General features: G+C 47.7%; 50 protein-coding genes (1 of these 50 only partly in view). 13 read left to right on the plus strand and 37 right to left on the minus strand.

Going from position 1 to position 51,031, the window contains the following annotated elements; all coding sequences use genetic code 11:
- Positions 1–1,514 carry the 3' portion of a vWA domain-containing protein gene (locus PCH02S_RS23300; RefSeq protein WP_127456490.1) on the plus strand. Its footprint begins 196 nt before the window's first position, so the window shows 1,514 of its 1,710 coding nt (coding positions 197–1,710); the start codon falls outside the window, past its left edge; the stop codon is at positions 1,512–1,514.
- Positions 1,515–2,289: 775 nt separating this feature from the next.
- Here the strand turns inward: PCH02S_RS23300 and PCH02S_RS23305 are convergent.
- The 5 genes from PCH02S_RS23305 to PCH02S_RS23325 form a co-directional block, all read right to left on the minus strand.
- Positions 2,290–2,493: a hypothetical protein gene (locus tag PCH02S_RS23305; RefSeq protein ID WP_127456491.1), complete on the minus strand. Its 204-nt coding sequence runs from the start codon at positions 2,491–2,493 to the stop codon at positions 2,290–2,292.
- Positions 2,494–2,568: 75 nt separating this feature from the next.
- Positions 2,569–3,114 carry an MOSC domain-containing protein gene (locus PCH02S_RS23310; RefSeq protein WP_246069224.1) on the minus strand — a complete coding sequence of 182 codons (546 nt, stop codon included), beginning with the start codon at positions 3,112–3,114 and terminating at the stop codon, positions 2,569–2,571.
- A 94-nt stretch (positions 3,115–3,208) separates the two neighbouring features.
- Positions 3,209–3,886, minus strand: a complete 678-nt coding sequence (locus tag PCH02S_RS23315) for a PIG-L deacetylase family protein (RefSeq protein ID WP_127456492.1) — start codon at positions 3,884–3,886, stop codon at positions 3,209–3,211.
- A 23-nt stretch (positions 3,887–3,909) separates the two neighbouring features.
- On the minus strand, positions 3,910–4,278 hold the full coding sequence (locus PCH02S_RS23320; RefSeq protein WP_127456493.1) for a hypothetical protein: 369 nt from the start codon (positions 4,276–4,278) through the stop codon (positions 3,910–3,912).
- Between the two features lie 261 nt (positions 4,279–4,539).
- Positions 4,540–5,019 (minus strand): glutathione peroxidase, encoded by a 480-nt coding sequence (locus PCH02S_RS23325; RefSeq protein ID WP_127456494.1) that lies wholly within the window; start codon positions 5,017–5,019, stop codon positions 4,540–4,542.
- A gap of 180 nt (positions 5,020–5,199) precedes the next feature.
- On the opposite strand from PCH02S_RS23325, the gene PCH02S_RS23330 reads away from it, so the two are divergent.
- The gene (locus tag PCH02S_RS23330) at positions 5,200–7,359 is read left to right on the plus strand and encodes a HelD family protein (protein ID WP_127456495.1); all 2,160 of its coding nucleotides are present in this window, start codon (positions 5,200–5,202) and stop codon (positions 7,357–7,359) included.
- A 58-nt stretch (positions 7,360–7,417) separates the two neighbouring features.
- On the opposite strand, the gene PCH02S_RS23335 is transcribed toward PCH02S_RS23330, so the two are convergent.
- The 3 genes from PCH02S_RS23335 to PCH02S_RS23345 form a co-directional block, all read right to left on the minus strand.
- Positions 7,418–8,263, minus strand: a complete 846-nt coding sequence (locus tag PCH02S_RS23335; RefSeq protein ID WP_127456496.1) for a DegV family protein — start codon at positions 8,261–8,263, stop codon at positions 7,418–7,420.
- An 18-nt stretch (positions 8,264–8,281) separates the two neighbouring features.
- Positions 8,282–9,130, minus strand: a complete 849-nt coding sequence (locus PCH02S_RS23340; protein WP_127456497.1) for a DegV family protein — start codon at positions 9,128–9,130, stop codon at positions 8,282–8,284.
- Between the two features lie 132 nt (positions 9,131–9,262).
- A complete protein-coding gene (locus PCH02S_RS23345) occupies positions 9,263–10,033 on the minus strand; it encodes an SDR family NAD(P)-dependent oxidoreductase (RefSeq protein ID WP_127456498.1) in 771 nt (256 codons plus the stop codon).
- A 64-nt stretch (positions 10,034–10,097) separates the two neighbouring features.
- On the opposite strand from PCH02S_RS23345, the gene trhA reads away from it, so the two are divergent.
- The gene (trhA, locus tag PCH02S_RS23350) at positions 10,098–10,730 is read left to right on the plus strand and encodes a PAQR family membrane homeostasis protein TrhA (RefSeq protein ID WP_127456499.1); all 633 of its coding nucleotides are present in this window, start codon (positions 10,098–10,100) and stop codon (positions 10,728–10,730) included.
- Here the strand turns inward: trhA and PCH02S_RS23355 are convergent, their stop codons facing one another.
- Entirely contained in the window at positions 10,731–11,384 is a 654-nt protein-coding gene (locus PCH02S_RS23355; protein WP_127456500.1) for a GDSL-type esterase/lipase family protein, read from the minus strand.
- 92 nt (positions 11,385–11,476) lie between these two features.
- Positions 11,477–11,761: a hypothetical protein gene (locus PCH02S_RS23360; protein ID WP_127456501.1), complete on the minus strand. Its 285-nt coding sequence runs from the start codon at positions 11,759–11,761 to the stop codon at positions 11,477–11,479.
- Between the two features lie 155 nt (positions 11,762–11,916).
- Between PCH02S_RS23360 and PCH02S_RS23365 the strand changes: the two genes are divergently transcribed.
- Positions 11,917–13,089 (plus strand): M20 family metallopeptidase, encoded by a 1,173-nt coding sequence (locus PCH02S_RS23365; protein WP_127456502.1) that lies wholly within the window; start codon positions 11,917–11,919, stop codon positions 13,087–13,089.
- Between the two features lie 100 nt (positions 13,090–13,189).
- Here PCH02S_RS23365 and PCH02S_RS23370 read toward each other — a convergent pair whose 3' ends face one another.
- The 3 genes from PCH02S_RS23370 to ytxJ form a co-directional block, all read right to left on the minus strand.
- Positions 13,190–14,515, minus strand: a complete 1,326-nt coding sequence (locus PCH02S_RS23370; protein ID WP_127456503.1) for an MFS transporter — start codon at positions 14,513–14,515, stop codon at positions 13,190–13,192.
- Positions 14,516–14,589: 74 nt separating this feature from the next.
- A complete protein-coding gene (locus tag PCH02S_RS23375; RefSeq protein ID WP_127456504.1) occupies positions 14,590–15,471 on the minus strand; it encodes a DMT family transporter in 882 nt (293 codons plus the stop codon).
- Between the two features lie 193 nt (positions 15,472–15,664).
- The gene (gene ytxJ, locus PCH02S_RS23380; RefSeq protein ID WP_127456505.1) at positions 15,665–16,006 is read right to left on the minus strand and encodes a bacillithiol system redox-active protein YtxJ; all 342 of its coding nucleotides are present in this window, start codon (positions 16,004–16,006) and stop codon (positions 15,665–15,667) included.
- A 180-nt stretch (positions 16,007–16,186) separates the two neighbouring features.
- Between ytxJ and PCH02S_RS23385 the strand changes: the two genes are divergently transcribed.
- Positions 16,187–17,056, plus strand: a complete 870-nt coding sequence (locus PCH02S_RS23385; RefSeq protein WP_164819707.1) for a metallophosphoesterase — start codon at positions 16,187–16,189, stop codon at positions 17,054–17,056.
- A gap of 30 nt (positions 17,057–17,086) precedes the next feature.
- Here the strand turns inward: PCH02S_RS23385 and PCH02S_RS23390 are convergent, their stop codons facing one another.
- The 7 genes from PCH02S_RS23390 to PCH02S_RS23420 all read right to left on the minus strand — a co-directional run bounded on the left by PCH02S_RS23390 (position 17,087) and on the right by PCH02S_RS23420 (position 28,695).
- Positions 17,087–18,685 (minus strand): PucR family transcriptional regulator, encoded by a 1,599-nt coding sequence (locus PCH02S_RS23390; protein ID WP_127456507.1) that lies wholly within the window; start codon positions 18,683–18,685, stop codon positions 17,087–17,089.
- A gap of 206 nt (positions 18,686–18,891) precedes the next feature.
- Entirely contained in the window at positions 18,892–19,308 is a 417-nt protein-coding gene (locus PCH02S_RS23395) for a PaaI family thioesterase (protein ID WP_127456508.1), read from the minus strand.
- Positions 19,309–19,340: 32 nt separating this feature from the next.
- Complete coding sequence (locus tag PCH02S_RS23400; protein WP_127456509.1) at positions 19,341–21,011, minus strand: long-chain-fatty-acid--CoA ligase; 1,671 nt, start codon at positions 21,009–21,011, stop codon at positions 19,341–19,343.
- A gap of 35 nt (positions 21,012–21,046) precedes the next feature.
- On the minus strand, positions 21,047–22,819 hold the full coding sequence (locus PCH02S_RS23405) for an acyl-CoA dehydrogenase family protein (protein WP_127456510.1): 1,773 nt from the start codon (positions 22,817–22,819) through the stop codon (positions 21,047–21,049).
- A 123-nt stretch (positions 22,820–22,942) separates the two neighbouring features.
- Positions 22,943–24,124: an acetyl-CoA C-acyltransferase gene (locus tag PCH02S_RS23410; protein WP_127456511.1), complete on the minus strand. Its 1,182-nt coding sequence runs from the start codon at positions 24,122–24,124 to the stop codon at positions 22,943–22,945.
- A 106-nt stretch (positions 24,125–24,230) separates the two neighbouring features.
- Positions 24,231–26,624: a 3-hydroxyacyl-CoA dehydrogenase/enoyl-CoA hydratase family protein gene (locus tag PCH02S_RS23415; protein ID WP_127456512.1), complete on the minus strand. Its 2,394-nt coding sequence runs from the start codon at positions 26,622–26,624 to the stop codon at positions 24,231–24,233.
- 37 nt (positions 26,625–26,661) lie between these two features.
- Complete coding sequence (locus tag PCH02S_RS23420; protein ID WP_127456513.1) at positions 26,662–28,695, minus strand: (Fe-S)-binding protein; 2,034 nt, start codon at positions 28,693–28,695, stop codon at positions 26,662–26,664.
- Between the two features lie 245 nt (positions 28,696–28,940).
- Here PCH02S_RS23420 and PCH02S_RS23425 point away from each other — a divergent pair, with 245 nt between their 5' ends.
- The 4 genes from PCH02S_RS23425 (at position 28,941) to PCH02S_RS23440 (ending at position 32,055) form a co-directional block, all read left to right on the plus strand.
- Positions 28,941–29,528 (plus strand): TetR/AcrR family transcriptional regulator, encoded by a 588-nt coding sequence (locus PCH02S_RS23425; RefSeq protein WP_127456514.1) that lies wholly within the window; start codon positions 28,941–28,943, stop codon positions 29,526–29,528.
- Positions 29,529–29,567: 39 nt separating this feature from the next.
- Positions 29,568–30,332: an electron transfer flavoprotein subunit beta/FixA family protein gene (locus tag PCH02S_RS23430; RefSeq protein WP_127456515.1), complete on the plus strand. Its 765-nt coding sequence runs from the start codon at positions 29,568–29,570 to the stop codon at positions 30,330–30,332.
- Between the two features lie 19 nt (positions 30,333–30,351).
- Positions 30,352–31,335, plus strand: coding sequence for an electron transfer flavoprotein subunit alpha/FixB family protein (locus PCH02S_RS23435; protein ID WP_127456516.1), 984 nt, complete (start codon positions 30,352–30,354; stop codon positions 31,333–31,335).
- A 303-nt stretch (positions 31,336–31,638) separates the two neighbouring features.
- Positions 31,639–32,055 carry an ester cyclase gene (locus PCH02S_RS23440; RefSeq protein ID WP_127456544.1) on the plus strand — a complete coding sequence of 139 codons (417 nt, stop codon included), beginning with the start codon at positions 31,639–31,641 and terminating at the stop codon, positions 32,053–32,055.
- Between the two features lie 79 nt (positions 32,056–32,134).
- On the opposite strand, the gene PCH02S_RS23445 is transcribed toward PCH02S_RS23440, so the two are convergent.
- The 12 genes from PCH02S_RS23445 to PCH02S_RS23500 form a co-directional block, all read right to left on the minus strand.
- The gene (locus PCH02S_RS23445; RefSeq protein WP_127456517.1) at positions 32,135–33,187 is read right to left on the minus strand and encodes an alpha/beta fold hydrolase; all 1,053 of its coding nucleotides are present in this window, start codon (positions 33,185–33,187) and stop codon (positions 32,135–32,137) included.
- 157 nt (positions 33,188–33,344) lie between these two features.
- The gene (locus tag PCH02S_RS23450; protein ID WP_127456518.1) at positions 33,345–34,511 is read right to left on the minus strand and encodes an iron-containing alcohol dehydrogenase; all 1,167 of its coding nucleotides are present in this window, start codon (positions 34,509–34,511) and stop codon (positions 33,345–33,347) included.
- 347 nt (positions 34,512–34,858) lie between these two features.
- Positions 34,859–35,158 (minus strand): ArsR/SmtB family transcription factor, encoded by a 300-nt coding sequence (locus PCH02S_RS23455; protein WP_127456519.1) that lies wholly within the window; start codon positions 35,156–35,158, stop codon positions 34,859–34,861.
- A gap of 63 nt (positions 35,159–35,221) precedes the next feature.
- On the minus strand, positions 35,222–36,178 hold the full coding sequence (locus PCH02S_RS23460) for an alpha/beta fold hydrolase (protein ID WP_127456520.1): 957 nt from the start codon (positions 36,176–36,178) through the stop codon (positions 35,222–35,224).
- 117 nt (positions 36,179–36,295) lie between these two features.
- Positions 36,296–36,505 (minus strand): YezD family protein, encoded by a 210-nt coding sequence (locus PCH02S_RS23465; RefSeq protein WP_127456521.1) that lies wholly within the window; start codon positions 36,503–36,505, stop codon positions 36,296–36,298.
- A gap of 23 nt (positions 36,506–36,528) precedes the next feature.
- Positions 36,529–37,359 carry an alpha/beta hydrolase family protein gene (locus PCH02S_RS23470; protein WP_127456522.1) on the minus strand — a complete coding sequence of 277 codons (831 nt, stop codon included), beginning with the start codon at positions 37,357–37,359 and terminating at the stop codon, positions 36,529–36,531.
- Between the two features lie 183 nt (positions 37,360–37,542).
- Complete coding sequence (locus tag PCH02S_RS23475; RefSeq protein WP_127456523.1) at positions 37,543–37,962, minus strand: DUF4395 domain-containing protein; 420 nt, start codon at positions 37,960–37,962, stop codon at positions 37,543–37,545.
- Between the two features lie 11 nt (positions 37,963–37,973).
- The gene (locus tag PCH02S_RS23480) at positions 37,974–38,993 is read right to left on the minus strand and encodes an ABC transporter substrate-binding protein (RefSeq protein WP_127456524.1); all 1,020 of its coding nucleotides are present in this window, start codon (positions 38,991–38,993) and stop codon (positions 37,974–37,976) included.
- 45 nt (positions 38,994–39,038) lie between these two features.
- Complete coding sequence (locus PCH02S_RS23485; RefSeq protein ID WP_127456525.1) at positions 39,039–39,377, minus strand: 4Fe-4S dicluster domain-containing protein; 339 nt, start codon at positions 39,375–39,377, stop codon at positions 39,039–39,041.
- Positions 39,377–40,987 (minus strand): FAD-dependent oxidoreductase, encoded by a 1,611-nt coding sequence (locus PCH02S_RS23490; protein WP_127456526.1) that lies wholly within the window; start codon positions 40,985–40,987, stop codon positions 39,377–39,379. Before PCH02S_RS23490 ends, PCH02S_RS23485 begins: the two co-directional genes overlap by 1 nt.
- Positions 40,988–41,025: 38 nt before the next feature.
- A complete protein-coding gene (locus PCH02S_RS23495; RefSeq protein WP_127456527.1) occupies positions 41,026–41,793 on the minus strand; it encodes an ATP-binding cassette domain-containing protein in 768 nt (255 codons plus the stop codon).
- Positions 41,794–41,808: 15 nt separating this feature from the next.
- Positions 41,809–42,600 (minus strand): ABC transporter permease subunit, encoded by a 792-nt coding sequence (locus tag PCH02S_RS23500; RefSeq protein WP_127456528.1) that lies wholly within the window; start codon positions 42,598–42,600, stop codon positions 41,809–41,811.
- Positions 42,601–43,016: 416 nt separating this feature from the next.
- On the opposite strand from PCH02S_RS23500, the gene cysT reads away from it, so the two are divergent.
- From cysT to PCH02S_RS23520, 4 genes are read left to right on the plus strand one after another with little or no spacing between them, the layout of a single operon-like run.
- On the plus strand, positions 43,017–43,823 hold the full coding sequence (gene cysT, locus PCH02S_RS23505) for a sulfate ABC transporter permease subunit CysT (RefSeq protein WP_246069225.1): 807 nt from the start codon (positions 43,017–43,019) through the stop codon (positions 43,821–43,823).
- Positions 43,820–44,626 (plus strand): sulfate ABC transporter permease subunit, encoded by an 807-nt coding sequence (locus PCH02S_RS23510; protein ID WP_127456530.1) that lies wholly within the window; start codon positions 43,820–43,822, stop codon positions 44,624–44,626. Before cysT ends, PCH02S_RS23510 begins: the two co-directional genes overlap by 4 nt.
- Positions 44,627–44,639: 13 nt before the next feature.
- Complete coding sequence (locus PCH02S_RS23515) at positions 44,640–45,725, plus strand: ABC transporter ATP-binding protein (RefSeq protein ID WP_127456531.1); 1,086 nt, start codon at positions 44,640–44,642, stop codon at positions 45,723–45,725.
- 36 nt (positions 45,726–45,761) lie between these two features.
- Positions 45,762–46,871 (plus strand): sulfate ABC transporter substrate-binding protein, encoded by a 1,110-nt coding sequence (locus PCH02S_RS23520; RefSeq protein ID WP_127456532.1) that lies wholly within the window; start codon positions 45,762–45,764, stop codon positions 46,869–46,871.
- Positions 46,872–46,940: 69 nt separating this feature from the next.
- On the opposite strand, the gene PCH02S_RS23525 is transcribed toward PCH02S_RS23520, so the two are convergent.
- The 5 genes from PCH02S_RS23525 to PCH02S_RS23545 all read right to left on the minus strand — a co-directional run.
- Positions 46,941–47,735, minus strand: a complete 795-nt coding sequence (locus PCH02S_RS23525) for a TIGR00266 family protein (RefSeq protein WP_127456533.1) — start codon at positions 47,733–47,735, stop codon at positions 46,941–46,943.
- Between the two features lie 77 nt (positions 47,736–47,812).
- Positions 47,813–48,091, minus strand: a complete 279-nt coding sequence (locus tag PCH02S_RS23530; RefSeq protein WP_127456534.1) for a hypothetical protein — start codon at positions 48,089–48,091, stop codon at positions 47,813–47,815.
- A 166-nt stretch (positions 48,092–48,257) separates the two neighbouring features.
- A complete protein-coding gene (locus tag PCH02S_RS23535) occupies positions 48,258–48,740 on the minus strand; it encodes an acyl-CoA thioesterase (protein ID WP_127456535.1) in 483 nt (160 codons plus the stop codon).
- 36 nt (positions 48,741–48,776) lie between these two features.
- Positions 48,777–49,955, minus strand: coding sequence for a formate-dependent phosphoribosylglycinamide formyltransferase (gene purT, locus PCH02S_RS23540; protein ID WP_127456536.1), 1,179 nt, complete (start codon positions 49,953–49,955; stop codon positions 48,777–48,779).
- Positions 49,956–50,107: 152 nt separating this feature from the next.
- The coding region (locus tag PCH02S_RS23545) for a vWA domain-containing protein (protein WP_407670120.1) at positions 50,108–51,031 on the minus strand (924 nt) is incomplete at its 5' end.

The raw sequence follows: 51,031 nt of genomic DNA on the forward strand, positions 1-51,031 counted from the left end.
ACCGCTGGATGGTATTGACTTTGACCAAACAATACTTCTATGTCTCCATTCATCCGCGCACAATTGGACAAGTGAACGCTTCCTTTAAGACGGCGCTCAAAGCGCTAATGTGGCTGACGGAGTCATACGAGAAAGAAGTAAAAAAACGGCAAAAGGAGCAGCAGCAAATCGGCATCGGTTTGGAGAAAAAACAGCAAATGAGCGGTCAAGAGGACAAAAGCGTCAGCGAGCGGCTCACCGATAAGCAAATTGAGAAGTTGAGGCTTGTTGGATATACCCTGCAGCAGGGAAAACGAGCTGTAGAGGACAAGCAAGAGGCCTCCGACTCACGGCCGCTGGTTGTAGACGAGATTCGCGCATTGAAACAGCGCATCTTGGAACTGCAAGGCGAGCTGCGTACGGAGTTCATGAAACGCGACAAGCTGAAAGCCAAGCTGCGCAAGGCGGAAGAGGAACTCGAACGCCGCAAGCGCCAGTTGGACCGCATGAGCGCCCGCGACCTCGCCGCGATGCAGGAGCTTGAGTCCGAGCTGGGCGACTGGCTCGGGCGATCTTTGAAGGAGACGCTGTCGCTCGAAGAGGCGGACAGCTTTAATGTGCACGAGCTCGTGCAGGCGAGTCAGCGGCTCGCGAACCGGCGCTGGGGCAGCGAGCTGGGGAAGCTGCGGAGGCAGACGTTCGAGCATTACGTGCAGTGGATTGAAAAGCTGAAGCGCAGCAAGGATTTGGTCGCTTTCTTGCAGGAGGTGGGCCGCAACATCCATCATCTGCGGGTTCAGCGGAAGAAGCAGCGCTCGCCGTATGTCCCTGAATCCTACGATGATCTGCGGCATTCCGGAGACATCGCGCATTTGCTGCCCAGCGAAGCCAGTTTGCTCGCGGATGATGATTTTGAGCCTTATTTTCTCGTCAAATGGATGGAAAATAAGCTCATGACTTACAACTACAGCGGTTCCTCTCCAGAACCGCAAAAAGGGCCCGTGATCTGTATGCTCGACACGTCGCATTCGATGCGCGGCAGCAAACTCCGGCTTGCCCAGCTATTCACCGCGACCTTCGCCTCCTTCGCGCTTCTTGAGCGGCGGGACTTCGTCCTGCTGCTGTTCGGCGCCAAAGGCGAGCTGGTCGAGCACATCTTGTCTTACAAACGTCCCGACTGGGACCGCTTCTATGGCCTTGCGCAGCTTGCCTTCGGCGGCGGCACCAACTTTGATGCCCCGCTGGGCAGAGGCATGGACATCGTTCAGCATCAGCCGCAGTTTCGCGATGCCGATTTCGTGATGGTCACCGATGGCGTTGGCCAGATCTCCAAAGCAACGCAGCAGCAGCTTGCGCTGCTGAGCCAAAAAAAGCAGCTGCGGCTGCATTCCCTGATCATCGGCTCCGCCCGCCAGCATCTCGTGCAAAAATACGAGATTATGGGCGTTTCGCATCAGGTACGATTTGCAACAGCTTGGGATATGCAGGATCCCGTTAAGGATGAGCTGCTGCTTGATGTGTTTGCAAAGCGATGACCACAGCAAACAATCCCCCAATTGCCGCGACTCGACTTGACTCGATTGGCTGGCACCGGGGGATTTTTTTCGTGTAACCGCATTGTACCGTCGGACAGTGCAACGTAAACCTTCGATTTTGCTGCTCAGCCGTACCTTCGTCACTTCACTCCGACACACCTTTTATCACTCATAACCGAGATAGACTGGAGCATTATACTATGTTGTACATTGTGCAACCATTTGACTGTAATTAGCACTCAGCACACCTCTATACTGTACTTTATGCAACGAATCATACACTAAATCGCTTACATCTCACCTTTTCACTATAAATGGTTGTATATTGTGCAATCAAAGTCCGCATTCGTGGTCAGAAGAGACCATTACGTTGTATATAATGCAACGGGGGCCTTTTACTCATCACCTATGACCCTTGACCATAAATGGCTTTCTTTGCCTAGTTGCCTTTGTCGTACTTCTAGGAAGAGTGTACCCCAAAACATACTAAATAAGGACCCCTCTCGGGGTCCTCATTGACGGTGAATAGATTTATGGTAATATGCTATGAACCTTTACTCAGCTTGGTCTCTACCTCATCACACTATTGCAGTACTTGACCACATTAATGATTTCTGCGGCACATCTCCTCGCTTCTATACGGATTCAACAACAACTTCCCTTGGTGTAAATTATCTTTGACACGACACCTCTCTGCTTTCACCGTCAAAGATAGTATGTCCGCTTATTTTCATTTTATGTATGTAAAAAAGCAAGTCACGATTTTCTTTTTCACTCATTCCTGTATCAACTCTTTGATCGTCTTGAGCGGTACGCCCGTCTCATGATACACATCAATCAGTGTGGCACCCGGATGGCTGCGAACAAAATCTTTGACCTTATGCGACTCGACCAGTTGCAGCTGCACACAGGGTTTACAGCGTTTTTCAAATTGTCTTATGAAAACTTTTCCGCATGCCTCACAGTTGCTTAATGTCATTTTTTTACACCTTCCAGAGCCAACTTTGACCAGGCTATTTCCAATCAAAATAGCTTTCGCAACGGCAATCTGTTTTCAGGGGGTAGGTAGGTGAATTTCGATATGATCCCCTGCTTTAATCTCACCTGGGCGTTCCACATAGGCGACAATTCCCCTGCTTTTCTGCGCTTGAATGATAAAATGTTTCGTTAAACTTTTGTCGTCATACTGTTCCGCGATCACTCTGCCCGGTCCGGCACAGGGCTCATTTTCACCCTCGCAGACTAACCCGCCACCACTTGATAGCATCATGCGAATGCCCATGGGAAGCTTGGTTAAGTCCGGCGCGCCGCTCACCAGAATGTTCGCTCCCAACCACTCGGGCCGTATCGTTCCGACACCTAACCGGTCTGCGATTCCTTGAAGCTCCTCGACAGATACGAGGCTAAGTTGACGACGATTAAAGATCTCCGTCCCTCTCTTATACATGGGCTGTCTGGAGTCGGCTTTAGCAAATAGACCAAAATGCCTATCACCTTCAATACCGCCAAATTTCAACTCGGCTCCGTCAATTTCTCTTGTAATAAATGTGTCAGGGTTATCCGCAATAAGCACAGCTTCAACTTTTATCAACATGGTCATCTATAGCCTACCCGCCTTGTCCAAAATTTCGCAACTTACTTATCCATATGCACGTACGGCATTTGTTGTTAATGACGTTTTGACACTTTTCAGCTTACCGGCTTTCCGCCATCTCCGGCCACATAACTCCGTCTTCCCATCCCAGTACAAAAGCTTCCCATCTGCGCGTCTCTGGAAAAGACTCCAAATCGCCAAAATATTTCGCGATAGCCACATGCTGGGTCGCATGGGCCTTTAGGGCAGCTGCTTTGACTGACCATCCCAGCTCCGTATCCACAACAATTGAAGGCTGCAGCCCCCGCTCCTGTAAAATGCCAGACGCCGCATAGTACAGCTTGCGAACGCTTGGGCATTTCCCGCTTAATACAGCAGCTGTCGCAGCTTTGGAGATGGTCACATGATCCGGGTGCCCATTCCCACCGTCTTCTGCGAAGCTGAATACATTCTCCACCTCATAACGCTGAAGAAAGGAAATAACGCCTGCGACCAGCTCATCGAAATCAATATTCGCCAACTGACCGTCCGGGAAGCCCAAATGTTCCACAATGGAAATTCCCAACACTTCAGCAGCAACATTCATTTCTTCTTCTCTCACCCTGGCAAGCTCCGACTTATCCGTCGCTCTCTCCAAACCATGCCGGCCTGCATCCCCCCGCGTCGCTAGCAGCAGCGCAGGCGCGTTGCCTTCATCCGCATATTTGCGAATTAAACATCCACTGAGAAAGGTCTCATCATCCGGATGCGCATAAACAAATCCATTTTGGATTCCCATCTTCCTCTTCACTCCGTTTTCTTCTATGTAAAATTGGCGGGCGGATACACGTTCTCAATCACGAAAATCGCTTGATCCCAAGGCATTGTCATCTCCGTGTTTTCTTGCAAATCCATCAAACTGACTTCGTTCTCTGCCTTCGAGTTATCACTAATGGAGATGACGAAGCGCATGCCAAGCCCTTCCGCTATATGTTTCCCAGAATCTGAACCTAGACATTCCATTCTTACCCCAATGCCAACTAGCTGCAATTCGTTCGTTAGTTCACGTGCCCGTGCATTCACTTGCAAGGAAGCTTTGGGCGCTAACAGGATGACTTTGGCTTGTTCGAGGTGATTCATGAACCGACTCTCATCTTCCGGACTCTCATACCTTTGATTGCTGTTTTCCATACCTTCACCTAGTCCCTTCTCCCGAGATAAAAAAACGCGCCGGACCTATGGTCCTGCGCGAATTGCTATCCCGCAGGGAGGCCAACGCGAAATGCGTTAGCCCACCCTGATAAGTTCAGGTATGTGCTAACGCCTATAAAAATAATGAAATTGTACGAACCAAGCTGTGTTCTTCATATTGATTCGACTCCTTCACTGTCATGATTATTACTGATTATAGCGGTGGGTTGTCAGCAATGCAACAACTTTTTTCTGAATTCTTTAGGCTAGAACCGCTTCAATATCTGCTGCAATATCGGAAGGTTCCGTTCTCGCGCTGTACTGCTTGACTACGCTGCCGTTTGCGTCTACAAGGAATTTCACGAAATTCCATTCAATATCGCCAGTGCGATAAGGCTCTGGTGTGTGGCTTAGCAAATAGGTGAATAAAGGGTGAGCGTGTTCACCTTTCACATCGATCTTTGCAAACATCGGGAAAGTGACATTGTAATTAAGCTCACAGAAACTTTGAATCTCTTCATTGGTCCCCGGCTCTTGACCGGCAAATTGATTACAAGGGAATCCTAGAACAACAAGGCCCTTTTCTTGATATTGTTCGTATAAACTTTGCAAACCTTTGTAATGAGGAGTAAGTCCACAAGCGCTTGCTGTATTGACAATAAGCAATGCTTTGCCTTTGTAATCGGAAAGTGACTTCGTTTCTCCCGTAATGGTCTGAACTTCAATATCATAAATGGACACAGTGATCTACTCCTTCAATGATAAAATAACTACTTGTCCATTATAGCATTGTTTGCCAACACCCCCAAATATCTTCATGTTAAAACGTTTTAGCTTCCCATATCCTGACAGGTGTGTTATATTGTTTACCTGTTTATTCGCAAAATAGACATATCATCTGATCTTAGGAGGTAACTGATCTTGGACACAAAGACTCAAAGTGCCTATCAAGAAGAACTGCAGCGACTCGAAGAAACGAATATCGAAATTGACAAACAACTGGCTAGGCTTAGAGCCACGCCTGTCTATTACGGCCCCGATTTAACGGAACAAGCGTTAGAAGTCGCACGTGAAAATGGGCGGAACAACTTAGCCAAAGCGGTTGATGAACCCTATTTTGGCCGTTTGGATTTTCAAGAATCAGGCACCGCTTCATCCCAGCCGCTCTATATCGGCAAATCAGGCGTTGAAGACGAACGTACCGGCCAATTGCTCGTTATTGACTGGCGCGCACCGGTGGCCAGCTTGTTCTACTCATTCACAGGCGGACTTGATGCTGCTTCCTACGACTCACCGGACGGTCTCATCGAAGGCCTCGTCTATTTAAAGCGAAACCTCGTGGTCCGCAAGCAAATTCTTCAACGCGTCGTGGACACTTATGACCGCAACGAAGATTCTTTGGCTGTTGGCGACGAATTTTTGCTCTATCGGTTAGGGGAAAATAAAGACAACAAGCTTCGCGATATCGTCTCCACCATTCAAGCGGAGCAAGACCGCATCATCCGTGCCGCCAAAAATACCGCGCTCATTATCCAAGGGGTCGCAGGTAGTGGTAAAACGACGGTTGCCTTGCATCGTCTCGCCTTTTTACTCTATCAATACCGTGAACAGGTTCGTGCTGAGCGAATGATTATTTTTGCACCGAACTCGATGTTCCTCGACTACATATCCGGCGTTCTGCCTGAACTAGGTGTCGGCAATATTCAGCAGAGTACTTTTACCGATTGGGCGCTCGATGTACTCGATCAAGAAGTGAAGTTAGCGGATCAAGCGCTAACCCTGCAAACCTGGTTCTCACTTGGCAGCAAAAGACCACCACTCGACGATAACGCCCCAGGCAGGTTTAAGGGTTCGATGGAATTCAAACAATATTTGGATGATTGCTTGACCAAATTCGAGTCCTCCTACGTCCCAACGGCGGATTTCATTCCGTGGGAGGGCGTTAAGCTGCCGCTTGCGAACATCCGCGAATGGTTTTTCGTGGAGAATAAGCATTATCCGCTCGTCAAACGCCGCGAACGCGTCGTAGCCCGCATCAAACGCTGGATGGAAATGCAGCTGGACAAAATCTGGGAGCAAACCCGGAAAAAAGAGCTGAAAAAGAAGTCGGCGCAGCGCTTGCGGACGTATTTGACCAGTTGGCCGGAGCATTCGGCATTCAGCTTCTACAAAATGTTGTTCGCTGAAAACAATCGCCCGGACAGCCTGCCTGCAGAGCTTCTGCATAAGCTTCCTGAGTCCATTGTTAGCGCATCGCTTAAGCTATTCAAGAAAAAAGAAGTGCAGCTTGAAGATCTCGCTCCACTCCTTCATATCCATACACGTCTATATGGCATTCCATCGGACCAATTGTTCGACCATGTCGTCATTGACGAAGCCCAAGACTTTTCACCTTTCCAGGTGGCTGTTCTTGATAGTTACACACGCAACAGTTCCTTTACGATTCTCGGTGATTTGTCGCAAGGGATTCATGCCTATCAAGGTATCAAAGACTGGAAAGAATTTTCCAGTTTGTTTCAGGAAGAGCAAGGCGGCTACTTCGAACTCGAGCGCAGTTACCGGTCAACGATGGAAATCATTCAGTTCGCCAATCTGGTGCTGCAACGAGGTGTCGAGAACCCGCTCCTTGCCGTGCCCGTGTTCCGCAGCGGGAACAAAGTTCGGGTTTTGCAGACTGACCTCAAACAAAGAATCCCCCTGCTGCTGCAGGCTATCGCGACATTACAACAAGGAACGTCCAGTACAATTGCCGTTGTTGCTCGTACGGAGAAGCAGGCTGAGGACTTGCACGACGTCCTGACCAAAGCCGGCATAGAAACAAATCTCATCACATCCAAACAACGTGTGTATCGCGGGGGAATTTCGGTTGTACCGGTTTATTTAACCAAAGGACTGGAATTTGACGCCGTTCTGCTGATGGATGTAACGGCCGCACATTATGAAGCAACGCTGATGGATGCCAAATTGCTTTATGTTGGCTGTACACGCGCGCTACATGAATTATGGCTGATGGCTCCTGGCGATTTATCGCCTCTTGTCTCAACAGACGATGCGGACATTGTCACAACGGATTCACCTTAAAAAAAGACACCTGATTTTTCTTAGGCCAAGTGCCCTAGAAATCGATCAGGTGTCTTTTTTAGTAGGCGATCAGCACGCCGCCTTCTCCAGCATACGTGCCAATGACGGTGCCCATGTTTGCGAATAGCACATTGCGGAACGGATGCTTTTGGAGGAGTTGGTCCAGAACCTCGCGTGCTCTTTCCTCACAATTGCTGTGGGCGACGGCAATCACATCTTTATCGTAGTCATGAACAGCCTCGCCCACTTTGGCAATCATTCGCTTCAACGCTTGCTGAGTGCCGCGGATTTTATCCATGACTTCAATCGAGCCTTCTTCACTGGCCTTCATGACGAGCTTAATATTCAAAACAGAAGCGACAGCCCCTCTGACCCGATCAAGACGTCCACCTTTAATCACATTTTCTAAGGTATCCAAGAAAAACAGTGTCCCCGAAGAAGTAACCGAACATCGTACCGTCTCAACAATTTGCTCAAAAGGAACTTGATTTTCAGCCATTTTGGCCGCTTTATACGCCAGCACACCAAGCCCTAATGAAGCCGTTTTCGAATCGATCACTTCAATACGTCCTTGATAACCTTCCTCCATGAGCATCTCTTTGGCCATAAGAGCATGATTGTACGTACTGCTTAACGCAGAAGATAGACAAATCACAAGAATATCTTGATTGACCTCAGCTTTTTTCTGAAAATCCGTGAGAAAATGCAGCGGCGAGGGACTAGACGTCTTAGGCAGTACACTCTCCGTTTTCATTCTCGCATAAAATTCACAAAGCTCCATGTGAGGAGGCATGCATTCCTCTCCAAAATGTACGGACAAAGGTACAATGGTAATCCCTAGCTCGTCCACAATCAATTTGGGAAGGTCGCAGCTGCTGTCAGTGATAATCTTGATTGTCGTCATGTTGTGTACACTCATTTCTTATTTTTTGGCGAAAACGATTCCAAGTGTGCGAGGTCCGCAGTGACTGGATACTACACACCCGGTTTCGGTTATATAGACTTGCTTAATATTGGTTCGTTGCTCAATTTGCTCTTTGACATACGCAGCTTCATCGGCTGCCATCGCATGAGTGACGAACAGAAACTCCGTATCCATTTCATCTTTTAAAGTAAGTGCATTATCCAGTAGTTGTTGAAGCGCTTTCTCCCTTTTCCCTCTAACTTTGTCCGTTAATGTCATAGCCCCGTCAATCACTTTCACAACAGGTCTAATCTTCAATAAACTTCCGAGGAAATGCTGGACGCTCGAACATCTTCCGCCTTTATGCAAGTACTCCAGCGTGTCAATAATAAACTCTACTTCAATATGGGATCGAAACGACTCAATCATGGATTTGATTTCCGAACTGCTTTTACCCTCCTGAGCCGAATGAGCAGCCTTCAACACTAGTAAACCAATCCCTGTTGATAGAGTTCTAGAATCGATGACGGTAACTTTACCATCAGGAAAATTTCCAGCCGCTATGGAGGCATTTTGAATTGTCGAAGATAGTTCCGACGAAAGTCCGATATAAATGACAGCTTCACCAGCCTGCACAGCCCCTTCAAACGCCCTCTCAAAATCGATCGGAGAAGGCGCCGCTGTTTTGGGCAGTTTGCCGGTTTCATCTACAAGCTCAAAAAGTCGGTCTGGCTTGATGGAAACGCCATCTTTTAACGATAATTCGTCAAAAATAACATAAAGAGGGACAACTTCAATCTGGTATCGATGAATGAGCTCCTCACTTAAATCACACGTGCTGTCAGTAAAAATACGCACCCGGGACATTACGGTCAACCACCTTATCCTTCTATCTATCCGTCTATAAACTGAAAACCACATGAATTCTATGGATTATTGTGTGTTCAGTATATCGGATATGAGATGAAAGCTCAATCATACAAAAGAAGTAACTATAAATTAGAAACCATAGATCGTCATGCCGCCGTCAACGAATAACGTCTGACCCGTCACATAGTTCGCGGCATCCGAAGCAAAGAAAACAGCAGGTCCTACCAGCTCTTCAAGCTCCCCAACACGCTGCAGAGGTGTACGCGCAATAACATCAGCCAGAAAATCAGGGTTAGCCAATATTTTCTCCGTAAGCGTTGTTTTAAAGTACCAAGGCCCGATGCTGTTCACGTTAATTCCGAATTTGCCCCACTCCAGCGCCAGCACCTTTGTCATTTGAATCATGGCTGCTTTTGTAGCTGCGTATACGACTCCAGTCCGTAGGGCAACATGTCCTGCAACAGAGGCGATGTTGATGATCCGCCCATACTTCTGCTCTTTCATCTGATGGCCAACAATTTGGGCGCACAGAAAGGCGGATTTGAGATTCGTCTGCATGATGGTATCCCACTCTTCATCAGTTACGGCCAGCGCTTGACTGCGTATGTTCATCCCGGCATTGTTGATCAGAATATCCAATCTACCTGCCTTTTCGATGATTTGTTCCACAGCCGCTTCAATTTGTTCTCTACTTGTGACATCCACTTGGAACGGATAAGCTTGTCTGCCCAAAGCACGAATTTCAGCTGCAACTTCTTCGATATCACTTGACGTACGCGCAAAAAGGGCGACATCAGCGCCGGCCTCGGCAAGCCCGATCGCCAGTGCTCTACCGATCCCTCTTCCCGCTCCTGTAACTAAGGCAATTTTATTTTCCAGTCGAAATGAAGGTAATAACATATTCTCATCGTCCAATCTATTAGATAGTTTTTTTGCAGCTAAAAAAAGAAAGTAGGTTATTCACATGGAATATTCCGTTCAAGAAGAGAAAGCAAACGCCATCAGTCATGGGGTTGGCGTCCTTTTAAGCTGCGCAGCGCTTATCCTGCTCGTTGTTCAGGCTTGTCTGCATGGCGATGCGTGGCATATTGTGAGTTTCAGCGTGTTCGGTGTGGCGCTCGTTACGTTGTACACCTGCTCCACCCTGCTGCATAGCGTCAGGCACCCCCGGCTGAAAGACATTTTCGAGGTGCTCGATCATGCCGCTATTTACGTCTTAATTGCCGGCACCTATACCCCCTTTTTGCTGGTGACCCTACGCGGGCCTATGGGGTGGACTTTCTTTGGTGTGATATGGGGGCTTGCCTTGGCAGGTATCGTGCTCAAAATATTTTATGTGAAGCGATTCATCCTTATCTCTACACTTTGTTACATACTCATGGGCTGGCTTATTGTTATTGCTTTTAAGCCGCTTTACTTGAACCTGCCCTTCGGTGGCATCGTATGGCTTGTAGTTGGCGGGCTGCTGTATACGTTCGGTTCCATCTTTTATGTATGGAGGCGCATCCCTTATCACCATGCCATTTGGCATATTTTCGTGCTCGCCGGTAGCGCCTGTCATTTCGTTTCCATCTTCGGATATGTCATCATGTCCTAGTCAAGGAATCAGCCGCTGCAGCTGCTGAAGGGAAACGACGCTCTCAACTTGTCGCGCCAGTTCATCATAACCTTCCTCATTCGGATGAATGGCATCGTCAGAAAGGTAGCGAGTGTCCTGCCCCACAAAAGCATCATAGACCTGAACGATGTGAATATGCGGCTGCTCTAATTTTCGCAAAAATATGTTAAAACGCTGCACCCAATAAGCCGATTCAGGCACCTGCGGTAAAGGATTATACAATCCAATCAAAGCAATTAAGTAGGGGGTATCGATACCTTGCCGCAGCGTTTCTATTTGCACCATGATTTCTTTGTAATTCGATTCGTAGGTTTGAAGAGCTGTTTTTAAAAAAGCGGGGTCATTTTGATAAAAGAAAGGAATCGCACCTTGGATTAAATCATTGCCGCCAGCTGTAATCGTGATGATATCCGCCGTTTGGATATCCTTCTGAATTTGCGGATCGGACTGCAGCGTTTGGAGCAATTCGCTAGTCGTAGCACCGTTCGTGCCCGCTTGGATCAATCGAACTGGAACGTTAAGCCACTGCTCAACTTTCTGCTTAAAGCTGTACACGAATCCACGACCATCCGGCGCACCAAAACCAACGGTTAGTGAATCACCAAATGCCAAATAATTAATCGTCTTATCCATGCTATCCTCTCCCTAAAGCTGACGTAGAATAGTATATGCGTCAGCGCCCAGTTTGGGAAGGGACACTGTCACCAGTTGTGCGGCAAGTTTTTTTATACGTTTACATGCTCTTGAACAAAATTTTCGATTTGCGCTTTTTCCGCGTAGGTAAATTGAAACTCGCAGTCGCAGCCCTCGTCATGAAGCACAATCTGCACAATGTCCCCATCCAAATTGCAAATTACAAGAATAGATGGATCGATGAGATCTTCCGGAAACGTCTCGCCAGCCTCCAGACGCATGCTTAAATAAATATCGCGCCATTGTCCGCGCACCTCAGATTCAACAAAAGATAAAATAAATTTGTGTTCAACGTGCTCTGCGCCATATTTCATCATCTGACAGTTCCCCCGCAACATTATTATCTCAAAAGCTGATTAATTCAATTTGAACTTCGTTCATTTATTGTAACTCAGAGCTGCTTAAAGTGGTAGTTTGCGCTCCTTTATACTACAATAAAAGCAAGTAATTAGATAAAGGAGCCTTCTCACTTATGACATTGAAATCCACCATTACTCAAACCATTGACAACAACGCCAATAGATTCAAAGCGATTTCCAGCTTTATCGGTGCAAATCCGGAGCTCGGGCATGAAGAATTTCAGGCTGCCGCTCGCCTGACGGAAGAGCTTGAATATCATGGTTTCCAGGTTGAACGTGGCGTATTGGATATTCCAACTGCTTTTATAGCCACCTATGATTCCGGGAAAACAGGACCTGTCGTCGGCTTCTTAGCGGAGTATGACGCCCTGCCGGATCTGGGTCATGCCTGCGGCCACCACTTGATCTGTATGATGAGCATAGGCGCAGCCATCGGCCTTAAGTCTGTTCTTGCCGAAACAGGCGGCAGCATTCGTGTGTATGGGACTCCCGCCGAAGAAACCAAAGGTGCGAAAGTGCCCATGGCCGAAGCAGGACTTTTCCGCGATGTGGATATCGCCTTGATGGCGCATCCTTATTACACCTATGAGAAATCGGGCGAATCCCTGGCCATGGATGCGATTCAGTATGAATTTTTCGGTCGTCCCGCGCATGCCGCTGCGCAGCCTTATGAGGGCGTGAACGCGCTGGACGCCGTTCTCCAGCTTTTCAATTCCATCAACGCGCTGCGCCAACAGATGAAATCCGACGCGCGTGTTCACGGCATTATTAGCGAAGGCGGCAAAGCCCCTAACATTATCCCTGACTATGCTGTCGCTCAGTTCTATGTTCGATCAGCGACTCGCACCTATACGGATGAGCTCGTCCAGAAGGTGCTCCACTGCGCAGAAGGCGCTGCATTACAAACCGGATGTACGCTCAAAACGTCCTTCTACGAATATTCGTATGACGAGCTGCGTACCAACGAAACGTTGTCCCAAGTATTCTCGGATCAACTAAGCGAGATGGGAATCGACCCGAAAGACGTCGAAGTCGGCAAGGATCACGGCTCGCTTGATCTGGGTAACGTATCGATCCAGTGTCCGACGATTCATCCTTTCGTCAAGGTCGTTAGCGAGAAGCACATGCTGCATACCAAGGAGTTCCGTGATTTGGCGCTGCAAGAGCCTGCCCTTGACGCGATGATTTTCACAGCCAAAGCGCTGGCTAATACAGCTTACGAAGTTCTCAGCAGCCCGGATCTGCTGCAAAGAATCAAAGATGAGTTTGCGGCAGCTACGAAATAAGATGAAAAAGGGGTTGTCACTACAGGACATGAAAGTCCTGAGGGACAGCCCCTTTTTTTCCGAGCGATTAGCTTGGCTCGCCCCAGCTGAAATAGATGGCTCAAGCCGTAACGCCAGAAGCCGAAGCTGCAGCAGTTGCCATTGCCTCCCTGTGCTTCTTTTCCGCCTTATCTTTTCGTTCTTCAAGCTGAGCCAAGATCGCGTAAAACATCCCCATGCCAAGGACTCCGCTAATCCCAATGAGCGTTGCCATCATCCAAGACGGCATCCAACCGCCAAGGATCACGCCGACACCGCCAAGCAGTGTTGCTCCTTTGTAGACCATCCCATAAAGAGCCATATAAGAGCTTCTTGCATGGTCGGGAGCAATATTACCCAAATACGCTTGCTTAATCGGCACATACATCAATTCGCCAACCGTTGCAATGAACATCGATAACATCAACAGCCAAGGCTGATTGCTATAAGCTAAATAACTATAGCCCAGAATGTAACAGGTGTAGCCGATAAACAACACTTTGCTATCTGAGAAACGCCGCATCAAAACTCCCATAAGAACGGAAAGCACAACGACGAGCACGGTATTTTCGGTGCGGATAAACCCTAACATTTTGAGACCGTCAACGGTCCAGGATGACTCCATCCAAGGGATAAGCGAAGCGGATATCATCTCTTTTTCCAATCGCACACCGACATAGTTACCTAGATGAAACTCTACAGAGACCAACAATAAAGAAGCTATTGTGAAGATCATGAATGTTTTATCGTACAGCACAAGCTTGTAATTGGACCACATGGACGTCTTCCCTTGAAAGCTGCCCCCCACTCCTCCACGACCGGATAAGGGTTTCGGCTGGTAGGCCTCATGAATAAAGAAGTAGGTGATAATTAGCGATATCAAGCCGATAACCGATAAGCCAATAAACAACTCAAACAGGTAGGATTTGAATAAAAACGCGCCTGCGATACCAGCAATTGCGAACGATAAATTGTTCATCCAGTACATAATGGCATACATATATTTGCGAATATCAGGAGCTGTAACATCGAGCAGCATCGCATCGTTGGCGGGTCCATGAACACCCCAGAACATGCTCACGAAAATCATCAGTACAAACGTCATCCACGGGGACGACAACCACGGCGAATTAGACAAAGCCATCCCCATAAAGCAGATCATCCAACCGATTTCTGCGGTAAGCATCAGCTTTTTGCGGCCTATTCGATCCGCGTAATAGCCCCCTACAATTCCTGCGATGACACCCGCCAGAATGCCGAGAATGACAACAAGCCCAGCGCTCGTATCACCTAATTTTCCAGAAAAATAAATGGACATGAAGGGAAGCACCATATTGTTCGCGGTACCGGAAATAAAAGAAAGGCCGATTCTTAATTTAACATTACGATGAAAATCTCGAAATCTCACGTGATCCCTCCAAGTGGAAAAACAAATCTGCCGAGCCTCGTATTTCACCTTCGTTCAATTAATGCGTTGAAAAATTACTTTTTCTCGTTGCTGCGCAAGAACAAACCTACGCCAATTAACAATAGGCAACCCGCCAAAAGCTGGATGGCAGTAATCTTTTCCCCGAGTAAAAAATAAGCCAATATCGTCGCGCCAAGCGGTTCGCCCAGAACGGTCATCGATACGGAGGATGCCTTCATATACTTGAGCAGCCAATTGAATACATAGTGGCCGAAGACCGTTGGAATGACGGCAAGCAGCAAGAAAACGCCCCACTCTTTCGCTGGATAAGCTGTGAATGAAGTTCCCGTAATCACATTCGTGACGGCAAGTACGAGTCCAGCGAACAGGAAAACAAAGAAACTGTACACGAAAGCGGAAATCCGCTCTCGCAGGCTTTTGCCCCAAAGCATATGCAGGGCAACTGCAACGGTGCCGATGAGGGATAAAAAGTCACCTTTCAATGCTGCACCTGAAAATTGGAAATCTCCCCAACCTATACAAATGGCGCCTACGATCGCCACACACATCGCCAAAACAGCCGCGCGATTGGTTCTTTGTCCATAAAGCAGAAACGCACCGACAAGCACAAAAATCGGCTCTAACGTGAGAATCGCTGTTGAGCTGGCAACCGTCGTAAATCGCAGAGAATCCATCCAAAATAGAAAATGCAACCCAAGAGCGATACCGGAAGCTGCCGTCCGCAACCAGTCTCTCAAACGAATTCTAGTAATCTCTGACCGATAACTCCATAGAAAAGGCAGCATAAGCACATTCGTCATCAACAATCGATACATAGCCGTGACTGCGGCAGGTGCATCGGACCATCTCACAAAAATAGCCGAAAATGAGATTGCGATAATACCGATTAACAAAAAAACAGGAATTGGAACTTTCGTTTTATTCATTGCATTCATCTTGCAAAACTCCTTGCTGCATAGTTACCTTGTTGTTGCCAAACACCAAATTATTATATAGGAGGATGCCACTATTGCCAATCTTTTTTAGACATTGTTCAATTATTGTCCCATAAGCAAAAAAGCCCTGTGGCGATCCGCCTAATACAAATAGGCAGCCTCCACGGGCTTTGTGTTTAAATCCAGCGTTTTGTTAGTCTAAAACAGCCGTTATATGCTTGGTTGTAACAGACCAGTGCGATGTATTCCAGATAGACTCTTTATTTTTAAAATAAAGAATTTGCGGTGATGCGTGCTTGATGCCCAGATCCTCCGCGATTTGGTTAGAAACCGGGCGAGATTCAATGACCTTAACCAAGTAATAATCTACACCTTCGTTCGGCTTCCCTGACAAATATTGTTCATATTCATCAAGCGCGCTTGCGCTTACCGGACAAGTTGTGCTGTGTTTCAGAACGACCGCCGGTTTATCGGAGGAACGATCCCATACTTCCTGCCACTGATCAACCGTTGTGAGCTCTTTCCATGCTGACATTCCAATCTCTCCCTTCGCATTACATTGAAATTATTATAAATTAACCAAGCTGCTTATGCAACTCGCCAGACAATAGACAGACCAAAACAGACCTAGCCAAACCTCGCAAGATTCGCAAACAGAGCAGGCTTATTGCTATAATCAAGATATAAAATGAGCTTTGGAACTAGGAGGAACATAATGGAACCAACACCCCCAGTGTCAAGACGAACATTTCTAAAAAAAGGCGTTCTGCTTGCAGGTTCTTTACTGGCTTCCGGAGGTCTTGTTGGCAGTTATTCCAGCTTTATCGAAACCAAATGGTACGATATTACGAGAATCACCTTATCATTTGAACGGCTGCCCAATGGCTTCCATGGACTTAAGCTTTTACAGTTCAGCGATTTACATATAGGTCATCATTTTAATTTAAAGGATTTAGAACGTGTCGTTACCCTTATTAATAGTGAAAAAGCAGATATACTAACTTTCACAGGAGATTTATTCGATGCCCGGATTACAGAAGACGAAACGTTAACGAGCAATCTCCTCGCCAGCCTAGAAGCACCACTCGGCAAATGGGCCGTACTTGGCAACCATGATAAATGGATCGATAAAAACTATACGCTGCCAATCCTCCAAAACGGCGGGTTTCAAACGCTGCTTAATGCCTGTAAGAAGATTACCTACAAAGGACAATCCATTCAGATCGCAGGTGTTGAAGATCGACTTACCGGCTCCCCTGATATCGTCAAAACCCTCCAAGGCACCAATGCTCAAATGTTCACACTCCTGCTCTCGCATTGTCCCGATTTCGCTAATCAAGTCATCGGACAACCCGTCGATTTGCAGCTATCCGGCCACTCTCATGGAGGACAGGTTCGCTTGCCTATCGTAGGTGCGCTCTTTACGCCGCTTCAAGGTAAAAAATACGTAATGGGGCTTTACGAAGTACCTGATTCCAAGCTGCTTGTCTACACGAATCGGGGGATCGGCACAACGTTTCTCCCCTTCCGCTTCCTTTGCAGACCTGAAATCACCGTGATCACGTTAGAAAAACGAAAACCCTGAGCGCCTACACAGCGTCTCAGGGTTCAGGATTTATTGTCTGACATGCAAAAATTGACGGAATAAGAAAACAGCTTTCAGCTTCAACAGATCATTAACTTTCTTGAAATCCACCTGCAAAAGATCACTGATCTTCTCTAACCGGTAGGTAACGGTATTTCTATGAATGAATAATTGCTTGGCCGCTTCGCTAACTTGACCGTCATTACGAATGAAGACCTCCAAAGTTCGGATCATTTCTTGCGAATATTCGGCATCCTTCTCCAAGAGCGGGCGCAATACTTTGGCACAGTAGTCTTCCATCATATTGACCGACACATGTTGGAACAAATGAGCGAACTCAATCGTTTCATAGTGAACCACGCGATCCGACAACTCGAGCTTATTGGCCATTCGCTGTGTCTCCATACATTCCATGTAAGCTTCTCTTAATGCTGTTGGCTTGCTTTTCATGGCACTTGTATAGAACACCATCTCGCCGGCTTCCTCCCGACAGCCTGAATCTCCTGCATATTTGATCAGAAGCTGTGCCAACTCATCTTCCGGGAAACCCTCCGTCTGAGTCGAGGAATAAATGGAAAACATGAGATCTTTGAGTATAAAATGATTTGCGCGCAACAGATTCGATTTGGGATGCAGCTCCATGTACTCTTTCAGCCGCTTCATTCTCCCCTGGTGTTGTTCATCTAACTGCCCTTCCGGCTTGCTTTTGCTTATCACACATTGGTAAGCACCTGTAAAGAGCGTTAACCCTCTACCCTCTGCCTGCTCCAGGAACTCTTCAAGCGACGTCCCTTTTTCCAAATAGCGGTACAGCGAGTTTTGCAAATCACGCTCCGCTGATGCCTCCACATGTGACCGAAACGTATAGTTCATATGAAAAGTTAAGATGTCTGCCGCTTGCTGGAATAAACCTTCCTCGACATTGGCCAGAAGCACGGCATCCGGCATGATCAGCAAATGGCCCAGGAGCTCATCATCCTGATGGTAGAGCCCTACCCGGTACGCGCGGTCTTTGTTCGAGTAGACCCAGCCGCATTTTCTCTTCGGCCAGTTCTGAGCTAATTGCTCTTGCTTCCACGCGCTTGTATTATATAGAATTTGCCCTCTGGCCCCAACGACAGCCATGGGATATCCAAGAATATTACTGAGTAATTGGAACATTGACGCCATATTGTCCTGTTTCAAACCGAATTGCATCAACCTCGTCTGTTTTTCCAGCACCGATTGCAGCAGCTTCGTGTTACGGCGGTATTCCGCATTGAACAAGGCGTTCATTTGATCAGAAAAAGTAAACTGGAAGGGCATCTCAATAATTGGAAAATGCAGCCGGTCCGCCTCCTCTACAACAACTTGCGGCAGCTCCGTCCAAAAACGGCCAAGCTTGATCCCTAACCCGGCAGCGCCGCGATCATTTAATTTACGAAGTAAATTGACGGTCTCCTGCGGACTATCTTTCATGGCGAAAGCGGTGGTGAAGAGCATCTCGCCGGATTTCGTCCAATCCGCAATATCTGGCGCGTCCATAACATTGACAGATTTAACGATGCGGGATTCCCCTTGCTTGCCAGCTACAAGCTTCGCTTCCGTTAATGGATAAATGGATAATGCTTCACGAATGGTAAGATGCATCGTGCTTCCCCCCTTATGCCTTTTTACAGATTATAGGATGACATGACCAAACAGTCAATGGATTTGTGTTAGATTATATGACATTGGTTAAATTTTTTTGAACAATTTATGTCTTTTTCGCTTGGAGATGTTATTTATTATAACATAAATACACAAAAAACGAGAGACATGCTTGCACATGCCCCTCGTCCTAATGCCTTACCCCATTAAATCACACGAAACGTTCCCGTGCCCATGGTCCCTAAATTTCCTTCGCGATCCATCACTCGCCCTTGTGTCGTAATCATTTTGCGGGATTGATGAACAAGCTCAGCCGTTACAATCAGCCGCCCCTCATATAGCGGAGCAACGAAATGAACGTTCAAATTCGTTGTAACAACCTTATCCTCCGGCCTTGCCGTCATGACGACAATCCCCATCGCATTATCCAGCAAAGAGGACAGAACACCGCCATGAACAATGCCAATTGGATTCAAATGATGAGGTTTTGCCTCTAAAGCAATTGTAATGATACCGTCTTTCAGATCAACAAATTCACAACCAAGAAATCCCCAAAACGTAGGTTCCGCCGCTGCGGCCAGCTGCTGCAGTCGTCTATTCACTCGCTCTTGAGCATTATCCATAGGATTCCCCTCCACTTTCTCCTTGTAAAGGGCTACCCCTTTTTCTCTTCTTCCAGTAATTGCCTTCGCAATACTTTTCCAATCATCGTCTTGGGCAAAGAATCGCGGAATTCCACTTTCCGTGGAATTTTAAAAGCCGCCAAGCGTTCACGGCACCACAGTTCAAGCTCTTTCTCCGTTAACGTCATTCCGGGTTTCAGCACAACAAAGGCTTTCACCGTTTCCCCCCGGTATTCATCCGGGACCCCAACAATCGTCGCCTCCAAAATAGCCGGATGCTCAAAGAGCACTTCCTCAATTTCACGGGGATAAATATTGAAGCCTCCGGCAATGATGAGATCCTTCTTACGGTCGACAATGGAGAAAAAGCCGTCCTCATCCATGCGTCCCATATCTCCTGTGTAAAGCCAACCATCACGAATGGTCATCGCCGTTTCAAGCTCTCGCTGCCAATACCCTTTCATTACCTGCGGGCCCTTGATCAGCAATTCACCGATTTCCCCGATCGGCAATTCTTCGCCGGTATTCACATCAACAACCTTCGCTGAAGTATCGGGTAAAGGAACACCAATCGAACCGATTTTACGATAACCCCAAATGGGATTGGCATGCGTAACCGGGGAGGTCTCCGTTAACCCGTACCCTTCAATGAGCTTACCTCCAGTCAAAGCCTCAAAACGTTCCTGAACTTCTAAAGGAAGTGGTGCCGAACCGCTTACACAGACATTTATGGACGAAATATCAACTTCTTTGACCCGTTTATGATTAATAATTGCAATGTACATGGTAGGTGCTCCAGGAAAAATCGTGGGTTTCATCTTATTAATCGTTTCTAAAATAAGGTCGATATCAAATTTGGGGATCAGAATCAGCATACCTGCCTGCAGCATGGATTGATTCAGCAAAACCGTTAAACCAAACACATGGAAGCAGGGAATCGCTCCCAGGAACCGCTCTCCGCCCACTTGAATTTTATAGCACCATTTTGTCGTCTGATACGTGTTGGCGATCAAATTCGTGTGAGTCAGCATGACCCCCTTCGAAACACCAGTTGTACCTCCCGTATATTGAAGCAAGGCAATATCCGTATCCGCATCAACTTCCACACAAATAGGTTTCGCTGAAGCAGCCCGAAGCAATTTCTTGTAAGCGTACACGCCTTCGCCATAAGCAACGTCCAGCTTTGCGCCTTCTTTTTTCATTTTAATCGGATATAAGACATTTTTCGGAAAAGGCAGATAATCCTTAATCGATGTCACAATGACATGTCGAATCAACGTCTGCGCTTTAGCCTTCTGCACACGATTAAATAATAAATCCAGTGTAACAATGATCTCTGCCCCAGAGTCGGAGAGCTGGTGGACCAGCTCTCTCTCCATATACAGCGGATTCGTCATCACGACGATCCCGCCCATCATAAGCGTTCCGAAGTAGGCGATAATGGCGGACGGACAATTGGGCAGCATGATCGATACACGATCTCCTTGGCACACACCGAGTTCCTTCAGAACATTTGCAAAGCGATAAGACGCATCAAGCACCTCATGATAACGCATTGTTTTACCAAGGAAGTGCAAGGCTGGTCGGTCGGGGTACTTATGCGCGGAATCTACCAACAAACGTGCAAGGTTAATCTTAGGGTACTCGTACGTCGGCGCCACTTCCTCTGGATAATGACGCAGCCAAGGCTTTGCCTCACTCATACAAACCATCCCCTTCAGGTTCTTCCCACGGATGACTAGACGATGAATTTCTCACCCTGAATAACACGTGCGGCGATGTCGCGCTTCAGCTGGGTTGTATTGACAGCACTGCGTCTTGATAGTTTTTTCAAAATCGATAATTGCGTCCGAAGAACATCTCCTTCTTCCATCGTACTTAGCGCTTCCTTCGCGTATGCCTCAATTTTATCAAAAGCTTCATGCACGAAAACGGTTGTCACTTGAATCGCATTTTTCGCTTTCTCTTCTCCGCTTTTGGCAATCAGCTTTTGCGTACGCAGAAGTCCGCTCTCTCCCGCAAAAATCTGAATCATGATATCAGCTAAATTGCTTAAGACCTCCTGATTTTTCTCCAAGGCCATGCCATACTTCTGAACGGCAAGTCCGCCAACCATCAAGAAAATCTTCTTCGCCATCGAGATCAAATGCGCCTCTTCGGCAAGTGTGCCTTCAAACGTCTGGCCCGGGACGATCGACAGCAATTCTCCTTGCAGCGCTTGCGCTTTTTGCATCAAAGGCAGCTCGCCTTTCATCGCTTTCTTCACTAATGTCCCCGGTATAAGCAGACGGTTAATTTCATTCGTTCCCTCGAAAATGCGATTAATCCGTGAGTCGCGATAAATGCGTTCTACTTTATATTCCTGAATGTAGCCGTATCCGCCATGAATTTGTACGCCTTCATCAGCAACAAAATCCAAAACTTCCGATGCAAACACCTTATTAATCGAGCACTCCAACGCGTATTCAGAAATACCCTTCGCCGAGTGTTTGCCGGCATCCAGACTTGTATGGTCAATGTCTTTCAGGATGTGATCCATCAGTCCCGTCGTTCTATAAACCATGCTCTCCAGCATAAAGGTTTGAATATTCATTTCAGCCAGCTTTTTCCCGATCAATGGGAATTTGGATATCGGCGTATTGAACTGTTGGCGCGTATTCGCATATTTGGCCGACAATTCGATCGTTTCCTTGGATGCGCCCAAACACCCCGTAGCCAATTTGTAGCGGCCGATATTCAAAATGTTAAAAGCTATGAGGTGACCCTTCCCTATTTCACCAAGCAAATTCTCCACCGGAACTTTGACATCTTCAAAATAGAGCGGTCTGGTTGAAGAGCCTTTAATCCCCATCTTTTTCTCTTCCGGTCCCATCGTAAAACCCGGGTCGCCTTTTTCCACAATAAACGCCGTGAAATCCGTTCCATTAATTTTGGCATACACGATAAAAATGTCAGCAAAGCCCGCGTTCGTAATATACAGTTTGGAGCCATTTAACAGGTAATGTTTGCCATCACCAGAAAGGCGCGCAGTCGTTCTTGCACCCAATGCATCGGAGCCGGATGTTGGCTCGGTTAAACAGTAAGCCGCAATCTTGGCGCCTGTTGCGAGATCCGGCAAGTATTTTTTCTTTTGCTCAGGAGTCCCGAAAAATACAATGGGAAGCGTTCCGATTCCAACATGCGCTCCAATCGATAAAGCAAAAGCAGACGCTTGTGCCAGATTTTCACTAATAATCGTGGAGCTAACCTTATCCAGTCCAAGACCGCCATAGATCTCGGGCACGTCAGCCCCGAGTAAGCCAAGCTCACCGGCGCTTCGCATCAATTTAACCGTCAAATCGTAATTAAGCTTCTCGATATGCTCATCATTCGGCAGCACTTCGCCCGCTACAAAATCGCGCGTCGTCTCCGCGATCATGCGATGCTCCTCCGTAAAATCCTCCGGAGTCACGATATTGTGGAAATCGAGATCTGAAATGACAAAACTGCCGCCTACAACTTTATCTGACATGGTTCATCTCTCCTCAGAATGAATTGGACAAGGGTTAATAAATGATGAAAGTGCTGGAACAAGTGCAAGAGCTGAAAGTGTCTGCCAACGATGCTTAACTGGAATTGCAGCTAATTAAACCGGTCAAGCATGCACCTGGAATACTCCAGCAGCGCCCATCCCTCCGCCGATACACATCGATACTACGCCATAACCGCCACCGCGTCGTTGCAGCTCATGAATCAATGAAGTTGTCAGCTTCGCGCCGGTACATCCAAGCGGATGCCCGAGGGCAATCGCGCCGCCGTTCACATTCACCAGCTCCTCGTTCAATCCGAGCTCGCGAATAATATGCAAGCATTGCGAAGCGAATGCTTCGTTGATTTCAAACAGATCCACCTGATCTTGCGTGATCCCCGCCATCTGCAGCGCCTTCGGAATCGCCTTCACCGGGCCAACCCCCATGATTTCCGGCTCCACACCGGAAAGCGCGAAAGACTTGAACGTCGCGAGCGGCTTCAACCCGAGCGCCTCCGCGCGCTCGCGGCTCATCAGCACGGCCGCCGCGGCGCCGTCCGACGTCTGTGACGCGTTGCCCGCCGTCACCGTGCCGTTCAAGCTGAACGCAGGCTTCAGCTTGGCAAGCACTTCCACGGATGTATCGGGGCGAACGCCCTCATCCGCGGCAAAAACAAACGAACGCTCAAACGCTTTGCCGCGTTCGTCAAGGCCCTTCACGCTCGTAGCCACCGGCACGATCTCATCCACGAACTTGCCGGCTGCAATCGCCGCAGCCGCCAACCGATGGCTTCGCGCTGCGAAGCCATCCTGCGCTTCGCGCGAGATGCCGAAGCGCTGCGCAACAGCTTCGGCCGTATGCCCCATGCCCATGAATACCTCGGGCATCGTCTCAACAAGCTGCGGATGCGGCGAGAACTTGAAGCCCGTCATCGGGACGTGGCTCATGCTCTCTACGCCTCCGGCGATGATCACCTCCGCGTGGCCCAGCATGATGCGCTCCGCCGCATAAGCGATGGCCTGCAGCCCGGAGGAGCAAAAGCGATTGACCGTGATCGCCGGCACGGTCACCGGAAAGCCCGCATAAAGCGACATCGTGCGGGCGAAGTTAAGCCCTTGCTCGCCCTCTGGCATCGCGCAGCCGATGATGATATCGTCAACGTCGCCTTTATCGAGGCCAGGAGCCCTCCGCACAGCCTCCTCCAAGACGGCTTTGCCCAGATCTTCCGCTCTCGTTTGAGCGAAGCTGCCTTTCTTCGCGCGTCCGACGGCGGTGCGCGTAATCGATACAATGACTGCTTCCTTCATCGTTTCTCACCTCAATTAGAGTAGTAAGGCATGCACTTTATAAATTTCCGTTTGAATTTTTGTTCCTATTTACATTTCCATTCATCTCTCCCTACGCTTACACCGCTTAGTTACGCAGCGGTTTTCCCTTGGAAAGCATATATTGCATACGTTGTTGTGTTTTCAACTCCCCGCACAGGCTGAGGAAAGCTTCTCTTTCCAAATCAAGCAAATATTGCTCAGTAACCAGCGTGCCAGCCGGCACATTACCGCCTGCAAGCACATGCGCTAACTTGTTCGCGATAAGTACATCATGGTCGCTGATGTAGCCGCCTTGCTTCATGGAGTACGCGCCAACTTGCATGACCGCTTTGCCATTTTCGCCGACAACGCGAATCTTCTCACGGGCAGGTGGAGTATAACCTGCCGCATCCATGCGCAAAACAGCTTGTTTGGCTTCATAAATCCGATGATCCGGGTTGATAACAACCGTATCTAGTGGCCGCATATACCCGAGGCGTTTCGTATCATGCCCGCTTGTCGACACCTTGGCCATCGCCACAGTCTCAAAACTAGCATTAATCCATGGTTGTAAATCCACTTCAGGATCGCGCACCAGCGAGCTCACCCTGAGCGCCAGTTCTTTACAGCCGCCACCGGCAGGAATCAAGCCTACACCAACTTCAACGAGTCCATAATATGTCTCCGCTGAAAAAATGATTTGATCGGCCGGCATACAAGCTTCAACGCCGCCGCCGAGCGTCATTTTATGAGGCGCTGCCACCACCGGTTTATCCAAGCCTTTGAGCTTCATCATGGAATTTTGAAATAAGCGGATAATACCGTCCACTTCATCCCATTCACCGTCTTGCGCTTCCATAAGCAGAAGCATTAAGTTGGCGCCGACACAGAAATTTTTCCCTTCGTTTGCGACGACAAGCCCGCGGTAATTGCTGCGAACTTCATCTACGCTCTGCTGAATCATCGTAAGAATATCTCCGCCTACGGCGTTGTTTGGAGATTGAAACTCCAGGCAGGCAACTCCATCTCCAATATCAATTAAATTTGCGCCGCTATTCGAACGGATGACTTTCTTTTGCTGCTTTAAAGCTGCCAGAGAGATCAATTCGGGCCTTGATTCAATTCCTTTATACTCATTTTTTAAATAGTAAAAGCTTTGCCCTTCTTTATTTGTATAAAAGCTGTCGTTGCCTGCAGCAATCCACGCTTTAACCCACTCCGGCACCTCGCTGCCTTCCGCTTCCATTCGCTCAACAGAACGCTTAAGTCCAATAGCATCCCATGTTTCAAAAGGCCCCAAATCCCAGTTAAATCCCCATTTGAGCGCATTATCGATTTCTACGATAGAGTCTGCGATCTCATCCAATTTTGCCGCCGAATACAGCAGCACCGGTTTCAAAATGTTCCACGCCAGCTCCGAGTATCGGTCTTTGCCGCCTAGCAGCGCCTTAAGCTTGCCGCTTGCGCCTTTTGCCTGCTTAGCTCCTTCAAGAGAGGCTGAACTAATTTTCCGGCTTGCGGCATACGTCATGCTGTTTAAATCTAGCGAATGGATTTCTTTTCCAGCTTCATTTTTCACTTTTTTATAAAAGCCTTGACCTGTCTTTTCCCCGATCCAGCCCTTTTCCACCATGGTCTGTAAAATAGCAGGTGTGTCGAAAACAGCTTTCTCGCTCGGATCTGTTACAAGACCAAACACGTTATTCGCGACATGGACAAAAGTATCCAGACCGACGAGATCCAGCGTTCGGAATGTCGCGCTTTTCGGTCGGCCCATAGCAGGACCTGTCACGGCATCGACTTCTTCAACGGAATACCCGTTGGCAATCATTTCGCGCAGTGTAACCAGAAGCCCGTAAGTGCCAATCCGATTGGCAATAAAATTCGGCGTATCCTTGGCTTGCACGACGCCCTTCCCTAACCTTTTCTCACAAAACTCTGTCATGAAAGAAATAATCGCCGGATCCGTGTATTGACTTGGAATGACTTCCAGAAGCTTCATATAACGAGGAGGATTAAAGAAATGAGTGCCTAAGAAATGTTTTTTAAATTCATCGCCTACGTTCTGGGTCATCGCATGAATCGAAATACCGGAGGTGTTTGACGAGACGATCGTCCCAGGCTTCCACACCGTTTCAATACGGCTTAATAACTGCTGCTTCGCCTGCAAATTTTCCACGATGACTTCAATGATCCAATCTACTTGGCCAAGCTTTGCCAAATCATCTTCCAAGTTGCCTGGTGTAAGTCGCTCGATGAAAGCCTCACTGTATAAGGGGGCCGGGTTCGTCTTTTTGAGCTTATCCATCGCGCTAACCGTAAGACGGTTCCGTACTTTTGGATGCTCCAGCGTTAATCCTGCGGCTTCTTCTTGCGGCAGCAATTGGGTCGGCACCATATCGAGCAATAAAACGGGAATGCCTGCATTTGCCAAATGGGCAGCTATGCCGGAGCCCATCACACCGGAGCCGATAACGGCAGCAGTACGAATCTTTGTCATATGGAAATTTCCTCCTACATGAAATTTTCAGACTGTCTTACGCAGTTCCAAATACAGACAAGGCTAGAATTTCAGCGATATCTCGCGCTTTAACCTGCTCCTCTACCTCCTTCAGCTTCGTGCCGTCCTCCACCATCGTTAAACAATAGGGACAGGCTGAGGTGATCACCGTCGGCTTCACACTCAACAGTTGCTCCGTGCGCGCTACATTAACGCGTGTGCCGGCGGTCTCTTCCATCCACATCATGCCGCCTCCGGCACCGCAGCACATACTGTTTTCACGGGAACGCGGTTGCTCCACGAGTACGGCCCCTGGAATTGCACGCAAGATGCTGCGTGGTTCCTCATACACCTCGTTGTAACGGCCCAGGTAACAAGAATCATGATACGTGATGCGTTCATGCACCTCGTATTGCGGCTTCAAACGGCCTTCTTTCACCCAAACATCAAGCAGTTCGGTGTGATGAAAAACGTCGGCCTCCAGGCCAAATTCGGGATATTCATTTTTGAAAATATGATACGTGTGCGGGCAGGTCGTTACGATTTTCCTAACGTTATATTTTTGAAAAGTCGCAATATTGTCGGCACACAGCTGTTGAAAAAGAAATTCATTCCCCATACGGCGGGGGGTATCCCCGGAATTTTTCTCCTCATTTCCCAATATCGCAAAGGAGATGCCGGCTTCGTTCATCAGCTTCACAAAAGCATGCGTAATTTTACGGCTGCGGTTATCATAAGACCCCATTGATCCCAGGAAAAAGAGATACTCAAAATCGGGATTATCCTTCACCGTACGAACATTCAGTTCATTTCCCGGATCTACTTCCTTCACCCATTTCACGCGATCATTCCGGGAAATTCCCCATGGATTCCCTTGACGCTCAATGTTTTGCAGGGCACGCTGGCCGTCATGCGGCATACTGCCTTGTGTCAACACCAGGTGTCTGCGCAGATCTACAATTTTATCTACATGCTCATTGCCGACTGGACATTGATCTTCGCAATTGCGGCAGGTTGTGCAAGCCCATAGCTCCTCCTCGGTAATGACACCGCCGATCAATTCCACCTCCAGCGGGTTATTCCCGCTATGTGCAGCGAATGCTGCCGCCGGAACCCACGGCGATTTGGATGTGATAGCTGCCCCCTTTTCTGTCAAATGATCACGAAGTTTCGTAATCAGATGCATGGGTGAAAGCAGCTTGCCGGTCGTATTGGCTGGGCATACATTCGTGCAGCGCCCGCACTCTACACATGAGTAGAAATCAAGCATCTGCTTTTGCGTAAAATCCTCCACTTTGCCGACACCAAACGATTCCGCCTCTTCATCCTCCAAGTCAAGCGAAGCCAGTTTGCCGGTAGGCTCTGTGCGCCGTAGCAAGATGTTAAGAGGAGCGGTAATGATATGAAAATGTTTGGATTGCGGAACATAGATCAGAAAAGACAGCAAGATCAGCAAATGCATCCACCAGCTGACATAAAATCCGATGGTCGCCCCCGTGTGCGAAAGACTATTAAACATCCCGGCAAAAACGGATGAAATAGGCGCATAACCGGAAGCTCCCTGCCCCTCTCGCACCCGTTCAAAACCTCCGCTGACCACAACGGATAACATGAGGAAAAAGATGAAGAACACGACAATGCTGGGCTTCCACCCCCGTTTTAGTCGCTTGAGCTTTTCAACATAACGGCGATAAGTCGCATACCCCATAGCCAGCAGAATCAGCGCAACCGTCACTTCCTGGATAAAAGTAAAATATTCGTACCCGGGTATTGGCAGCCCACGGCCGATTAATCCTTTTAGAATCAGATCAAGCGCTCCTAACTGTAAAATAAGAAAACCATAAAAAATAACGATGTGCATGATTCCGCTTTTCTTATCCTTCAACAGTTTCGTCTGGCCAAACACTTGAATGGCAAACTCCTTCAAACGGGCTTTTGCTTCTTTCTTCAAATTCACTGATTTACCTAACTGGATGTACAAATATCGGTGGTACACAATTCGGCCAAATAAGAACAACGCATAACCGGTAACCGCTAGAAACAATACAAACTGAATGAGCGAACCAATCATAGAGAACCTCCTCACCTAAAAAGATAGCGCTTACATGGAAACATCGTAAAAAAGCAAGTTCCATATGCCCCTATTTCCAGAGTTGAAAAATGCTTGATCGTTCGTGTAAGCCGGCTAACTTTCTTACTTGCTTCATAAGCTGAATAAGTCGTTGACAAGGCGTACTACGTATTTTATGATGAAATTACAAAAATGAATGAGTATTCATTCACCGATAATTGTATCTTAACACCGAGGTGATCTCCTTGACAAGTAGCAAAAAACCAGACAAGTATTACGCCATTCTCGAAGGCGCTCTGAAAGTATTTGCAGAGAACGGCTTTCACAAATCACAAGTATCCCGAATTGCCAAGGAAGCCGGTGTGGCTGACGGAACGATCTATTTATATTTCAAAAAGAAGGAGGATATCTTGACCAGTCTGTTCCAAGAGAAATTGGGCGAACTTGTTGAGAAATTCAATACTGGCGTCAACGAACAGATGAGTGCGAAAGAAGCCCTTTATAAAGTTTGTGAAATTCATTTCAGCGAGCTTGAAGGGAATGTCAATCTTGCATTTCTTACGCAAATTGAACTGAGACAAAGCGATTTGGAGCTGCGCAAAGAAATTGGCCTTGCGCTCAAGAGATATATTATCCTCATTGAAAATATATTAGAAAGAGGCAAACAAGACGGGAGCTTTCGCGCAGATTTTGACGCCAAACTTGTAAGGCTTCTCATCTTTGGAGGCATGGATGAAGTTGTGACCTCCTGGCTCATCTCCGGGCAAAAGTATTCCTTAACCGCTCAAGTCGGCCCTACGGTTAACTTTTTCATAAAAGGCATCGAGGCTTAAGGGTCTGTATAACATGTATATTCAGGAAGGAGCTTGGCTATGGACATTTTTGTATTATTGAAGCAAACCTTTGATACAGAGGAGAAAATTGTTCTGCAAGCAGGCAGCGTTCAAGAGGATGGCGCCAAATTCGTTATCAATCCTTATGATGAATACGCTGTGGAGCAGGCTATTCAGCTGCGAGATGAATTCGGGGGTAAAGTCACCCTGCTCTCCGTCGGTCCCGACAGGACGGCTGAAGCCCTTCGTACCGCACTGGCTATGGGGGCAGACGAGGCTGTTCTTATCACCGATGGGCGCATTCAAGGCGATGAATACGAGGTTGCTGAAATTTTAGCACAATACCTGCGCAGTCAATCTTACGACCTCTTGCTAGGCGGTAACTTCTCTGTAGACAATGGTGCTGGACAAGTGGCCATTCGGTTAGCCTCTCTTCTTGATTTACCCCATGTTGGATCCATTACAAAACTTGAAATCTCTGGTGGCGGTGCGGTTGCCCACCGTGATGCGGAAGGGGACATTGAAGTCGTTGAGGTTCCGCTCCCTGCTCTTTTCACTGCACAGCAAGGTTTGAATGAGCCTCGTTACCCTTCCCTGCCGGGCATCATGAAAGCGAAGAAAAAGCCGTTTCAACACTTAACCCTTGATGACATTGAAGGCGCTGGCTCAGCTTCCGCCAAGACGACAAGACTTGAATTAACACTGCCGCCTGAACGCCAAGCCGGCCGCATTCTCAAAGGCGAAATCGCGCAGCAGGTGACGGAGCTTGTTCAAGCGTTACGCAACGAATCCAAAGTGATTTAACGAAGGGGAGGCTACGATCATGGCTAAAACATTTCTCGTTGTCGCCGAAGCTCGCGGAGGCAAGCTGCGCCAAGTATCCTTTGAAGCCTTACGCGCTGCTCAGTTATCTGCTGCGGAAAGCGATGCGATTCACGCTGCACTCATTGGCGGGAGCGGCACCAAAGCTCTGGCAAGCGAACTTGCTGCATATGGTGCAGAATCCATTTATGTTGTTGAAGATGCTGCTCTTGATAACTACAACTCGGAAGCTTATGCGAGCGCACTGCTAGCCGTAACTGGCGTTGTGAAGCCAGCTGCCTTGTATTTCGGCCATACGGCTGCTGGCCGAGATCTGGCACCACTGGCCGCAGCGAAGCTTGGTGCCGGCCAGCTGTCGGACGTAACGGCGATCTCGCGCAGCGGCGATCGCGTGGAATTCACCCGGCCGCTTTACGCTGGCAAAGCCGTTGAGAAGAAAGCGTTTACCGACCCGGATGGCCCATGGGTCGTTACGATCAGACCGAACAACATCGCCCCCCAAGCGCCAGACGCCACGCGTCAGGCTTCGGTCATCGATGTTGCCTACCCGGCCCCCTCCCTGCGCAGCATCATTCGGGAGGTAGTGAAAAAAACGTCCGGCGCCATCGACTTGGCAGAAGCCAAGATCGTTGTCTCCGGCGGACGGGGCGTGCGCAGCGCCGAAGGCTTCCAGCCGCTCGAAGAGCTGGCTGCCGTCTTGGGCGGCGCTGTCGGGGCATCCCGCGGAGCCTGCGACGCGGGCTACTGCGAATACGCGATGCAAATCGGCCAGACCGGCAAAGTGGTGACGCCGGAGATCTACATCGCGTGCGGCATTAGCGGCGCCATCCAGCACCTTGCGGGGATGAGCTCCTCGCGCGTCATCATCGCGATTAACAAGGATGCCGAGGCGCCGATCTTTAAAGTAGCCGACTACGGCATTGTCGGCGATCTGTTCGAGGTCGTGCCGCTGCTGACCGAGGAGTTCCGGCAGCTGCTGAAGTAGCTGCTCTGCTAATCCGTATCGCTCGAGTGGGAACTGCAGGTCGCTATTTGCTGCATAAACAGCCAAACGGCGATCTTAGGGAACTGTGATCCGCTAATTCCCCGTTTCGGGGTGGATTAGCAGGTCTCCAGGGCAAGTAGAGCCCTGCCGTTCCCCTAGATCTCTCGTTTGGCTGTTTTAGCCTGAATAGCGCCCTCTAGTTCCTTTTTGTGGTTCGCCGAACGAACTATTATCTTGAAATTCTTCTGCTGTTCCAGTAAACTCATCGTACATTCCAGAATGTTAGGAGTTCTCATCATGTCCATGACCCCAACCGAAGTTGTTCAACATTTTTTTGCGAAAGCTCGCTCTGGTATACAACCTGATGCCGCTCATGATTATATGGCTGAGCACGTGCTCGCCCATCAAATGACGGGAGAAAACGAAACCACCGTTCACCGCACACCGGCCAATTATGCGGATCACGTCAGGGAGATGATTGCCGCTTACGGTAATTTTCAGCTCGAAATTCAAGAAATGATCGCGCAGAATGATCGTGTCTATGTACGCTGGAAGCAAACCGGCACACATATCGGCGAGGTAGACGGATTTGCGCCTACAGGCAAACCGATCATCGAAATCGCAAGCGCTGTTTATCGCATCGAAAACGAACGAATCGTCGAATACTGGATTCAAATCGACCGCGAAGGCATCCGTTTGCAGCTTCAGCGAAATGCTTGATCCCCTCTTATTTCCACGCTTACAAAATCAAAAAAACACATCGTCACCCGTTTATTGGGACGCGATGTGTTTTTATTTGTCATCGAAAAAACTCCTTAAACTGTTTAATGACTTCTTCAGGCTGCTCTTCTGCAATCCAATGTCCGGTTTTTTTAAGTTCAACCACTTTAGGATTCCTTGTATTTTCCTTTAGGAAAGGACCTAGATCGCTAATGCCCGTTGAACCATAGATACCCAAGACCGGCATAGATAGTTTTTTATATGTATTAAAATCGTCGATATCCTGGCGAAATGTACGAAACCAATCATTAGCTGCGCGAAGTGCATCAGGTTTTGCATAGGCCGCGAGATAGATCGCTTTTTCTTGTGGGGTAAGAGCAGGTTTGTCATAGGATAAATAATCGTAAGCCCAATTGTAGGCTATGTCTAGATTTTTACCATGCAGTAATTGCTCAGGCAAATTGGGTACAGCGTTAAACGCCCACCACCATGGGAACTTTACACGCGCTGGATTACTTTCATCGTACGAACCAGATGGTGCCACGAGCGGTAACTTCAGCATGTTGTTGTCTGGATGTGAAATGTCGAGCATGGCTAGTTTCTTTGTGGCATGCGGGTAATTGGCTGCGAAAGCATAAGCAACCGTGGACCCGATATCATGGCCTGCAATATAAATATTCTTATAGCCCAACTCGTTCATTAATGCATAAATATCGGACGCCATCGTTTTCTTGTCATAGCCGGTTGTAGGCTTATCGGAACTGCCCATTCCTCGAATATCAATGGAATAAACATGGTAATGCTTAGCTAACTCAGGCATTATTTTACGATATTCATACCACGTTTCGGGCCATCCTGGCAGTAGAAATAGCGGTTCGCCTTTGCCGCCTTCAACATAGTGAAGTTTGATTCCATTGACCGATTTAGTTCCATTCTGAAAACCCGGAAGAGTTTTAACTAATTCTTCGTCCTGATTATCGTTACTACCCGATTCCGAAGTGGCAGAAATAAATGTCGGTTCTGTTGCCGTTGCGACATTTTGCTTGTAGGTTGCCAAGCTTACAGGGAGAAGTATTAGCGCTACAGTCAGCAGCCTTGCTATTTTTCGAGCCTTAAATTTAGTTCCTGACATCTCAATTCCTCCAGACACTTCATCATTTCGCCATCAGCAGTTAAGTTTCCCTAGCCCAATAACCCATATACATCACGGGAAACATCATTAAGCTATTTGCCATATGAATTCTTAATAAAAGGGCTGCCTCTTATTGAGACAGCCCATTTTGACTACATTATAAAGAATTTCTCAAAATCTTTCTGACATCTTCTTTTGAAAGAGAGACATAACTCCCTATTTGATCGGCGAGCATAGATCTTTCTGTCATCAGTTCAATTTCCTTGTCATCGATGCCATAGTCCGACAGCTTCGTAGGCGCTCCAATGGATTCCCAAAATTTCTTGAGAGACTGAATCGCTTCCTCTGCTAATTGGGCATCGGTTTTTCCTGCCGGATCCAGATCGAATACACGAACACCCAGCTGTGCGACTTTCTCTGGACGTACGGCCGCGACATGTTCCATCCAGTGCGGGGCAATTATCGCAATCCCTCCGCCATGTGGGATGTCATGGACAGCTGATACGGCATGTTCGATTAGATGAGTCGACCAATCCGGACTAACACCCATTGCAGTTAGCCCGTTTAAAGCCAGTGTTCCGTTTAATAACATGATTTCGCGATATTCGTAATTGTTCAGATCGTTCACTAGCTTAGGCGCGGTCTCGATAACGGTGCGAAGAATCGCTTCACCAATTCTTTCTTGAAGAGGTGCATTGCTCGAACCATGAAAATATTGTTCGAAGACATGTGACATAATATCAACACTGCCGTATACCGTTTGATCCCGAGGTACAGAGATTGTAAGCTCTGGATCTAAAATACTGAATCTTGGAAGCACATGATTAGAGTTAAAAAATGCTTTCGTATTCGTTTCCCAATTCGTAATGACGGAATTTCCGTTCATTTCTGATCCCGTACCCGCTATCGTTATAACTGTGCCAATCGGTACGGAATTAGAAGGCGCACTCACCTTACTAGTCACGATATCCCATACGTCGCCATCGTATGGCACACCCGCGGCAATCGCTTTAGCACCATCAATGACGCTGCCGCCGCCCACTGCAAGAATAAAATCAAGCTGATTTTCTCTTATGAGGTTAATCCCTCTTTGCACGGTTGTTAGTCGTGGATTCGGTTCAACCCCTCCCAGCTCAATGACAAATGCGCCGATTTCCTTCAGTTCATTGATAACTTTATCGTACAATCCAATTTTTTTTATGCTTCCTCCACCGTACACTAGCAAGATGCGTTTGCCGTAAGCAGGAATTTCTTTTCTCAGGCTGCTTATTTGACCTTTTCCAAATAAAAGCTTAGTTGGGTTTTGAAATTCAAAGTTTTGCATAATAGACATTCCTCTCTTAAGTTAGATTTTATTTTTTTATTGTTACAAGTTAATCCACCTTATAAGGCAGGATTGCGCCAAGCATTTTGACATACGCACTTAACTGTAATGAAGTCAATGCATTACAAGCATGACATTCAAATACGTGTGGCCAAATGCAAAAATAAATGACTATTTAAAGCACGGTTCACAAGTTCTATGCACATCACCCCCTTAATAAACATCTATATATTTCGAATTGTAAATGTATTAAAATAAAAAAATTTATACTTTGCAAATTGTCGATATGATAGTTCTAACGAAAACTGAATTCTAAGAATGAATTCAGTTTTCTGTATGATTTATAGTTATTTCTGAAGGAAACGACCAATATCATTGATAGCATCTTCATTCCTTTTGTAGTAGGTCCATTTCCCTAAACGTGTAGCATGAACCAGTCCTGCTCTTTGAAGCATTGAGAGGTACTGCGAAGCTGTCGATTGATTCATCTTTAATTTTTCAGTTATTTGACTCACACATACCCCGACAGTAATAAGGTCAGCCCCTTCCTGGGGTGAAAAATGGGTTGTTGGATCTTTCAACCATTCTAAAATTTGAATACGCGCTTCGTTGGACAGTGCCTTAAAAATCTCAATTGAATTGTTCATGTCACCCATTATATATTGCAAGTTTGTAATATGTCAAATCATTAATTCCAACTGCATTTACAATTACTCATGATCTTTACCAACCTGTCCATCCAGCCAAGCGGCCAAATCAGCCATCACTTCCTGACGATTCGCTTCATTCAACATTTCATGCCGCCCGCCTGGATAAAGCTTACTGCTGATGTTCCGGAGTCCGTGCTTCTCAAACATCCGTATGAGCTTCCGCACCCCTTTCCCATGTCCACCTACAGGATCCTCTTCACCGGAAAAAATATAGACCGGTATCTCCTTCGGTATCCGCTGCACATGTGCCGAACGATGAATTTCCTTCAGTCCCCGGAAGAAATCCCTAAAAAATCCTGAAGTAAACACGACGCCACAGTAAGGATCCGTCACGTATTTATCCACTTCCTCTGGATCTGTGCTTAACCAGTCAAAAGCCGTACGATTAGGTTCAAATTTTTTATTATACGCACCAAAAGACAAGCCCGTTAGCAGCGAACTCCGGTGATGATCTCCCCGAATGGCTGTTTCGCAAGCCGCTAACGCAATTCCGGCGTTAAGAGCAGCGCCTTCACTGCCATTAGAGCCTGATAATATGATTCCTTGTACTTGGTTGGGATGTTGCGGGAGGTAAGTACCCATGTAATATTGGGTCAAAAAGGAGCCCATGCTGTGCCCCATCACGAATAAGGGGAGCTCCTTCTGATGCCGTTTCCGAATTTGCCCTGTCAGTTGGCCCATATTTCCCGCCATCCGCCGAAAGCTGTCTTTCCCAAACTTGCCAACGGCATCCGGCGATCCGGCTGTTCGCCCGTGTCCCAAATGATCGTTCGCATACACGGCATACCCGCTTCTCGTCAACCTCTCAGCCAGTCTCTCATATCGTTCTGCCGTTTCGGCCATTCCGTGTGCAATCTGCACAAGCCCTTTAATCGTAACCATTTCCTCAGGGAGCCATTCATACACATAATGATTCACATTTTGATCATCCTGCCAAATAAAATGCTGTTTGCGCATAACATCCGAGTCCCCTTACCCTGCAATTGCTTATATTCTCTTTAGTATACTGCTCTTTGCATATGAAAACAGCCCCTTTCCGAAGAAAGCGGGCTGTCGGTAAAATACATATAATAGCTAAACTTTACTCGTTTGTTTGACTGATTTCACTGCTTGCAGCTGCGATTGCGCTTGCGAAGGTGTGTCAAATCGTTTTCTCTCTGTTTTATCGATTTGCGCAATTTTACCGTCGTGTACGACAATTTGTACCGATCCGTATTCTAACCCATTCAACATTTGCTTAATTCTTTCCACCCAAATGTCATCTAACTCCAATGGTTTCGCCATTTCATTTTTCCTCCGCTTCTTAATCAGATCGTCCAATCATTCCAATCGTTTTTCTGTTTCTGAATGAAGGATAGCCAATTGCTGGTTTTCTCCAATAATTCCTTGGTCGCTCCAGAAGTCGAATATGTGTGATCGGCTTGATAGACCAGATCCAGATCGCACTGCCCTTCATTGCGCAGCCAGAACATCTTTTGATATAACGGGGCATAATCAACAGGGATAACTTCGTCCGCTGTACCATGTATGACGAGTACATCGCCATTAAATTTGCGCAGTTGTTCAAACGGCTGATGCTGCGCTAATGTATCAAAGAATCGGCTGGTAAGTGAATAGCCATGATGATCGATGGCGCCGCCAAGCGGCAATTTCTCATATTCGTTTCTGCCAACAATTCGAACGATATCATTATGCGGATGGGCTACTGCCGACCATAATACGAGCGTTTTGACACGGGAATCTTTCGCTGCTGTCAGAACCGCTGTAGCTCCACCCAAGCTATGTCCAACCAATATCACGCGGCTCAAATCGACGCAATCAATTGTCAATGCATAATCAATCACTCTGCGTGTTTGTTCAATGAGAATGTCCAGACCGCCTGCACCATAATCCCCTGTGCTGTCGCCGCAGCCGCCGTAATCAAACCGTAAGACTAAATAGCCTTTCGAGCTAAACTCACGTGCTGCTTTCACAAACAACCGATCCACCCCGATCCGGCTGCCGATGAATCCATGACAGATGATAATCAACGGCCAGCGCTGACAATCAGCCTTCGCAGCTCCTGTTTGATTCGTTGGGTAATGCAGTGTAGCCGACAATTCGATGTCGTCGCTTTGTATTGTGATGGCATGCTCCATGATGTTTACTCCCTTTCGTATAATTCCGATAAGATTAGTATGAATTAACTATATACCAATATTAGCATCCGCGTACGAGGGTGTCAATCCTGTTTTTAACAATTTTTCGGAAACATTGTTTGATTTGAAAAGACCCCCACTAAAATTATCTTCAAGTGAGAGTCTTTCCATATTTGGCATGCATTAACCACGTTTCATTCGTTGTCTGCTCACAAATTGCTTATATTGAAAGTAAATCGTGCAGCCAACACAATAACCGAACAATGCTGCACCAGCTGCCAAAAGCAAACCTACCGCAAAGAGATAACCAACCAAAGACCAACCCACTGCGAAGGCCAAGGAGGATATGGAAAGAAATAGAACAGCCAAAATATTGTTAAACCTGGTCAACTCAAGCGCTTGCGTTTCTGTTCGATTTCCCTGAAAAAACCCCTTTAAGGCCGTTACGAACAGGTTCCGCTTCGCCCCTCCGGCTAATCCAAGAACCTGTATAACCCAAAGAACAGCAATTAACCAAGGCCATTGAAACGTTATCGCTAGTAGAACAAAGACAACAATTCCTGTTTGATTCGCCTTTACGAAGGATATCGGGACTTCTCTCATTTGCGTCACTCCTAGTTCGCCAACCAATCCTTAATCGCATAATCTTTCTTCGCCAAGCCTTGATCGACCAAAAATTTCTTCGTTTCTTCAATCAGTTTCAGTCCATCAGGTTGCGCTGCCTCTACCGGCCATTGTTCAATTTTGAAAGATGCTTTCACAACATCCAATGGATAACCCGATGCTTCCGCATAAAATTTGAAATATTCTTCGTTGTTCTCACGAATTTCTTTGACCGCTCTGGTGCGCAGATCATTCCACAGCTTAGGGAATTGCGGGTTTTTGGCCAGATAATCCTCCGTCACCACGGTCAGGCTGGAGCCTTGCAAAAGCGGATGACTGGCAGCTTCGTCAATCGCCACATACCCTTTCTTCAGCAATAAGGGTCCGAAACCAGTCGGGTACGCATAGGCGGCAATATCCCCACGAGATAAGGCAGCTTCTGCATCAGCAGGCAATAAGTGCAGAATCTTCACATCTTTATCAAGCCCCTTTTCTTTCAATAGGCTAGTTAAATAACGGCTCATATAAGAACCTTGTGAAGTAGCCACTTTTTTACCTTTGAGATCATCCAACGACTTGGAACTGTCCGCTTTCGCAACCAGCCAAGCATTCATATTCACTTGCGTGACGTTGATTAACCGTGTCTTCAGACCTGCCGCTTTCCCATTGATCGCCGGCGTGTCGCCATAGATGCCAACGTCAAGCGTTCCTGCCGAGATAGCCTCGTTTAAGTTGGGTCCGTTAGGGAAGGTGAAATATTTGAACTCTTTAACTCCGTATTTCTTTAACTCACTTTCTAAGTATCCTTTGGATTGCGCCCAGCCTTCAGGCCCGGTAATCGTCTTGTTATTGTTTGCCGAAATAAATCCGATTCGCAGTGTTTCAGGAAGCGAAATTTTTGCGTCTGATGCCGCATTGGAGGCTGCCGGAGCCGCGGTTTTCTCTGTTTTAGCCCCGCAAGCCGCTAATAAAAAGGTAAATAAAGTTAACATAAGTGCAAGGTTGATTACCTTCACAGTGCTCTGTTTCATAAGTCTTGACCCCCTGATTGGTAAATGAAATAAATGATAAACCGATTAATGCGATGCATGCATACGTTGGAAAATGATATAGGAACCGTCGGAAGAGGCGGTAGAAACTCTGCCTTTGCCCCAGCCCACGTTCTGTTTGTAGCTGCCCAATAAGCCATCTTGAACTAATTCGCTCTCATCGACCTTTGTCTTCTCTTCTGCTACCGGAGATACATATAAGGCGTCAGTCGGGCAATATAATTCGCACATAAAGCAGCTCTGGCAATCCGATTGTCTGGCAATGACAGGAATCTCTCCCTGAACCGCCTCAAACACATTCGTTGGGCATACGGAAACGCACTGGTTGCAGCTTATGCAGCGATCTTTACTTAATAGTTCTATCATTAGACAACAGCCTCCTTAATCACCCTTGACTGGGCTTGATCCACTAATGGCTTCGCCCATGTTTTATCCAAACCGCCGCTTTTAATGCGGTATTTTTGATTTTCATCGATACGCGGGAAATCTTCCCGGCGATGCATACCTCGGGTTTCTTTGCGTTCCAGTCCGCTGGTATACATCCATCTTGCTGTGGCCGTCATGGCCGCCGCTTCGCGAACCCGAACGATATTGCCGTCACTTGCTTGAATTCCTTGTTTCAATTCATTCCACAGGTTATCCAAGCGCCCCAAAGAGCTCTGCAAACCTTCCCCTGTGCGGAACCAGTTACGGTCATATGGGAATACCTCAGCTTGAACCGCTTTGATAATTTCTTGCGTGTCAATTGCCCCGGCTCTCGTCGTTGCGACTTTGGGAACGCCGCTTGCTTCTGACAAACCTTTGGCCTTGCGATCCGCAGCACCTACGCCTAGTGTAAGCGCATATTTCGCTGCAGCTTCACCCGAGAAATAGCCCGAAGACATCGCCCATGCCGCATTGTGACTGCCACCGCCGGTAAATCCGCCGCAAATCAGCTCTCTCGTCGCGGCATCTCCCGCCGCATAAAGGCCCGGCACTTCCGTCGCGCACGTTTCATCGACAATATGAATGCCGCCGGTTCCACGAACAGTCCCTTCAAATCTCAGCGTCACTGGAAACTTCTGTGTAAACGGATCGATGCCCAAGCGATCGAAGGACAAAAAGAAATTGGGCTGAGCTTGCCGCATCGCCTTCTTGACAATGTCATCCGCTTTATCGATTCGGGCAAAAACGGGTTGTGTCAACAGCGTTTTGGCAATGACCGAACGCCCTCTCTGCGAACCGGCCCCTTCAATTACGGTGCCATCTTCATAGTAAAACGTTGCCCAAGTGTAGAAAGCTGATTTGGTTACCGGAGAAAATGCCGGGGCTAACGAGTACGCCGTGGAGAACTCCATGCCGGAAAGGCTGGCTCCTGCTTCTGCGGCAAGCAAGTATCCGTCGCCGGTTAATACATTCGTGCCCAGCGCTTTACTCAGGAACGCGCAGCCTCCCGTTGCAATAACGACCGATGCAGCGTCAACGCGCCATGTGTCTTTGGTTTGATTGTTTACTCCCTTCGCTCCTGCCACACCATGTTCATCTGCCAGCAGCTCCAGCGCTGGGCTATGGTCGAGAATGCGGACACCCGCTTTCTGCACCTGTCTGCGCATTAAACGCATATACTCTGGTCCTTGCAGGCTTTTCCGATGTGAAGTACCTGCTTCGTCCAGCGGGAAGGGGTATCCCCAAGCTGCAATTTGATTCGTATTGCTGTATGTTTGGTCTAATACCCTCTTCATCCAGCCGCGATCCGCAAGATAGCCGCCCAGCGCCTCTCTGCTCTTCATTGCGGCTTCACGCTCTTCGGCTGTTGGATTGACATACCACAACCCTGTTCCCGACGGAGCTGTTGCACCGCTCGTTCCGCAATAACCTTTATCGACAAGGATGACCTTTGCGCCTTCTTTGGCAGCTGTAATTGCCGCCCATGCTCCGGAAGGCCCGCCACCGATAATGAGTACATCCGCCTGTAATTGCAAATCATATTGAGCCATCTTATAAGCCCTCCCTTATTTCCTCATTCTCAAATTCCCTATATGGAAAAAGCTTCTGCAGCTGTTTTCGCTGTCTCATACGGTTGTTTCACAAGCAATCGATCCAAAATAACTTTCTCGAAATAGGCAAAACCGCTATCATGCTCTCTAGGTCTGGCAAGCGATATTTTCAAATCCAGCCCAATCTTCCCGTCTTCAATCACAATGACTCTGTCCGCCAACGCAACAGCTTCACTTACATCGTGTGTGACAAGCAAGACGGTGAATTGCTTCTCCAGCCAGAGCTGCTCAATGAGCTGCTGCATCTCGATGCGGGTTAACGCATCCAAAGCGCCTAGCGGCTCATCCAATAGCAGCAGCCTAGGATTACCGGCAAGCGCCCTCGCAAGCGCCACTCTTTGCCGCTGACCCCCAGACAGCACAGCCGGCCAGTCATCCTTCTTATGTTCTAAGCCAACTTGCTGCAGCGCTTTAAAAGCAATTTCCTTGTCGCCGGATTTAATGCCAATCCGAACATTATCGATATTCTTTTTCCAAGGAAGAAGCCGATGTTCTTGAAAAAGTACACGCGTATCTTGGTGCACGCCTTGAATGCCTTGAGCATCCAGCAGAATGGCTCCGCTCGTCGATTCATCCAAGCCTGCAATAAGGCGAAGCAGCGTGCTTTTTCCGCATCCGCTACGGCCCACAATCGCAACAAACTCTCCTGGTTTAATGTTTAAATCGATACCTGAGAGCACTCGTGTTGCGCCAAAAGATTTGTTCACGTTACGAATATGAAGCTGAGTACCGCCAACCTTACTCATAAGAATCCCCTCCTTCTAAGCTTTGCGAATATAATTGTGATGCCATTTCAACCAACGATTTTCGAAAAACTTGGCAATCAAATCCGAAAGCTTCCCTAATACGGCGTATAAAATCACACATAACACCACGACATCCATCTGCATAAACTCTCTGGCGTGTGTAGCCATATACCCGATCCCGGAATCAGCCGCTATTGTTTCAGCAACGATCAGGCTTAACCACATAATCCCCAAGGAGAAGCGGATACCGAGGAGGATGTTCGCCAGCGCTCCGGGTAAAATCACCTTCGTAAATAGTGAGAACCCCCTGAGCCCATACACTTTCCCCATTTCGATTAAACCCGGATCAACGGAGCGGATGCCATGGAAGGTATTCAAGTAGATGGGAAAAGCAACACCGAGAGAAACGAGAAATAATTTGGAAGTCTCGCCAATGCCAAACCACATTATGACTAGCGGGATCATCGCAAGATGCGGGATCGTTCGAACCATTTGTACCGAAGAATCAATATATCTTTCCGCGATAGGAAATATTCCGTTAAGCAATCCAATGACAAAAGCAATGCTGCCGCCAATCAGAAAGCCCAGAAACGCCCGCTTCGTGCTGACCGCTACATATTCAAAAATAGTGCCGTCCTTAATTACACCGTACAAGGCTTTCACGACTTCCCAAGGTGTCGGCAGAATCCGTTCTGATAACCATCCTGTTAAGCCGAGCACCTGCCACAGCAGCAAGATGAGTATCGGTATGACCCAGGGCTGCCAAACCTTGGTTTGGGCAAGTGGTGTTGTTCGATTCGCTAGCATGTGAATCCCTCTTTCTTTTCATAAAGTGAAAAGGCGTTTGAAAACAAAAAGACTCCCTAATCCTGCTTGTAAAATACGAAGCAAGGACGGGAGTCTCCAGTCATCTGGTCGACTTTTTCCGATAACTAATAAATCATATTGTTTTACTCGGATATTGATTGATGCCTATGTTACCATCGCCTATTTGCTTCGTCAATGCTTTTTTCAGAGGCTAGTCCACCTGATGACCCCCTTCCCGTATCCTTTCATCTAATGTCAAACTTAGATCCTTGTACTTTTGTGTCATTTATAATTTTTTTTGAATAAATCCATAAATATCGGAAATAGGTATATTGACAAATTCGACCACACGCTGTTATAGTCAATTTAAATATTCCGAGTAAAGCACTATGATTAATATTAATGGGTGGTGTAATGTGATTAACAAGGTGTTTAAAGCTACGGTTCGATCTGTGCTTATTGGCTATCTGATTGTGCTACTGCTCATCCCGATTGGCTCCATCTATTTCAAAGGTTTTTCCTTAGGTTGGGAGCCCTTTTGGCAAGAAGTAACAGGACCACTAGCCTGGAAGTCCATTCTACTAACAGTCAAACTCAGTATTGTATCAACAGTTATTCAAGCCATAGTAGGCACCATCATTGCTTATGTTCTTGTAAGATATACATTCCGAGGCAAGAGCATTCTGAACAGTATGGTCGACCTTCCCTTCTCATTGCCAACGTCAGTGGCTGGTCTCATGTTCCTAACTTTGCTTGGACCCTCTAGTCCGCTGGGCGTCTGGCTTGATCACGCCGGCATTAAGCTGCTCTACAATCAGACAGCTATTGTGATTGGCTTGGTCTTCGTTACCTTCCCATTTGTCATTCGAACCGTCCAGCCTTTGCTAGAGCAAATTGATCCCGCTGAGGAACAAGCCAGCTTCACACTCGGCGCCAGCAGGTTCTACACCTTCTGCCGAATTGTTTTTCCAGCTATTGTTCCGGGTATTCTTGCCGGCAGCATGCTTGCCTTTTCTCGATCACTAGCCGAGTTTGGCGCCATTTCACTGATTTCCGGAAATTTGCCGGGGAAAACGATGGTAGCTTCGGTCTATATATACGGTGAGACGCAGAACTATAACCCCGAAGGCGCAGCCGCTATTTCTCTTGTGCTCCTTACATTGTCGCTCCTCATTCTTTGGATCATCAATGTATTGACACGCGGAAAGGGGCGCCTGGCATGAGAAAAATTTTAATCAGCATTTCGTTTCTTGTCATTTTTCTATTGATTATGCTGCCGTTCCTGGGCATTACCTTTGGCGCTTTTGAAGAAGGTCCACAAGCCTTTATCAACGCACTTGTAAGACCTGAAGCACTGCACGCTTTGAAAATCTCTTTTATCATCGTCCTTATCGTTACTCTTCTTAATACAATTGTTGGTGTTTACGTTTCTCTAGAAATCGTTAGAGGTTCCTGGATCTCCCGCTGGTTGAAACCAGTCATCAATGCGCTGATTGATTTACCTTTTGCCGTATCACCGGTTATCGTCGGTTTAATGGTCATCTTGATTTTCGGGCCAAATACGGCCCTTGGCGCATTCTTTGAAGATCATAATATGAAAATTGTTTATGCCATTCCCGGTATGATTCTTGCTACGATGTTCATTACATTTCCTCTTATGGTTCGTGAAGTCGTTCCCTTGCTTGAAGAAATCGGTACCCAATCCGAAGAAGCTTCAGCTACGCTTGGCGCTGGTCCATGGCGGACCTTCTTTCAAATCACATGGCCAGGTATTCGGTGGGGTGTCGTTTACGGTCTCATTTTAACCATCGCAAGATCGCTTGGTGAATTCGGCTCTATCTTAGTTGTCTCAGGCAATATCATCAACCAAACGCAGACAGCTACCACACTCGTGTATCAGGATGCCGAGCAGTTCCAGCTTGTTGCAGCGAACAGTGTCGCATTTGTGCTGGGACTCATCTCGATTACTATTTTGTTAACACTTGAGTGGTTAAAAAGAAGAAGCGAAAAAGTAAGCAGTCATTAAGGAGGAACCCTGTATGCATATCGAAGTTAAAAATTTAAATAAAAATTTCGGATCCTTTCATGCCATTAAAGATGTTAATTTCAGCATCACGAAAGGGCATCTCGTTGGTTTGATCGGCCCCAGCGGCGGCGGTAAAACGTCCATTCTGCGCATGTTGTCCGGACTCGAGAGCCCGACGACAGGCGACATTTATTTCGACGGGAAGCTTGCTACACATCTGCCTGTTCAAGAAAGAGGAATTGGCTTCGTTTTTCAAAGCTATGCCCTTTTTAAACATATGACCGTGTTTGACAATGTCGCTTACGGCCTCAAAGTTCTCAAAAAGCCGAAGGAATTCATTCATGACCGAGTGACCTATCTGCTGAATTTAATGGGGCTTGCCGGCAATGAGCGCAAATACCCTCACCAGCTTTCCGGTGGACAGCGCCAACGGGTTGCCTTTGCCAGAGCATTGGCTCCAGAACCTCAACTGCTGCTGCTGGATGAACCTTTTGCCGCCATCGACGCCAAAATTCGTAAAGAACTGCGCCTCTGGCTGCGTAACCTGATCGATGAATTTAAAGTCACGACCCTTTTCGTTACTCATGACCAAGATGAAGCCATCGAAGTTGCTGATGAAATCATTCTCGTCCAAGGCGGGAAAATCGAGCAGCAAGGCAGTCCTTGGGAGATTTATACGAAGCCGGCATCCTCATTCGTGGCGTCATTCATCGGTGAATCTAATGTGATCTCACAATACACGCCTCTAGTCGGGTTCCCTTACTTAGATGAGATCCAGCAGGACGGCAAATGGCTGCCCGATGTGAACGTTTTGATTCGACCGGAAGCTATTGAGGTTCGCCCGCATGACGTAAGCCATCTGGCGACAGCTGGAGAGAAAGGGAAAGTGACGCATGTCCACTTCCGCGGGGATTCCTGGTATCTAGAAATCGATACAGGCGCCATTAAGCTATTCGCTTATCAATCCGTAAAAGAAAAAATTTATCAACCAGGCGATGACGTGAATATTTTGATCCATCAAATTTCCGTCTTCACCAAAACCGAGAATATCGTCATTGAAAATCAGGCTAAACAAGATCCGCTGCCTGTTTTTATATAAAAAAATAAGCTTACACATGAAGGGGAGTTGTAAACCATGAAAAAATTCAAATCACTAGGTCTTGTTACTGCTGCGTTATTCACTGCAAGTATCGCGCTTACGGCATGCGGTACAGGTAGTACAAAATCGGCAAGCACACCTGCTCCATCGGCCGCGGCAACAGCTGCAGCTACAACAGCGGCAAGCTCAGCACCAAAAGCTGAAAAAGTAACCATCACGATTGGCGCTTATTCCATTCTTAAAGATTCTTTTGACGTCATTTTGCCTAAGTTCAAAGAAGAGTGGAAAAAGAAAACCGGCCAAACCGTAGAATTCCAAGAATCCTATGTGGCATCCGGTTCGCAAGCTACCGCAATCATCCAAGGTTTTGAAGCGGACATCGCCCCTCTTTCCCTTGAAGGAGACATCCAAAAAATTGTCGAAAAAGGCTTGATCACGCACGATTGGAAAAACAACCCTTATAAAGGCAACATTACAGCTTCTATCGCGGCAATCGGAGTTCGTGAAGGCAATCCTAAAGGCATCAAAGACTGGACTGACTTAACAAAACCAGGCGTGGAAGTGTTGATCCCGAATCCAAGCACGTCCGGCGGAGCCAAATGGGACATTAACGCCATTTATGGGGCTGGATTGAAAACTTCCGAAGCGGCTGGCAAAAAAGATCCTGCGTTCGCCAAGGATTATTTGGCCAAAGTCTACAAAAACATCAAAGTGCTTGATAAAAGCGGCGCAGATTCCCTTGCGACCTTCGACAAAGGCGTAGGCGATGCCATCGTCACTTATGAAAATGAGCTCATTTCCCGGATTCAATCCGGCAAAAAATATGTAGAAGTAATCCCGCAATACACAACGACGATTGAAAACCCGGTTGCACTCATTGATAAAAACGTAGATAAACATGGTAATCGCGAAGCGGTTCAGGCATTCCTCGAATACCTATGGAGCCCTGATGCTCAAAAAGTATTTGCAGATAAAGGCTTCCGCTCCGTACTTCCAGAAGTTGCTAAGCAGTATGAGAAAAACTACACAACACCTGCCGGCGTATTCAACATCGAATATCTTGGCGGTTGGGATAAAGTCAACAAAGAGTTGTATGGTAAAGGCGCAATCTGGGAAACAATCCTCGCAGAAGGCGGAGCCAAGTAAAACAGTTACAAAAAAGCCCGGAGCGAATGTCAGATTCGCTGCCGGGCTTCTTTGTGCGGACGAATGAACTTATCTTCCGTCCCCATCCAATAAATTACCTAAACCGCCTAAGATACTTCCCTCTTCTTTCCTGCCTCCTGGTCTTGATGCCGCTGCCATCCGATCTGCCAGCCTGCTGAATGGCAAGGATTGAATCCATACACGCCCAGGACCGCGAAGCGTTGCGAAGAATAAACCTTCACCGCCAAATAACGCTGTTTTCACGCCCTTCACCATCTCGATGTCGTAATCCACATCTTGCGTCATGGCAACCAAACAGCCCGTATCTACGCGAATGACTTCACCTGGACGAAGCACACGCTCGCAAATCGAACCGCCGGCATGTACGAAGGCCAAGCCATCACCTTCAATTTTCTGCATAATAAAGCCTTCGCCACCGAAGAAACCAGCCCCCAGCTTACGCTGAAACGCTATGCCAACAGAAACGCCTTTCGCTGCGCAAAGGAAAGAATCTTTTTGACAGATGAGTCGTCCCCCCAGCATCGACAAGTCCATCGGAATAATTTTACCGGGATATGGCGCTGCAAAACTAACTTGCTCTTTCCCGCCACGGCTTTGGTTCGTGAATACGGTCATAAACAAGCTTTCGCCGGTTAATAAACGTTTGCCCGCTCCCAGAAGCTTGCCCATGAACCCTTTATTATCGCTGCTGCCGTCCCCAAAAATCGTCTCCATCTGGATATTCTGATCCATCATCATCATGCTGCCAGCTTCCGCCACAACGCTTTCACCCGGGTCGAGCTCAATTTCTACGTACTGCATTTCATTGCCTAAAATACGATAATCAATTTCATGTGCATTCATTGTGAGATTACCTCCGAATAGTATAAGTTGAAAATAAAACCGATTTATTTCTAATACGCTGTTGGAGATGGCAGGTTTCAATGGTTTCTTATTTTCTTCGTTACGCAGCTCCCCGAGAAATAGGTAACGACACCAATCGCCATAATGATGATAATTTCAGCCACCACTTCAACAGATGCAGCTTTAACCCCAAAAGCAACTTGATGACTTCCGAATGCTTCAATCGCAGAATACGAATCAAGAATGTCCGGCACGTATTTCCAAGTGAGATAGACACCCATCAGCATTTGAAAAGCATAGTACACAAAAACTAGAATAATGGCGAAGATCAAAGATCGAACTATCTTTCTTTTCATGAAGAGCTCCTTTCGCGTCTAGAATTACTTATATTTTCCATAATAATCCTTTTGGCATGAATTCACCACTTTAGACGAGGAAGCGAGATGTTGAACGGAACTATGATCCGTTATTTACAATAAAAAAACAGACCCCGTAAGGGATCTGCTCGATGTAGACTACAGCCTACTGTTGTAAATTTCGCTCCTCTTTCCGCAGCTTGCGTGCGGCATAACGCATCTCAGCCGTCTCGAAAAGTCGTTTCTCCTCTTCCGTCTCGGGGATAATGCCCGGAACCGCAACAGGTTGGCCATACTCATCCAGAGCGACGAAAGTTAAATAGGAATTGGCCGTGCGCTTTTTTTCGCCGGTCAACAGGTTTTCCGACTCAATTTTCACGAACACTTCCATGGAGCTCCGGTGCGTCCACGTAACGAACGCCTCTAATTGAATAGCTTCACCAAGCTTAACAGGCGCATAAAAGTCCAAGCTGTCGCTTGAAGCCGTGACAACCCCCCTGCGCGAATGACGCATGGAGGCGATCGTTGCAACTTTGTCGATGTACTGCATCACACGTCCGCCAAACACGGTATTGTGATAATTGGTGTCAGCAGGCAAAATAATTTCGGTCAACACGGTTCGGGAGAGTCTTGCTGGTTTAGCTTCCATGTCGTTTCCTCCTGATGGCTGATCATGTATGATTTCTTATTCGTAGTTTAGTTTAAGCTTGCCTGCGGCTTGTTTGGCCAGACTGCGTGCTTCCTCAACAGATTCCCCGCTGCTGAGCGCAACTGCCATGCGGCGGCCGACTTTCGTCTCCGGCTTGCCAAAGACGCGAACTTGCGTATTCGGAACGGACAACGCTTCTTCTAGCCCGCTGATTGTATATTCCACTTGCTCGCGATCTGCCTTGAGCGTGTAGCTTGCCCCTGGCGTTAATAAGCGAATGCCCGTGATCGGCAATCCAAGAATCGCTCTCGCGTGCAGAGCAAATTCACTCAAATCCTGTGTCGCCATGGTAACCATCCCCGTGTCATGCGGACGAGGCGATACCTCACTGAAGTACACGCCATCTTTGGTCAAAAATAGCTCAACGCCATAAAGGCCGTAGCCGCCAAGTGCGTCTGTAATCGTTTTGGCCATATGCTGCGCATCAAGAATTTGCTGCTCCGTCATGGCGTGCGGCTGCCAGGATTCGATGTAGTCCCCGTCTTTTTGGATGTGGCCGATGGGCTCACAATAGGTCGTTCCAGAAACAGAGCGAACAGTTAGCAACGTGATTTCAGACTCAAAATGAATGAATTCTTCAACAATGACGCGAGCGTTTTTGGCACGTCCGCCCTCCATGGCAATGTTCCATGATTGTTCCACATTATCAGGCGTGCGGCACACACTTTGACCTTTGCCCGAGGAGCTCATGATCGGCTTAATAACGCAAGGCGTCCCGATTTCTGCAACGGCAGCATGCAGTTCTTCAAGGCTGTTGGCAAAAGCATACTTGGCTGTTCTCAGTTCCAATGTTTCGGAGGCAAGACGGCGAATGCCTTCCCGGTCCATCGTTAATCGAGAGGCTGTTGCTGTTGGGATTACCCGGTAACCTTCTTTCTCAAGTTCTACAAGCTCAGGTGTAGCAATGGCTTCAATTTCAGGTACGATCAGATCCGGCCGCTCTTGCTCAATCAATGCCCTAAGCTGTTCCCCGTCCAACATATTGATGACATGGCTGCGATGTGCGACTTGCATAGCCGGAGCATGCGCGTAACGATCCACGGCAATAGTCTCAATCCCCAAGCGCTGTGCTTCGATGACAACTTCCTTCCCGAGCTCTCCTGATCCCAGCAGCATGATTTTCTTTGCTTTGTTTGATAATGGTGCACCGTACATGAAATGATTTCCCCCTTAATGTTTTTCCCAACGGAAGTAAACTTATAACAAATGGCTATGTATGTAAGTAAACATAACAAGAATGGCATAAACAGGGTAATTCGCCAGCTATCCCAAGCAAATACCCTGATCTATTGTAAAGGATTTCGACATTAAAAGATAGATTTCAGCAAAAGTTTGCGTAAAATCGGCACGAGCTGCTCGGTTAATTCCTCCACACGCGGGACAACTATACTGCTCCGCCCATACATGTTGCGCATGGCGGCACGTTCGGTTTCATGGACGGTTCCACCACTCGCTAAAAAGATGGAGATGACTTCGATCCCCAGTCTGCGTGCTCTCATTACAGCCTCGTAGGTATCCAGAATGCCTACGTCGTTATAATTCGCTGCGGACGGCTCCCCATCCGAGAATACCAAGAGGATGCGCTGCCGCTCAGCACGCCGCAGCAAGCGCTCTGTCATGCAGCGGATCGCGAAGCCGTCGCGATTGTCCTGCTGCGGCTCGAGCTGCATGAGAGCCGCGCCGCTTCCAGGAACGAGCGAGGAGCCGAAGTCCACGGCAACCTGGAACAGGTTGGGCGCTTCGTGCTCCGTCACGCGGTCCGCGTCCTCCCAGAATCCCACGATTTCGTGGGGGATTCGCAAGGACTGAAGGGTCTCGTGAAATAACACGAGTCCCAGTTTGGTTTCGTCCATTTTGTCATACATGGACGCGGAGCAGTCGACGAGCAGCGCGAATGCGGCGTCGAGCTGCGGGATCGGTGCGCGCTTCTTATAGAAGAGGCGCGGCATCTCTTGCGTGAAGGCTCGCGTCAGCCGCTTATCGAGCCGCCCGAACAGCCGATCGCCGCGCGGGGCGATCCGCTTCTGCTCCAGCGTGCGCCGAATCGCACGCTGCAAGGGCTTCGCGAGCGGCGCAGCGCGCTCGCTCAGGCGCCTGAAGGCGGCCTCCTGCGCAGCAGTTGGCCGCTCAGTCGCCAGCCAAGTCGCCGTCGCGAACGCGGCGACTGCCCCCTCTCCGTGCCCCGTGGCAGCGGGCACGGCAGCCTGCTCGCGCCGCTCGCCGGAGGCGGC

The organism is Paenibacillus chondroitinus NBRC 15376 (assembly GCF_004000765.1).
Lineage (GTDB): Bacteria > Bacillota > Bacilli > Paenibacillales > NBRC-103111 > Paenibacillus_E > Paenibacillus_E chondroitinus.

What these genes read in the sequence shown, in the direction of transcription:
- PCH02S_RS23420 (WP_127456513.1), bottom strand. Translation starts at nt 28,695, where the DNA reads ATGATTGGTTCGCTCATTCAGTTTGTATTGTTTCTAGCGGTTACCGGT.
- PCH02S_RS23390 (WP_127456507.1), bottom strand. Translation starts at nt 18,685, where the DNA reads ATGCATCTTACCATTCGTGAAGCATTATCCATTTATCCATTAACGGAA.
- PCH02S_RS23455 (WP_127456519.1), bottom strand. Translation starts at nt 35,158, where the DNA reads ATGAACAATTCAATTGAGATTTTTAAGGCACTGTCCAACGAAGCGCGT.
- PCH02S_RS23530 (WP_127456534.1), bottom strand. Translation starts at nt 48,091, where the DNA reads ATGAAAAGAAAGATAGTTCGATCTTTGATCTTCGCCATTATTCTAGTT.
- PCH02S_RS23470 (WP_127456522.1), bottom strand. Translation starts at nt 37,359, where the DNA reads ATGGAGCATGCCATCACAATACAAAGCGACGACATCGAATTGTCGGCT.
- PCH02S_RS23440 (WP_127456544.1), top strand. Translation starts at nt 31,639, where the DNA reads ATGACCCCAACCGAAGTTGTTCAACATTTTTTTGCGAAAGCTCGCTCT.
- PCH02S_RS23495 (WP_127456527.1), bottom strand. Translation starts at nt 41,793, where the DNA reads ATGAGTAAGGTTGGCGGTACTCAGCTTCATATTCGTAACGTGAACAAA.
- PCH02S_RS23375 (WP_127456504.1), bottom strand. Translation starts at nt 15,471, where the DNA reads ATGAATGCAATGAATAAAACGAAAGTTCCAATTCCTGTTTTTTTGTTA.
- PCH02S_RS23365 (WP_127456502.1), top strand. Translation starts at nt 11,917, where the DNA reads ATGACATTGAAATCCACCATTACTCAAACCATTGACAACAACGCCAAT.
- PCH02S_RS23405 (WP_127456510.1), bottom strand. Translation starts at nt 22,819, where the DNA reads ATGTCAGATAAAGTTGTAGGCGGCAGTTTTGTCATTTCAGATCTCGAT.
- PCH02S_RS23525 (WP_127456533.1), bottom strand. Translation starts at nt 47,735, where the DNA reads ATGAATGCACATGAAATTGATTATCGTATTTTAGGCAATGAAATGCAG.
- purT (WP_127456536.1), bottom strand. Translation starts at nt 49,955, where the DNA reads ATGTACGGTGCACCATTATCAAACAAAGCAAAGAAAATCATGCTGCTG.
- PCH02S_RS23485 (WP_127456525.1), bottom strand. Translation starts at nt 39,377, where the DNA reads ATGATAGAACTATTAAGTAAAGATCGCTGCATAAGCTGCAACCAGTGC.
- PCH02S_RS23395 (WP_127456508.1), bottom strand. Translation starts at nt 19,308, where the DNA reads ATGGATAATGCTCAAGAGCGAGTGAATAGACGACTGCAGCAGCTGGCC.
- PCH02S_RS23435 (WP_127456516.1), top strand. Translation starts at nt 30,352, where the DNA reads ATGGCTAAAACATTTCTCGTTGTCGCCGAAGCTCGCGGAGGCAAGCTG.
- PCH02S_RS23515 (WP_127456531.1), top strand. Translation starts at nt 44,640, where the DNA reads ATGCATATCGAAGTTAAAAATTTAAATAAAAATTTCGGATCCTTTCAT.
- PCH02S_RS23410 (WP_127456511.1), bottom strand. Translation starts at nt 24,124, where the DNA reads ATGAAGGAAGCAGTCATTGTATCGATTACGCGCACCGCCGTCGGACGC.
- PCH02S_RS23500 (WP_127456528.1), bottom strand. Translation starts at nt 42,600, where the DNA reads ATGCTAGCGAATCGAACAACACCACTTGCCCAAACCAAGGTTTGGCAG.
- ytxJ (WP_127456505.1), bottom strand. Translation starts at nt 16,006, where the DNA reads ATGTCAGCATGGAAAGAGCTCACAACGGTTGATCAGTGGCAGGAAGTA.
- PCH02S_RS23520 (WP_127456532.1), top strand. Translation starts at nt 45,762, where the DNA reads ATGAAAAAATTCAAATCACTAGGTCTTGTTACTGCTGCGTTATTCACT.
- PCH02S_RS23475 (WP_127456523.1), bottom strand. Translation starts at nt 37,962, where the DNA reads ATGAGAGAAGTCCCGATATCCTTCGTAAAGGCGAATCAAACAGGAATT.
- PCH02S_RS23355 (WP_127456500.1), bottom strand. Translation starts at nt 11,384, where the DNA reads ATGGATAAGACGATTAATTATTTGGCATTTGGTGATTCACTAACCGTT.
- PCH02S_RS23335 (WP_127456496.1), bottom strand. Translation starts at nt 8,263, where the DNA reads ATGACGACAATCAAGATTATCACTGACAGCAGCTGCGACCTTCCCAAA.
- PCH02S_RS23345 (WP_127456498.1), bottom strand. Translation starts at nt 10,033, where the DNA reads ATGTTATTACCTTCATTTCGACTGGAAAATAAAATTGCCTTAGTTACA.
- PCH02S_RS23340 (WP_127456497.1), bottom strand. Translation starts at nt 9,130, where the DNA reads ATGTCCCGGGTGCGTATTTTTACTGACAGCACGTGTGATTTAAGTGAG.
- PCH02S_RS23360 (WP_127456501.1), bottom strand. Translation starts at nt 11,761, where the DNA reads ATGATGAAATATGGCGCAGAGCACGTTGAACACAAATTTATTTTATCT.
- PCH02S_RS23460 (WP_127456520.1), bottom strand. Translation starts at nt 36,178, where the DNA reads ATGCGCAAACAGCATTTTATTTGGCAGGATGATCAAAATGTGAATCAT.
- PCH02S_RS23315 (WP_127456492.1), bottom strand. Translation starts at nt 3,886, where the DNA reads ATGGGAATCCAAAATGGATTTGTTTATGCGCATCCGGATGATGAGACC.
- PCH02S_RS23400 (WP_127456509.1), bottom strand. Translation starts at nt 21,011, where the DNA reads ATGAGTGAGGCAAAGCCTTGGCTGCGTCATTATCCAGAGGAAGTGGCG.
- PCH02S_RS23480 (WP_127456524.1), bottom strand. Translation starts at nt 38,993, where the DNA reads ATGAAACAGAGCACTGTGAAGGTAATCAACCTTGCACTTATGTTAACT.
- PCH02S_RS23510 (WP_127456530.1), top strand. Translation starts at nt 43,820, where the DNA reads ATGAGAAAAATTTTAATCAGCATTTCGTTTCTTGTCATTTTTCTATTG.
- PCH02S_RS23385 (WP_164819707.1), top strand. Translation starts at nt 16,187, where the DNA reads ATGGAACCAACACCCCCAGTGTCAAGACGAACATTTCTAAAAAAAGGC.
- PCH02S_RS23450 (WP_127456518.1), bottom strand. Translation starts at nt 34,511, where the DNA reads ATGCAAAACTTTGAATTTCAAAACCCAACTAAGCTTTTATTTGGAAAA.
- PCH02S_RS23535 (WP_127456535.1), bottom strand. Translation starts at nt 48,740, where the DNA reads ATGGAAGCTAAACCAGCAAGACTCTCCCGAACCGTGTTGACCGAAATT.
- PCH02S_RS23465 (WP_127456521.1), bottom strand. Translation starts at nt 36,505, where the DNA reads ATGGCGAAACCATTGGAGTTAGATGACATTTGGGTGGAAAGAATTAAG.
- trhA (WP_127456499.1), top strand. Translation starts at nt 10,098, where the DNA reads ATGGAATATTCCGTTCAAGAAGAGAAAGCAAACGCCATCAGTCATGGG.
- PCH02S_RS23320 (WP_127456493.1), bottom strand. Translation starts at nt 4,278, where the DNA reads ATGGAAAACAGCAATCAAAGGTATGAGAGTCCGGAAGATGAGAGTCGG.
- PCH02S_RS23430 (WP_127456515.1), top strand. Translation starts at nt 29,568, where the DNA reads ATGGACATTTTTGTATTATTGAAGCAAACCTTTGATACAGAGGAGAAA.
- PCH02S_RS23415 (WP_127456512.1), bottom strand. Translation starts at nt 26,624, where the DNA reads ATGACAAAGATTCGTACTGCTGCCGTTATCGGCTCCGGTGTGATGGGC.
- PCH02S_RS23445 (WP_127456517.1), bottom strand. Translation starts at nt 33,187, where the DNA reads ATGTCAGGAACTAAATTTAAGGCTCGAAAAATAGCAAGGCTGCTGACT.
- PCH02S_RS23305 (WP_127456491.1), bottom strand. Translation starts at nt 2,493, where the DNA reads ATGACATTAAGCAACTGTGAGGCATGCGGAAAAGTTTTCATAAGACAA.
- PCH02S_RS23310 (WP_246069224.1), bottom strand. Translation starts at nt 3,114, where the DNA reads ATGACCATGTTGATAAAAGTTGAAGCTGTGCTTATTGCGGATAACCCT.
- PCH02S_RS23490 (WP_127456526.1), bottom strand. Translation starts at nt 40,987, where the DNA reads ATGGCTCAATATGATTTGCAATTACAGGCGGATGTACTCATTATCGGT.